Source organism: Alkalihalobacterium elongatum, assembly GCF_019024285.1.
Lineage (GTDB): Bacteria > Bacillota > Bacilli > Bacillales > Bacillaceae_F > Alkalihalobacterium > Alkalihalobacterium elongatum.
Genome location: NZ_WMKZ01000025.1, coordinates 1 through 56,817 on the forward strand (window position 1 = coordinate 1; position 56,817 = coordinate 56,817).

The window sequence follows — 56,817 nt, forward strand, 5'->3', positions numbered from 1 at the left end:
CGTGTCCAAAGAAACGGACACTTTTGCTGGCCCTCCAGCGCTTGTCGCCGATAAGCAGGCCCCTTGCGCTTTTCTTTTATTACAGTGTATGATCAGTTTATTAATATGTTGAGGGTGATTGATTTGAGTCATGTAACTATAAGTATATACGGAGCCGAAGTAAAGTGTGCAAGCTGCGTCAATTTACCGACTTCGTTAGAAACGAAGGAATGGTTAGAGGCTGCACTTGGACGCAAATATCCAGACGTAGCGTTGCAATTTAGATACGTTGATATTGAACAGGACGAAGTAGCAGAAGACGATCAACCATTCGTTGAAGCGATTCAAAATGAGGAATATTTTTACCCGCTTATCGTCATAGACGATGAAGTGGTTGCTGAAGGTAATCCTAAGCTAAAAGTTATTTGTGAAAAAATAGAAGAGTTGATCAAGTAACCAGAAGAAGAGTGGTTTCAGGCTGACTGAAATGATGGTTTGGATCATATTTTGCTCAGTTCGGATCATAAATGACTAGGTTTGGATCATAAATCCAAAATTCGGATCATAAATCTCAGTTTCGGATCATAAATGATCATATTTGGATCATAACTCACGAATCCATACAAAATGGAGTAACAAAAAACCCCTTGGAGCACTACTCCGAGGGGTTTTGCACAGCCGCTTTATAAACTTGATCAAATCAACCTGAATGATACTTATACATCCAGAGTACGCCGCTTTTAAGTACACGTGGAACGCGGCCAAGTAAAGTGCGTTCACCCATTAGTCCGAAGCCATGTTTCTTACCAAGTGAGCCAAGAACACCTTTTAATTTAATCTTAGGAAGTGTTTCTGGGATCGCTTCACCGTTCCAGCGTTTTTTCAGCACCATGACAATTTGTTCGCCTTGACCTTCAGCAAGCTGAGCACTAGGTGCGTGAGGTAAGCTTGCACAATCACCGACAACAAATACATTTTCATCATTTGGCAAGTGGTGGTGTGGAGTTAATTTTACTCGACCTTGCTCATCTTTTTCGGTTTTTAAGTTTCTTACGACTTCAACTGGTTGGATACCTGCTGTCCAAATGATCGCATCACAGTTGATGGGTTCGTTATGATTATAGAGTATATTTTCTTCAACTGAAGTAATATTTGATTTATTGAAGACTTCGACACCGTGATCTTCAAACCAGTTTTGTACATACGTACTTAAACGACGCGGGAACATCGATAACACAATTTCTCCACGGTCAAATAACTTAATCGTTAAATCTGGGCGGCTTTCACGCAATTCACTAGCTAGCTCAACTCCGCTTAATCCTGCCCCAACAATCGAGACGACAGCGTTAGGACGGAGGTTGCTAATAGTTTCGTATGTTTTACGTGTCGCTTCCATACTTTGAATACTTAATGTGTGTTCTGGGGCACCGGGTACATTGTGGTACTTGTCTTCACAGCCTAATCCTATGATTAATGTATCGTATGAAAAAGCTTCATCATCTTGTAAGTCGATCAATTTATTTTCTAAGTCGATATTTTCGACCGTAGCATATTTTATTTTTAATCGTTGGTCATCTGGGAAGTGGACACGAATATGATGGTCAGATTCGGTACCAGCAGCTAGTGCATAATATTCCGTTTTCAAACAATGATAAGGCATCCTATCAATTAAAGTGACTTCAATATTGTCAGGCAGGTCATTGGTTAGTAAGCGTTGTAAAACTCTCATACCACCATAGCCGCCACCTAATACTACGAGTTTATGCATGTGATGATTTCCCCTTTTTTCTAATATTGCCTGTATACAAATGTTGATTAACTCCATCATTTGTTTCATTACTAGAACCTTCGGCTGTTTGTCGGCAAATTTAACGAGACCATATAAAAATTGACTATTAATTAAATGGCTCCATTGCTCCACACATATTAATTGCTTTACTTCGTTCGATTCAAGGGCTTGTATTAATAAGTTTTCCCAATATGTATGAATAGTCTGCTCCGATTGCATGGAATGAACCCACATTTTTACGGTTAATTCAGGATTACTGTCATAATCCGCTAGTAATTCGGCAAGGACCTTTTCAATTTTTACTAAAAGCGCTTTCTTTTTGAATGAAGTATCATTGATTAAATGAGTTACAGCTACTAATCGTTCTTCAATTAACGTTTGTAATATCGATTCTTTAGTAGGAAAGTAATTAAAAAAAGTACCTTTTGCTACTTCTGCAGCTTCCGTAATTTCTTTTACTGTTGTTGAGTCAAATCCGTTCTCACGAAAAAGAACAATTGCTGCGCTAACAATTCGTTCCTTTGTACGTTCTTTTTTATTTTTTTCCATTTCAGTACTCCTTAAAAGTGACCGTGGTCAGTTTGAATTATAACAATTCCATGTCTAAATAACAACAAATTTGTGAAAAATTTAAGGTGTTTTAAAGATGAGTTTAGAGTAATTTATATGAAATCATGTTAAAATTGAATTATTGTACTAGAGAATGTAGCTTTATGAGCAGAGTGAGAAATAGAGGTGAAAACGGTGATAAAACCAATCATAGAATTCTGTCTTAGTAATTTAGCTAGTGGAAGTCAAAAGGCAAAAGAAGAACTAGAGAGAGATCCTAATCTTGATGTAATAGAATATGGGTGCTTAGGTCATTGTGGACAATGTGCTGTATCGCATTTTGCTCTCGTAAATGGTGAATTCGTATATGGTGAATCAACAGAAGAATTAGTAAACAACATCTATATATATATTGAAGAAAATCCAATGTTCTAATAAATAAGCCAGCTCTTGTTTCATAGAGCAGGCTTATTTTATTTCTGTTTGAACATCCTATAGAAAAAGTTGTATAACACTAATTAATAAGCGCAATAGAAGCAATGACAATGTTTATAGAGTTAGATATACTTGATAAAAAAGGAGTTTTACGAAAGTGGATATAATTCCATTTGAAAATACATGGCCTTATGAAAAAGTGATGAAAGATATTTATTTTAGCGAATGTCCATATTGTGAGACAGAAAGCGTTCTAATCCACTTAAAAGAAAGAGACTTAGAAAGAGCGAAAGAAGGTATAAAAACAAGTGTTGTTATGCCATGCTGTCACCATAAAATGACAATCTTAGAAGCGGATGATGACTATTTTTGGACGGACGAAAAGCTTAGAAAGTGAGGAAGTCAAGATGAAATTTACGAAGATGCATGGACTGGGGAACAGTTATATTTATGTTGATATGTTTCAAGAACAGCTCCAGGAAGAGGAACTACCGCAATTAGCCATTGAGGTTGCTGATAAAAATAAAGGGATCGGCTCCGACGGGATGATACTCGTATGTCCGTCTGATGTGGCACCAGTCAAGATGCGTGTCTTTAATAATGACGGGTCTGAAGCTAAAAACTGTGGTAACGGACTACGATGTGTAGCTAAGTTTGCTTATGAAAAAGGATATGTTACCAATCCAATCTTTAAAATTGAAACATTGGGGGGATTAGTAGAAGCTACTGTTCACTTGGCTGATGGTCAAGTGGAGGAAGTCACAGTAAATATGGGGCAGCCTCGGTTAATGCGTAAAGATTTACCGATGATAGGGGAGCCTGATGAGCGAGTAATTGCAGAACCGATTGAGCGGGACGGACATTCTTTAGAGCTGACAGCTGTTTCTATGGGGAACCCGCATGCTGTATTTTTTGTAGATAAAATTAGTGATGCGCCTGTGGAAACATTAGGTCCTGTTCTTGAAAAAGATGAAATCTTTCCCGAGTGGGTAAATGTTGAATTTGTCCAAGCAGTTAACGCAAATGAACTCCATTTTAGAGTGTGGGAAAGAGGCTCTGGCATTACACAAGCGTGTGGAACAGGTGCATGTGCTGCAGTGGTAGCGGCTGTCTTAAATGAAAAAGTGAACAAAGGTGAAGAAGTCATTGTTCATCTACTCGGTGGCGACCTAAAAATCACTTGGACACATGACGGCGATGTCCTGATGACTGGAGCAGCAGAAACCATTTGTACAGGTGAATATATCCGTAAATAGCAGGGGGCATAGCCCTCTGTTTTTTTGTATTTGTGGAGAGCGAGAGCAATGCTGATCGCGAGCCTAGAAGATTACAGAAAGTACCGAATGAAGCCCGAGAGCATTGGAAAAGAGAGATGTCGGTCACTAAAGAGACGGAATGAAGCCCGAGGGGGAGGGAAAAGAGAGATGTCGGTCACTAAAGAGCCCGAATGAAGCCCGAGGGGGAGGGAAAAGAGAGATGTCGGTCACTAAAGAGCCTGAATGAAGCCCGAGAGCGTAGGAAAAGAGAGGTGCCAGTCACCAAAGAGTCGCCGAGAGCCCTCCAAGAAGCAAAAAAACCAAAATGAAAACGTAACAAAAAACACCAGGAGTTTGATCTCCTGGTGTTTCTCAAATTTTACGTTACAAGCTTGTCCACAACCGTCTAATGTATTAAATAAACATTTAATTAATATTCTTTGATGATGTTATAGAACGTGTCTCTTTCAACTGGAGTTTTTCCAGCTGTTTTAATAATGTGGATTAACTCATCGCGAGTGATACCTGAAGAAGTTAACGCGCCAACCGCATGAGAAATACGTTCTTCGATTAATGTACCGTGAATATCATCCGATCCGAACGTTAACGCCATTTGTGTTAACTGCACACCGATATTGATCCAATACGCTTTAATGTGATCAAAGTTATCTAACATTAACCGGCTAATCGCAACGGTTCTCATGTCATCGAAAGCTGTTGTTCTTCGTTTTAGACCTGCATTAACCGAGCGAGGTTGCATCGCAAGTGGAATAAATACCATATAACCATTCGTGCGATCTTGAAGCTGACGAAGACGATCCATATGAATTAAGCGCTCTTCATACGATTCAATCGATCCGTAAAGCATTGTCGCATGTGTTTTTAGGCCAAGTCCGTGTGCAATTTCATGAGCTTCTAACCATTGATCTGTTGATGCTTTGTCAGGACTCATTTTCAAACGGTAGCGTTCTGTTAAGATTTCAGCTCCACCACCAGGCATTGTATCTAGACCTGCTTTAATTAACTCCTCTAGAACTTCTTTCATAGAAATTCCAGCAATTCTAGAGAAAAACTCAATTTCAGCACCAGTATAAGCTTTTACAGTAGCTTGTGGATAGTGTTTTTTCAATGTACGAATAGTATCTAAATAGTAGTCGAATGGAACCTCATGATTATGCCCACCGACGATGTGGAACTCGCGAATATTATCGTTCCAGCGATCACCTACGTATTTTAATAAAGCTTCTTCGTCCATTGTATATGCACCCTCTTCACCTGGCTTTCGCTTAAAGCCACAGAAACCACAGTTTGCTTCACAAACGTTGGTAGGGTTAATATACATGTTTTCGATGAAGTAGACTTTATTTCCATTCTTTTTTTGGTTAACTTCGTTTGCTAACTGCGCAACTGAAAGTAAATCAGGTGTATCATATAAATATAGACCGTCTTCAATTGTAAGACGTTCCCCGTTTCGTACTTTGTCTGCAATTTCCTGCATCCGTTGATCGAGAATAAGAGTAGACATTTAATTACCTCTTTCCATAGTTTTATTACCGCTAAGATGTATTGAAAAAACAATAGAGATATATACATACCGCTTTAAGATAATGATAAAAAAACCTGCAATAATTCTGATATTTTATAATCATTGCTATTGTACCACCGATATCATTATCTCCCAAGTTATGCGTAACATTTTCTAAGTCACATAAAAAAATATAGTAATGTCCTTGAATTATAAGAGCTGTTACAGAACGTTGTTAATTTTATTATCCTTTAAAAAACAGCCTAGTAAATGAAACGATTGCTCTTCTATTATACTATCAGAAAAAAATATGAAAAAGAAAGAGAGAAGAACTGTAAAAAACTAGATTATTATGTTTAACATTTTCTAAATAGGGGTAAACCGTAAATAACAGGGCAAAAAATAAGCCTATTTTTAAAAAATCTGTGACTTTTTCAATTTATTTTGTAAATAATAGGGCAATTTGGTAAAATGATAGTAATAGTTTGTCCTTTAAAAAAAAGAAAAAATGGGACTAATGATAGGGGTGAGTGGTTTGGAGAGAATTAGTTGTGAAGAGTGTTTATCAACAATTGAACTTTTAAGAGAAAAAATGGTATCAACTGCTCTGCTATATGGATTTAACCACCCTCTCGTGCTTGAGTACAGCCAAAAAATAGATGAGGAACATAATCAAATTCTAACTAAGCAAAAAAAACAATTAATTTTTCAATCTAAGTAAAAGAAATTCTCCTTCCTTGAGAACAATATGCATAGGTAGTAAAATAAGATGTAGTAGAGGAGGGATTTTAATGTTAACGATAACAGAGTCAGCGATTGCTCGTATCAAAGAAATGTTAAAGGAAGAAGAAGAGCAAGGCTTAAAGCTTCGAATTGGTGTTAAGGGTGGCGGCTGTAGTGGTCTTTCATACGGCATGGGCTTTGATAAAGAAAAGCAAGAAGATGACAAGAAATTAAACTATGATGGATTAGAAGTAGTTGTTGACGCAGAAAGCGCACCTGTCTTAGATGGTGTCGTTATTGATTATAAACAAAACATGATGGGTGGAGGATTTACGATCGAAAATCCAAATGCGATCGCATCATGTGGCTGTGGTTCTTCGTTTAGAACAGCAGAGAATGCTGGTAAGCCTGAAGAGTGTTAAAAACTAAAATTAATGGATAAAACCTTTTTAATGATTTTTCGTTAGAAAGGTTTTTTATTTTTTATAGGTCTATTAATGTTTGGTACTGTAACTCATTTTTTCACTAAAAGGTTTAATTTCATTTAAATAACCGCCTCCATGTTGGAAGCGGTCGAAATCTTTTTATCAATTATTTGCCTCGACTTTAATAGCACGCTTGTCTTTACTAGGTCCCATATGTAGCATGTAATGAATAGGGTGTAAACCATGTGTATCAAATGCGTTTTCTCCGTGGGTATTATAATGTGGGTTATTAAAAATTTTACCGTTTGTTAAATCAGTACCGTGGAATGGTTCCTCTTTAATAATTACTTCCTTTCCTCCAGGAGTAATAATTTTGTGCTCATGCGCTCCAACTGTACTTGCTGCACCTAGTATAAACGTAGCAGCTAATGCCAAACTAATCCCTTTTTTAAAAGTTTTCACTATAAACAACTCCTTAACAGTAAATTTTACGCGTTATGTACTTCTATAGAAAGGTAATAATTCCTTCCAGTTTCCATAAATGATTATAATCTTATTGGAAAAGGTTGTTATTTATTAAGAGAAATTATGGACAGTTAACCTAGCTTATGATAAAAGCATATAGCATTCATACAATCAAAAAAAGCGCTAACCATAGCTGGTTGCGCCGATGTTTTACTATTTACTAATGCTACGGATCGAGCGAATGCTATAAAAAGGAATAAAGAAAGCCAAGAAATTATAGTTATTTTCACGTTTGTATGTTTCTGTTGTTTCGAAAACATCGATATCATCAATAACATCAATGTTATCAATTTCACCCCTCTGTGTGTATTCAACTACACGAATATCATCAATATCGTTCCAATGATCTTTATCATACATAATAATCACCCTCCTAAAGGATATTTATGCAGGAATTTTCAGAAAATTATACAAAGTTCAATTTTATTTACAAAATATTTGCAAAAGTAAAAAAACAACAATCCTTGGAAAACATCATTGCAAAATAAATCACCTAAGGAATGGTGTAAATACAGCGTGAACAAAACTTATTCAACAATTGGCTATATTTAGTTAACATCAAGTCACAGTGCCAGAACCATTAACGAAAAGTTATCTAAAGTTGGGACACAAAGGTTTATTTATCAAAGTAAAGTAGTGTTGGATGAAATTGGATAGTGAACAAAAGTATAAAATTTGCTTAACGACATATGTTATACATACATTATACAAAGGAGGAATTAATCATGGCAAACAACAACAATTCAAATCAATTAGTAGTTCCTGGAGTACAGCAAGCGCTTGACCAAATGAAGTATGAAATTGCATCAGAATTTGGTGTTCAATTAGGTCCAGACGCTACGGCACGTGCAAACGGGTCAGTAGGGGGAGAAATTACTAAGAGACTTGTTCAAATGGCAGAGCAGCAACTAAATGGCGGCTTTACAAAATAAAAATACCCAAACCACACCTCCACTATGTTGATATAAAAAGGCTGAAGCAAATTCAGCCTTCTTGGTATTTTATTCCGCTTATCTGGCACTAAGACTTCCAGTTCAAGTCTCTTTGAGGAGGCAAAATAGGCTAAGTGCGAGATAAGGAATTCCCTCAATGAAAAAATTTCACTTATTAAAACATATTTTAGAGCTATGACCTAGTTGTAGTTTTGCATCAGGACCATGTATGATTTTGCATGATTTCCAGCAGTTGGTGCTCAACCGACCGCAAGTAATTTTACTTTACCATCGTATGTCGCGATGTCCCCAGCAGCATGTATTCCTTTATCGTTCGTTTCCAATTTAGAATTAACAATAATAGAGTTCTTTTTTATCAAGTCCCGATTCCTTTGTTTGGTCAAGTAAAGAAATAAAGCCAATAGTCTGTCTAATTCCAACGTACAAGGCAATATTAAACTGACTTGACCTCACTAGGTGCTATAGCAACTAAAATAAAGGAAGAAAATACATATTATAAATAGTGTTATTATACTTATAAAAATTGTAAGAAATATGTCCAATGATGTCGATTGTAGTGCTTTTCGTAATACTTGACATTCCAAATAAATACACGCATAAACGTACTCAAATAAGAAGAAATTATAAAAAAGATAGTTGAAAAAAATATCGAAAACCAATATGATTATAAATGTGATTTGTGACTTTTTTACGAATTTATTTCATATCCTTTAGGAAATTTTAAAAAATTTTAACTTTTTAAGTGAAGTAAATCACAAACTAGTAATTTACTTCAGAGATTAACAGTATTTAACTAAAAAGAAAATGGAAGTGATAAAGTTGAAAAAACCAAAAATTGTAATATTAGGTGCGGGCTACGGGGGAATGATTACAGCATCTCGCCTTAGCAAAGAGCTAGGCTATAATGAAGCAGACATTACGTTAGTAAACAAACATAACTACCATTATCAAACAACTTGGTTACATGAACCGGCAGCTGGAACGTTGGACCCTGAAAAAACACGTATGAAAATAAGCGACGTGTTAAATCTAAACAAAATTCATTTCGTTAAAGATGTAGTTGTTGATATTAAGAAGGATGAGAAGAAAGTAATTCTTGAAAAAAACAACGAACTTGATTATGACTATTTAGTTGTAGCTTTAGGATCTGAACCTGAAACATTCGGCGTTCCTGGAGTTTTCGAACACGCATTTAGTAAATGGACGGTAAACGGTGCACGTCAAGTCAAAGATCACATCGATTACATGTTCTCAATCTACAATAATGAAGATGAAAAGCGCGATGAGTTATTAACGTTCGTTGTAGCTGGTGCTGGGTTTACTGGTATTGAGTTTATCGGTGAATTATCAGAGCGTGTTCCAGAGTTATGTGATAAATACGATGTACCTCGTGAAAAAGTAAAAATGTACGTAATTGAGGCTGCACCAACAGCTTTACCTGGCTTCGATCCTGAATTAGTTGAGTATGCGATGAACTTATTAGAAAGCCGTGGCGTTGAGTTCAAGATCAGCTGTCCGATTAAAGAAGTGACTGAGCACGGTGTACTTCTTGCTGATGGCAATGAAATTAAAGCAGAAACGGTTGTATGGGCAACAGGTGTACGCGGTAACTCGCTTATTGAAAAAGCTGGATTTGAAAATATGCGCGGTCGTGTAAAAGTAGATCCAGACCTTCGAGCACCAGGTCATGAGGATATTTTCATTATTGGAGATTGTTCATTAATTATTAATGAAGAAATCAATCGTCCATATCCTCCGACAGCTCAAATCGCAATGCAACAAGCGGCAGTTGCTGCGTCTAACCTTAAAGCATTAATTCATAACGAATCAACAAAAGGCTTCAAACCTGAGATCAAAGGAACTGTAGCTTCTCTAGGTGGTAAAGAAGCAATCGGTCTTGTATTCGATCGTAAGCTTTACGGTTCTTCTGCAAACTTCATGAAGAAAATGATCGATAACCGCTACTTATATATGCTAGGTGGAACTCCACTTGTTCTTAAAAAAGGGAAAAACCCACTATAAAAAGCGGTCTCCAAAGCTGACTCATTCTGTTGAGTCAGCTTTTTCTTTTTTTCTCATTCATGGTGCCAGGCACCTTAAGTCCATTAAAGCCGCCTGGCACCATTACAAAAATTAATGATAAAAATGATAATTGAGGGTGAAATTCGAAGATATTTTTATTTGATTGCGCTTACATGAACTAAAACAACCTTTTTTATGTTTTGCAATTTCAATGATAAATTGATAAAATTATCTGAAACTTCAGAAATATTAAAGGGAGGTTATATATAATGAAAAAAAGACAGGTAATCCTTAAAGACGGTCAATGTCCATACTGTAACGGTAATGGATATTTTGAATTATTTTTAGGTGGTAGCGAAACGTGTGATATTTGTTCAGGGCAAGGTGAATTAAATAAGAAAGTAGAAAAGAGCGTAGTATCTTAATACTACGTTTTTTTCTTTGTCTATATCCAGCGCTTGTCGCCGAAAAGCGGGCACCTTCCGCTTTTCTCTGTCTAGCTGCAGCGACCAGCGTCTAGTGTACTTCACTCTCCTCCTTACGATAAGTCAACATCGGCTCACTGGCGATCGCCGTGTATCCTTTATCTCATACGGAGAGGCTCCAGTCCATACGCCGCTAACCGGTCGCTTCCGCTTTTCTTATTGCCTAGCTACAGGTGCCATCTGCTCGAGGTCGCTTCGGTCCATCCAACGTGTCCAAAGGGCAGGACACTAATGGTTGGCCCTCCAGCGCTTGTCGCCGATAAGCGGGCACCTTCCGCTTTTCTTATAAATGTTCACATGTCGTTCATGTATTGAATATTGACGGCTTTACGTAGATTAAGTAAACTTACCTTTGTAGTATTATGTATAATTCCACTTTAGTTAAGTTGTTTTTTGGGGGTGTAGTGTTGGATTTCCTTATGGGTTTGCCCGTTTTAATTATATCGGTATTATTATTTCTTATTTTATTTTTTGGGATCGGCTTCTTATTAAATATGATCTTACGTTCAACTTGGGTGATGGCAATTATCTATCCGATCGTTGTCATTCTTATTGTCGATAACGTCGGGCTATTAGAGTATTTCACGTCTCCTATCGCTTCAATAAGGGCTCTTGGAGCGGATTTAATAGCTCTTAAGCCTGCTGATATTATTATTTTATCAAGTGGAATGTTAGGTGCAATCTTATCTGGTGTAGTAATTAGAATGCTTAGAGCTAGAGGGTATCGAATGTTTTAATAATGTTTTGAAAATGGACTTGCCTATTGATGGCAGGTCTCTTTTTTTTGGACTTGGTGCTGTTGAAGTTGGTGTTGATTTTGAACTCATTAATAGCTTATCGGTTCCTAGTTTTAAGACGGTTATATTAAAAATAGTAAAAAAGTCAGAAAAGTATAAACTTAACCTTTTCACTTCTCTTTTTTGAATAATTTTTTTGTTAATGGAGAAGCTTAGTCAATGAGAGGAGTGAAGAAAATGGAAGTTGCGAAAAATACATTTCGCAGAATAGCCATGACGATCTTATTTAGTTTAGCATTTTTCACAACTTATCAAGCGATTTCAGGAGCCAGTGTACAAGATCTCTCTGACTGGTCTGAGTTTGGCTTATTTGAACGACCTAGTGTAAATGATAATGGTATGAAAGATAGTAGTTTAATACAGAAGGAAATCCCGAAGCTTCACCATGAGTATGTGGCTAAGTCTCTTCCTGTGTATGACGCGGACTCTGTTACATTAGAAGAGGCGGTGGATTGGGAACGTTATCCTTCCCAAAAGGTGGTAGCAACAGGTTATACAGCAGGATATGAGTCGACTGGAAAAAAACCAGGACATCCGAGTTACGGAATTACATATTCTGGTGTACAAGTACGAAGAGATTTATATTCAACGATTGCAGCCGATCCAGGTACATTTCCCATTGGAAGCATTCTATATATCCCAGGCTATGGGTACGGTGTAGTTGCTGATACAGGCTCTGCAATTAAAGGAAATAAGATTGATTTGTATTATGACACAGTAGCCGAAGTCTATAACGAATGGGGTAAAAAAGAAATTGATGTTTACGTTGTTAAAGAAGGTAATGGTAAACTATCAGAACAAGATTTAATTGACTTAAATGAAAATGAAGCGGTTCAAGTATTCCGCAGACAAATGTCATTTTGAGGTGCCAGGCACCTTTAACACTTTAGTGTTTTGAAGAGAGACTGTTACACCTGAAGGGACAGTCTCTTCTTTTTATTAGTGGAGAAATTATATTATAGTGTTTTACTTGTATTGCCATGTAAGATCGGATCTTTATCACTATCGAAAGCTGGGTATTTATCAGGATGAAGTAAGGAAGCGATCTTCTGTAAGCCCACTAATAATCTCGGAGATGGGCGACAAAATAATGGCTCATCTAAAACGTGAAGCTTATCTTCTACAACTGGAGTAAATTCTCTCCAGCCTGGACGTTTCTTGACGATTTCTGGATTGACTTTATCGTGATCTACGCCAACCCAGACGAGACAAATATGATCTGGCTTTCTTCTGATCACATCTTCCCAATCTGTTTGGACGCTAGCTTTATCGACATCAGCAAAAACATTCTCTCCTCCAGCTAACCGACTAATTTCAGTGAGCCAATTGATCTTTCCAGGAGTAAATACAGGCTTTGGCCACCATTCCCAATATAAACGCGGCTTATGTCCAATCCCACGACTAATGGTATCATATTCACTTAATAAATTTTGAATACGTCCTACGACCGTTTGCGCCTGATCTCGCTGACCAGTTAATTCTCCAACTTTCAAAAGATCTTCGCATATTTCTTCAAATGAGTTCGGATTAAGGACAATATGCGGAATGTTACGTTCTTTCAAGCGTTCAATATTTTTCTCCATACCTGGAACGCTTAAAGAAGCGAGAACAAGATCAGGTTCAAACACAGCTAACTTGTCCATATCGATGTCCAAATCTGGACCTAGACGTGGCAATGATTGAATAGACTCTGGCCAATCGGAATAATCATCAATAGCAACTAATTGTTTTTCAAGACCTAAATATCCAAGCAACTCAGTATTACTTGGACAAATTGATATGATTTTCATCTTTTGCTTCTCCCCCTAAAAAATCTTTATATTGAGCTCATTTACTTATAGCAACAGTAAGTACATGAACTTTTAAAAACTGGTATGAACGAAGGTGTTACTGATCCGTATAAGCGGGTATTTGGACATTAAAGCCAGAACAGAAACAAGCACCAAACAACAATAAGAAAAAGGATGAGACATAAAGAAAGACGACTCAATCGTAAAGTGTCTACTCCTAACGATAAGAATGATAAAGCCCTTTCTGGAGGGCAATCCTTCTTATGTAATAATAAGGAAGTGGTCACTTATGAGTCATCCATTTTATATTTACTATACCATTGTATGAAGGAAAAGTGTTAAGACAATTCCTAATAATCCGCCAAAGAAGACTTCTATCGGTTGATGTCCTAAAAGTTCTTTTAATTCTTCTCTTTTTTCTTCTTCATGCATTTTAGGCCAAGATTTTACTTCGTGAACTAGTTTATTAAAATCAGCAACAAGTTGATTCAAGACGGTGGCATGATAGCCTGCATGTCTTCTAATCCCTGTTGCATCGAACATAACGATAATTCCAAAGACTGCCGAGATGGCAAAAAGAGGAGAGCTTAATCCTTCCTCCAGGGCAAGAGCTGTCGACAAAGCAGTAACAGCTGCCGAGTGGGAACTTGGCATTCCCCCTGTACTTGTAAGAAGTCTCCAATCAAATTTTCGTGTTGGGATAAAAGCAAGCGGTACTTTAATAAATTGCGCAAAACCAATCGCTATAAGTGCGGCCCATAAAGGGAAGTTCTGAAAAATATCCATCGTTTGACGTTCGTCCTTTCTATATAAAAAGAAAATAATTACGACTTAACATTTGCAATAGGAACATACTTAGTTTATGTTTTCAGTGAGCTGACATACTTTCTATTCCCGATTATTTATCATTTGTAACATATTGAGAGGTGTAAGGAATGGGTGAATCTTTATATCCAATGGAATACTATGAATTTTTTGTAAAATTCAATGAAGGTGATTACTATACATGCCACGACTTATTAGAAGAAATATGGATGACAGATAAAAGTAACTACTTCCTTAAAGGAATGTTACAAATGACTGTCGCCATCTATCACTATGAGTATGGTAATGTAAAAGGAGCAAGATTAATGATGTCTGCAGGGCTCCATTATATTCAACCATATCGACCTTTTTACTGGGGGGTCGATTTAGAAGAAATTGATCATTTTATAAAAATGTGCTTGTCTATTATACCACAGGACATTGAACGCGTCCCGTTTGAACAAGTAAATGAGCTCCCAAAACTTCCGCAACTTGCTTTATATTTGCAAGAATAAAAATAAATTCGGTACTCGAAATAGTAAAAGTATATCGTTATAATAAAAGAAACCATAAAAGGGGGATACATGATGTATAACATTAAGGGATTGAATGATTGGAAAAATGAACAAGTAGATGGTCTGTTTTTAGGTTTATATGAAGATGATAAACAGTCGTCTGAAGTACTTGATGAAATCGATACGGCTATTGGGGGAAGTTTAAAGCAGTTATTAAAGGAGAACCGTTTTAATGGCAAAGCAAAGGAAATTTTTTCTTTCCATACTTTAGGTCAATTGACTGCCAAGAAGGTTTATATCGTAGGTGTAGGTAAAAAGGCAGAAGCAAGTGATGAGCAGTTTCGCAGTGTGTTTGCGTCTTTAAGTAAAGTAGTCCATAGAGATCAATTGCAAAACACAGCGGTCATACTAGACTCCTTTATTAAGGATAAAGAGGACCTAGACCAACTTAGCTATCTTTTAGGGGAAGCGTTAGAGCTAACAAGTTATAAGGTGGCGAACTACAAAGAAAAAGATAACCAAGTGGAAAAGCAATTAGAGGGTGTCACTATTTTTACTAACGGGTCAAAGGACGCTCTATTAGAGGAATTACAAGCTGGAAAAGTTTATGGTAGCGGTACCAACTTAGCACGTGCATTGGTCAATACACCAGGGAACTTAATGACGCCGACAGATTTAGCTGCAGCAGCAAAGGATATTGCAGAAAGTCACGGAATGGAAATTGATATTTTAGATAGAGAAGATATGGAGAAGCTTGGAATGGGTGCACTTCTTGCTGTTGCTCAAGGAACAGAACAGCCTCCAAAGATGATCGTCTTAAAGTATCAAGGAAAGAAAGAGTGGAACGATGTATTAGCATTCGTAGGTAAAGGTCTTACATTTGATGCAGGTGGTATTAGTATTAAACCAAGCTTAAATATGCATGAAATGAAAATGGATATGGGCGGGGCAGCGGCTGTTCTAGGGGCGATGGAAATCATCGGTCAAATGAAACCAGAAGCGAATGTGCTAGCGGTCATTCCATCTTCAGAAAATCTACTAAATGGATTAGCAATGAAGCCAGGTGATGTAATTACATCATTAAGTGGTAAAACAATTGAAGTAAGAAATACAGATGCTGAAGGACGTTTAATCTTAGCAGATGGTGTTACATATGCGAAGCATTTAGGTGCTGACTATATTGTCGATGTAGCTACACTTACAGGAGCAGTCATCATTGCTTTAGGTGAGTATACGACAGGAGCTGTTACGAACAATGAGGAGCTCATGGAAAAATTATTGTACTCAGCTTACGAATCAGGGGAGTGGGTTTGGAGATTACCGAGCTTTGAACCGTACCGAAAAATGCTGAAAACGAGTGATGTAGCCGACTTGAATAACTCACCAGGCCGTCCAGGAGGAAGCATCACAGCTGGTTTATTCGTTGGTGAATTTGCAGGCGACACGCCTTGGGTACACCTCGACATCGCAGGAACCGCGTGGAGCTCAAAAGGAACCGAAACAGGACCAAAAGGCGGAACAGGAGCAATGGCGCGCACATTAGCCAACCTCGCAGAACAACTCAATCAAAAATAAAAGATTTCGGTGCCAGGCACCTTTAATGCGCTATCGCGCTAAAGGTGCCTGGCACCGTTTTCTCTTTCATTCATCTTCTATTCCTCTTTCAATTTGTTTCCTTTTCCTTCATATTTATTTGAACCACTTTTCAACGAACTTTCTATCCCCTTCTTTCTTCCCAAATTACCCTTTTTGGGAGTATTTAGCCATATATGCAAGGAGATAAGAGGATATCTATATATGACTTGGGTAAGTTTCCGTTACGTGAATATATCGTAAACGATCAAGACAAACGCCTATATAAGCCAGTTGAGTTGGAAATATAATCCCAGTATCATTAATGTATGTCGTGTTTTCAGACAACTTAGAATACATAAACGAGGAGGCTAAACTATTTGAATATTATTCAAAAGGTTGACCGTGGAATAATGAAAGTCGAAGAGTGGATCTTGAGTTATTCGGTCATTCTCATTGCTGTAATGGTTGCTGGTAATGTTCTTAGCCGTGCAATTACAGGGAAAAGTTGGGCTTTTGCAGGTGAGATTAGTGAATTTGCGGTTATCCTCGCGACATTTATGGGGATTAGCTATGCAGCAAGAAAAGGTCGACACATTAGTATGTCTGCATTTTTTGACATAGCCCCGCCAAAGGTTAGGAAAGCACTTGCGATATTCATCCCAGCCGTGACAGCTATTATTTTATTCACACTTGCTTATTACGCATTTGGTTATATGTATTCCGTCCTAGAAAGAGGAAGAGTGACGATGGCGCTCCAAATTCCTGTTTGGATGTTGCTTAGTTTTATTCCACTCGGGTTAACATTAGGAGGAATTCAATTCTTACGAAATATGTGGATAAACATAAAGGAAAAAGAGGTGTATTTAGCAACAGAGAAAAAAGATTACTCGGAGAATTGAGGGCTCTTTTACCCTCTTAATCTATGAAAAAAAATGAATAGAGAGGGACAACTATGGTAGCAACTTTACTGACGTTAATGGTTATTTTTTTAGTGCTAGGTTTTCCGATGTTAATTCCTTTAATTGCTGCACCACTTATCGTTGTCATATTTTTTATTCCAAACATCGATCCGATATTTCTCATTCAGCAAATGATCCAAGGAATATCTCCTTACGTTCTATTAGCGGTTCCGCTGTTTATCTTTGCAGCAGACATTATGTCTACCGGAAAAACATCGAAACGGCTATTAGATTTTGTCGGTTCTTTTATCGGACATCTTAGAGGCGGTTACGCAATTACAACCGCTGCTGCTTGTACGTTATTCGGTTCGATCTCAGGTTCAACTCAGGCAACAGTTGTAGCGATCGGTAAGCCTATGCGCGAACGATTACGCTCGGTAGGCTATAAGGACTCCAATGCAATTGCTCTCATCATCAATGCGAGTGATCTTGCCTTATTAGTACCGCCGAGTATTGCGATGATTATTTACGCACTTGCTGCACCACGAGCTTCTGTAAGTGAGCTATTTATGGCTGGAATTGGTCCAGCAATTTTAGTTTTCACAATGTTTGCGGTGTATAGCTACATTTATGCACGAGTAAAAAACATCCCAATGGTACCAAAAGCTACATGGAAAGAGCGATTGGTATTTACGCGTAAAGCATTACTTCCGCTAGGATTTCCAGTCATTATTATCGGGGGAATTTATTCAGGGGTTTTTAGTCCGACAGAAGCGGCTGCGATCTCGGTTTTATATGCACTAGTTTTAGAGGTCATTATTTTTAGAACGGTAAAAATAAAAGAAATCCCGAAAATTGCGTTATCAACGGGGCTAGTAACATCGGCAGTCTTTATACTAGTTGCTGGCGGTCAAGCATTTTCATATGTCATTTCTTACGCTCGTATTCCACAAATGGTCGCAAATAACGTGATGGGTGGGGATCCATCTGCACTTACAGTTTTATTTATCGTAGCGATTTTCTTTTTCATCGGCTGTATGTTTGTAGACCCAATTGTTGTTATTTTAATTTTAACGCCAATCTTTTACCCAATCGCTATACAAGCTGGAGTCGACCCAATTCACTTAGGTGTCGTTATTACGTTCCAGGCAGCATTAGGTTCTGCAACACCGCCATTTGGAGTCGATATATTTACCGCAAGTGCGGTCTTTAACAAATCGTATTTAGACGTAATACGGGGAACACCGCCGTATATTGTCATGCTATTAATTGCATCGATATTAATTATATTATTTGAAGAAATTTCTCTTTTCTATCGTTATTTCATGTAAGAAAGAGAGTTTCATATAAAAACACAGGGGGTATTTGATGTTTTTTAAACAGAAAAAGTTCATGTTACTTACGTTAGCCATCATGATGAGTGTGATACTTGCAGCTTGTGGTAGTGAAGATGCAGGTGGGGAAGGTACTTACAACTGGACATTCGTAACAGAAGAGATGGAAGGTCAAGTTCAATATGAATATGCAAAAGAGTTCGCAAACCGTCTTCATGAAAAATCAGATGGACAAATTAACATTGAAGTCTTTGAATTTGGAGGTCTAGGAAGTGAAGTAGACCAAGTTGAGCAACTTCAAAGTGGAATTGTTGAATTTGCGATTGTTTCTCCAGGATTTACTGGGACAATGGTTGATGAAGGACAACTTTTTGCACTGCAATTTTTATTTACAGATGATATGGAATTAAATCAAGAGATTTTAAATACAAGTGAAGCTTTAAACGTACACCTTGCAAATAAATACGAGGAACATAATATTAAACCACTTGCATTCTTCACTGAAGGTGCGATGCAGTGGACAGGGAACCGTGAGTTACGTACACCAGATGATTTCAATGGATTTAAAATGAGAACACAAGAATCACCACTAATTGTACGCTCATATGAGGCCTATGGTGCAGATCCAACACCAATGAGCTGGGGAGAGCTATATACATCACTAGATCGTGGCGTTGTTGACGGTCAAGAAAACCCTATCTTCTTCATCGAAGACGCGTCATTCCATGAAGTACAAAGTCATATGACGATCTCTAGACATAATATTTATGTAGCGATGACAACAGTAAATCCAGACTTCTACAATGGTTTACCAGAAGATATTCGCAACATGATTGATGAGACGGTAGAGGAAATGCGTCCAGTAGGATTTGACCTTCAAGCACAGTTAAATGAGGAGTTACTAGACTCTATCATCGAAAGTGAAACGCATCCAACAGAAGTAATTGAGTTAACGGAAGCTGAAAGAGATGCTTTTAGAGCTTTAGCAGTACCAGTTCGTGAGTACTTTGTTGACCAAGTAGTTGGAGAAGATGGCAAGATGATTTTAGAAATGCTACAAGCTGAAATTGAAGATGCACAAAAATAAAATAGTAATAGCAAAGAGACTGACTATGTCACTTTGAACAAATACGTTCAAGGCTGGCAGGTCAGTCTTTTTTTTGTGCTATATGCCAAGCTCTTCCTTGATAATTGTTGATTGGCTCGGTCAGCCTTATAAAAAGATAAATGTCACTCGCGCTTTCAGCTTCTAGTAAGGAACCAATATTCCACATTTACAAGATACCTTTGTCAACAACTATTCTAGAAAAATATTACATTGACTTGAAAGGAGAAAGAATGATAGTCTTTAGCATGTTAATCATTTAATATACTAAAGTGCTTTGGGTGTTAAGGAGGATATTTTAATGAATGCAGTCATCATCGCTGTTCTTATTATGCTAGTGTTAAGCTTAGCTAGAGTTCACGTAGTTATTGCCCTTGTTATTGGTGCATTGGTTGGTGGACTAATTGGAGGCTTAGGTTTAACTGAAACAATTGATGTGTTTACAAATGGACTTGGAGGCAGTGCAAATGTAGCGTTAAGCTATGCGTTACTAGGTGGTTTTGCTATCGCTATTAGTCGCACAGGGTTACCTGATGTTATTGTAAACATGGCACTTGCTATTGTGGGGAAAGAGGGAGACAGTCGGAAAAAGGCATTATCAAAGGCATTAATTTTTATTATTATACTTACTATATCGTGCTTTTCACAAAACGTCGTTCCAATTCATATTGCGTTCATCCCTATTCTAATTCCGCCAATCTTGAAAATTTTAAATGAACTGGGAGTTGATCGTCGCGCAATTGCAACGGTCATTACCTTTGGATTAACAGCACCTTATATTTTACTTCCTTATGGTTTTGGTGCTATCTATCATGATATTGTCGAAGCGAATATGGCGGAAAGTGGACTTGTCATTAATCGTTCGGATATACCAACGGCATTATTGTTACCCGTCGCAGGTTTAATCATTGGACTACTTGTTGCCGTGTTAATTACTTATCGGAAACAACGAAACTATAAAACGAGAGAATTAATGAATAGTCAGCAAATTTTGGAAAAAAACTACTCGAAACGCTCGATTGTTTTTGCGATTCTTGCAATCGTAGTTACATTAATCGTTCAAATTTATACGAAATCAATGATCATATCCGCACTATCAGGGTTAGTTGTCATTTATTTAAGTGGAACGATGAAATGGAAAGAGTCAGATGAGCTCGTTACTAATGGTATGAAAATGATGGCTTTTATCGGCTTTGTTATGCTTTCCGCATCAGGCTTTGCTGCTGTTATTAGGGAAACGGGGCATGTGGATCTGCTAGTTGAACAAGTAGCGGGTGTTATTGGCCAAAACCAAGGATTAGCAGCATTTATGATGCTTCTTGTAGGCTTGTTTATTACGATGGGAATTGGATCATCCTTCTCAACGATTCCGATAATTGCAGCTATTTTTGTTCCTCTAGGTGTGGCTGTAGGATTTAGTCCACTAGCGATCATTGCTTTAATCGGAACAGCTGGAGCATTAGGAGACGCTGGAGCACCTGCATCTGATAGTACGCTTGGCCCTACCGCTGGATTAAATGCAGACGGACAACATGATCATATTTGGGATACTTGTGTTCCAACATTCATCCATTTTAATATTCCATTGCTTGTTTTTGGTTGGCTAGCAGCAATGATTTTGTAATGACTTTGGGCTCATTTTATTTTTTTAGCTCCTAGAAAAGATGTTAAGATAATATTTCACACGATGATCCCAAAATGAACAGGTATTAACAAAATACACGAAACCACTTTTTAGAAAAAAATTTCAGGGAATTTGTAGATTATTGAAACCTAACAATGGGTAAATACGTCTATATAGATGTAGTATTTAATTGTTAGGGGAATGTATATGTGGTATAGATTTAAAAAGGTTAGTGTTATTTTATTTGTTCTTCTCTTAAGTGGATGTTCGTCTATTGATGAAAGAGAAATTGTATATCATTTAAATGAAATATTCACCACTGCATCGAAGCTCTTTCAAAATCATAGCCCGTATGGAGATCTGTTTTACAATGAACAGTTTCATACGTTTGAAGAAGTTAAAAGACTGTTAGATTCGAAAGTAACAGAGGATGGACTTTTTTATATGATTGATCGAATTTTTGATCAGGACGAAGAAATATTAGTCTATAAAGAGCCTTTTCAAGAGTATATTCACGAGTCCAACGTATACAATTCTACAATTAATGTGTCAAATAGTTACTATGAAACGGTCAGAGAGACGATTCTTAATCCTGGTCTTCGTTTAATTCCAGAAGAGGAGCTTCAATTTGAGGAGCACGGCGATACGATTATTGTTACTGGAGAGAATATCTTTATTGAATTTTATGATATAGATAATTATAGTGGATCTTCCCATCAATATGCGAGATATGGCTATCCAGCGAATGATGTTCTATCGGTAACGTTTACGTTCATTAGGGAAGATGACGGATACTTATTAGATTCTTTTGAGATTGAAGATGGAGAGATTGTTTCTTGAAATACAATACCAGTGAAAACATCTCTAAACTAGGTAAAGAAACCGTAAAGATAAAAGTCAATTCATAATTAATGAGGCACTTGGGAGACCGAGTGTCTTTTTGGTTTAGGTGAGTTTTTAGAAAAAATGTAACTTTTTTCAAACTCATTCGTTGTAAAAGTATAAATTTTTATAGAAGGGAGAGAAAGCTTTGGAGCAAGAGGACGTAATAGAAACGATAAATGCTTGGTACACACTTCATAGCAGGGAACTTTTTCAATATATTTTTTTCATGATCCATGAACATGAGCAAGCGAAAGACTTAATGCAAGATACATTTGTACGGGCACATAGTCATTTCCATTTGTTTGATGGAAACAATGCGAAAGGCTGGTTATTTAGAATAGCAAGAAATGTAACGATTGACTACCTTCGTAAAAAAAGAACAAAAACTATTGTGACGAACCCCTTCTTTCTTTTTAAAACAAGTAATCCTTCTGCAGAACACATTGTTACAGCGAATGAAACGGAACGAGAGTTATATTTTGCATTAAGTAAGCTAAAGCGTAACTACCGAGATGTGATAATTCTCCGTAAAATCAAAGGGTTTTCGATAGATGAAACGACTAAAATACTTGGTTGGAGCGAAAGTAAAGTGAAAACAACCTTAGTAAGAGGGTTAAAAGCGTTAAAAAAACAATTAGAAAAGGAGGGCTATTCACATGAAAGAACTGAAAGAGATTACCGAGTATGATGAGCACTTAAGGGCATTAGGCCAGAAAGCAACAATGAGTGAGGTGGAACATACGGAAGTTAGACGTAAACTGAACGACATTATTAGCAGAGAGCCATTAAACAAAGACTTTCATAACCTCAATAGTGTTAAAAAAACATATATTATTGCACTAACCTTTGCGTCGATTCTTATGATTGTTTTATTCGTTCCTAGTTTAGTGGGATTTTTGCAAGGAAATGAACATGCGGTTCCTTATGAGGTGATCGATACTGGGGGAGCTGTTGATCAAGTGGAAGATAGTAGGAAGTCTATTGGTATAGGACCTATGATAATTTTGTTGCTGTTTAGTGGCATTGGCTTCATTTGTTTTTATTTTGCATTTAAGCCACGAAAAAATGACGATAAAAGCTTCCTTGAACTATTCGGCTATGAGTCCTTTTTAACGATAGCCTTCGCTATCCTTTTATGGATTTGTAAAAAAACATTACCAGAAACTGTCTATGTATTCGTCTTCAGAGCGATAGTTTTTGCTATCGGCATCACCATATTTTATTACCTATCCTTATTTATTTAAACGGTGCCAGGCACCTTCAGCACTGCAATATTGTACAGTGTTGAAGGTGCCTGGCACTTGATTTTTTCTGCTTTTATGACGCCACGTCGTAGCCTCTTGCATTTTTCTTCGTTGCATTATAGACACGCTCGCAAATAATAGCTCCAATAGCAGTGACGATAAGGTCTTTAATTAATGGAGCGACCATCCAAACCCATGCCATTTTGTAAGTAAATCCGTCTGGAGCTTGTGCAATCGTAATGTAGGCAAAGTACATATAGTTGGTACCGAGAATATACGTAATGGCAAGTCCTGTGTAGCATGCGAATAAGAACGTTTTAAACGTAGCTACACTAGCTTTTTCAATAATTTTTCCAGTGACATATGCAATTAAAATAAATGATAGGATAAATCCAAAAGTAGGTGAAACAAGTGTACTTAATCCACCTTTCATTTGCGCGAAAATCGGAGCTCCTATTAAACCGACTAACATATAGACAGTCATTGCGGTAGCACCTAATTTACTTCCTAATAAAGCACCAGCCATTATAGCAAAGATAGCTTGAAGAGTAATAGGTACTCCTCCAATCACTAAAAATGACGTTACATTTGCTCCGATAGCCATAAGGGCTACAAACAATGGAACCATGACTAAATCTTTTGTTTTAAATTTAGATGCAGTAGACAATATGTTCACCTCTTTTGATATTTTGGTTAACAATATAATATATAAAAGTTCACTAAAGTGTCAATCTTAATTTTTACTTTCAATCTGGGAGAGCGTGACCGCGAGAGGTAGGAATTAGGAGAAAACGGTAACGAAAGAGCAGTTACGAAGCCGATGGAGGAAAAAATTAGGAGAGATTGGTAACGAAAGAGTCATTACGAACCCGCGAGAAAAAAACCTAAGAGAACTCGGTAACGAAAAGGCAGTTACATACCTACTAGAGCAAAAAACTATAGAATGCATTAGGGCGCTACTTGCTAAGGGACTCTGCCACTTCTTAATGCCAGTAAATAAATCGGAAAACTGTATGTCATTTTTCCTAATACACTTTACAAGTATTTAATAGAGGAATAAGCTATAATTAAAATTATCTATTAATCCCGTTTAACTGGCGCTAAGACTCCCACATCAAGCCTTAGAGGAAGCGCATAGCTAAGTGGGAGACGATGGACACAGACTAAGGTCGCTGCGTCCTGTGGCAACGGTGTGACCCACTTGATGTGGGCCACAGTAACAACCTGATTGTTTCTACTAATTTTCAGTGAGGGATGAGAACCTCCCACTGAAGAAGTTTCACTTTATCTTGGTAAACTATTATTTAAAAGGCATAAAGAAGGGGCTAGTATGACAAAAATTAAAATTGTAACGGATTCAACTGTAGATTTTTATGAGCAATTAGAAGGATTAGACGTTGAGGTCGTTCCATTGTCTGTAACAATTGATGGAAAGTCCTATCTAGATGGTGTTGATATCACGTCCGAAGAATATATTGAGAAACTAACACAAAGTGAGGAAATACCTAAAACATCACAACCTGCTGTTGGTACTTTTGTAGATACATATAACCGCTTAGGTGAAGACGGAAGTGAAATTATTTCCATACATATGACATCAGGAATGAGTGGAACCGTTACTGCAGCTGAAACGGCTGCTGGGTTAGTTGATGTTCCAGTGACAGTAGTAGACTCTAGATTTATTTCTGCTGCATTATCCTTTCAAGTGATTGAAGCGGCAAAGCTGGCAAAGGAAGGGAAAAGCAAGGAAGAAATTTTAAAACGCTTAGATGAAGTACGGGCCAATTCCTCGCTATTCATTATGGTCGATACGTTAGACTATCTAGTTAAAGGTGGACGGATCGGTAGGGGTAAAGCACTTATTGGTTCGTTATTAAAAATTAAACCAATCGCATCTCTTGAAGATGGAGTTTATACGCCAGTGACGAAAGTCAGAACGTACTCTCAATTAATAAAATATGTTCAAGGACAGTTTAAAGAAGATATGAATGGGAAGACGGTAAAATCCATCGGAATTGCTCATGCTGACACGGAATCATTAGCAAATCAAATAAAAACATCGTTCATAAATGATGGTGTGGCAGAAGACAAAATAAACATTGCATTCACAACGCCAATTATTAGTACACATACAGGGCCAGGTGCGATCGCTGTCATGTACTATGCGGAATAAAAAAATAAAAAATGCAAAAAGGCCGTAAAAAACGGCCTTTTTCTTGTACCAATATATTTTACAGTTTGTTCACATAAGTCTTTCTCCAGCTACTCGAAGTCGCAATGAGCAGTAAATAATGTGGATCAGTCCTAAGTTTTACTTATTTAACTGCATCTTTTAATTGCTTACCTGCTTTGAATGCAGGAGTTTTACTAGCAGCGATTTCGATTTCCTCACCCGTTTGTGGGTTTCTACCTTTTCTTGCAGCGCGCTCTCTCACTTCAAAGTTACCAAAACCGATAATTTGGACACTGTCACCTTTTGATAGTGTGTCAGAAATAACTTCAAAAAGTGAATTTACACAAGTTGAAACATCTTTTTTCGTTAACTCCGAGTGTTCAGCCACCGCGTTTATTAGTTCAGTTTTATTCATAATTTACCCTCCCAAATCTACTAATTTTACTTAGTTGCTATCATCGTAACCGTTTTTATAATAAATATACATCAAAACCGCTGTTTTATTGGAAATTTTTACTTTTTGGTTCGGATTTGGACGTTTTTTATGAAGATGACCATCTTTTGGACTCAAAAGCCAAGGAGAAGGTGCGAACAGGGTTTGACCCTTTTATTTGATCTGTTTCAAAGATTTAGGCTATTATGTAAATTTTGTCACAACTAGGCCGTTTCTATTTTAGGGTAGGCGTGAACAACCAACCCGGTGATGATTAACTTTCCAATAGAATAAAAAGGACCAATATCTTTTAGAAAACGGACAAGATTTAAGAAAAAAAGAATTTAATTAAAACTATATTTTCAAATCAATCAACCTAATAGGACTGATAGCCATATTTGATAGCCATATTTATTTTAAATTAACGAACTAAAAAAGAATAAAGCTTAACTAGATGCGGAAAATTAAGGTTATAAAAAGGATAAATTTGAAAATGCTGAATTTTAGTAATTGCCTTTAATCCTATCTCAATATTGTTTATAATAGTTAAATGTGTTTTTAGTATAATAATTTTCTAATAGTTTTTGAGGAGGTTAAGCATGAGAGATAAAAATAGAGGTGTCGTTTACCGGTCACTTGATGTGATTGAAAGCGTCGGAAATAAATTACCGCACCCAGTAACGCTATTTGCTATTTTTGCATTTGCAGTTATTTTACTTTCAGGTATTCTTTCGGCCATTGGTCTTTCTATCGAGCACCCCACAAACGAAGGGGAAATCCTTGAAGTTAAGAACCTAATGAGCGCAGAAGGAATTCAATATATGTTTACGAGTGCGGTAGCAAACTTTACAGGGTTTGCACCGTTAGGTACTGTACTAGTAACGATGTTGGGTATCGGTATTGCCGAACGTTCAGGATTAATTAGTGCGGCATTACGTGCGTTAGTGACATCTGTTCCAAAGCAGTTAATTACAGCTGCGCTTGTATTCGGTGGAATTATGTCTAGTATGGCTGCCGATGCAGGTTACGTTGTTTTAACACCGCTTGGAGCTGTCCTTTTTGCTGGATTAGGCCGACATCCATTAGCAGGACTTGCTGCAGCCTTTGCAGGGGTTTCAGCTGGATTTAGTGCCAACTTATTACTTACTTCACTTGATCCATTATTAGGTGGATTAACTCAAGAAGCTGCGGCTGTTTTAAACCCAGAGTATGCAGCAGCTATGAACTACGCTATGAACTGGTACTTCATGATTGCTAGTGTATTTATGTTAACGATTGTTGGTACGATTGTTACAGATAAGATTGTTGAACCTCGTTTAGGAAAATACGAGGGTGGCATTACAGAAACGGTTAGTAAAATTTCATCAGTAGAGAAGAAAGGCTTACTTGGAGCACTTCTAGCGTTTATCGTAACAAGTGCTGCTATTGCGCTGTTAATTGTTCCAGAGTGGGGGCCGCTACGTGGTGAAAATGGAGAAGTTATTAACTCACCATTCTTTGCGTCACTTGTTCCAGTCATTTTAATTATGTTCTTTATCCCAGGTTTTGTTTATGGAAAGATTACACAATCAATTAAAACCGATAAAGATGTTGCCGATCAATTATCTGATACGATGGCGACAATGGGTGCCTATATCGTTTTAGCTTTCGCTGCAGCGCAGTTCGTCGCTTACTTTAACGAGACGAAGCTTGGATTAATCCTAGCTGTATCAGGTGCTGAATTTTTACAGACAACAGGATTTACGGGACTACCATTAATCTTAACGTTTATTTTCGTAGCTGGTATCATTAATTTATTTATCGGAAGTGCTTCTGCCAAGTGGGCAATTATGGCGCCAGTCTTCGTTCCGATGATGATGAACTTAGGGTATTCACCAGAATTTACGCAGTTAGCTTACCGTATTGCGGACTCAACTACAAATGTCATCTCGCCACTTATGCCTTACTTTGCAATTGTGATCGCATTTGCGCAAAAGTATGATAAGAAGGTTGGAATTGGAACATTAATCTCGACAATGCTTCCTTACTCAATTGTATTCTCAATTGTCTGGGTTATCATGTTAATTGTTTGGATGACGTTTGGTATCGATATTGGACCAGGTTCTCCAATTCATTACCAGCCTTAATTAAAATGCTAGCTCTGTCAACGGTTGTTAATTAACAATATGCGTTAATAGACCTAATGATAAGTACCTCCATCTCTATTATTTGTGGGCGTCTATGCGAATGAATTTTTGCATAAGCCTCACTAGAGAGATGGCTGGTACTTTTTTACTTTTGTTTTTTGTAACTTTTTCACCAGTAATAGCGTCTTTATTGTAAAATAAGAATAAATTGATATTTTTGAAACATACACAGATAAAATCTTATAATTAAAACTATTGGAAGGTGTAGGGGGAAAAATCGTGCCGAAAGATAAAAAGAAAATCATTATAGAAGCCGCAACAAGATCGTTTTCATTATTTGGTTACAAAGCGACAACAATGGACCAAGTAGCGAAGATTGCAAAAGTTGGTAAGGCAACGATTTATACATTTTTTGCAACAAAAGAGGAGTTATTTCAAGAAATTATTGATGACTTGGCGAGAGAAATGAAACGAGTGGCGATGGAGGAAATTAACCATGAACAGCCATTTGCAACCAACTTACATCGAGCCATGTTACGAATTCTCGATTTCCGAGAACAACATTCTTTGACGATAACACTTTTTCAAGAAGTGAAAGAATTCGGTACCCCAGCTTGTATCGATGCGCTTGCTCGATTAGAAGAAGAAGTTCTCTTGTTTATTGAAAGAGAAGTTATTTATGCTTTAGACAAAGGTCAATTAAAGCCTTGTGATCCTAAATTAACAGCGTTTCTAATTTTGAAGATGTATATATCACTTGCTCATACGTGGGGAATAAAAAATGAGCGAATTTCAAAAGAAAAAATTGCGAATTTATTTCACCTGTACCTTATGGATGGATTAGCGAACTAAATGAGTGATACCTAATAGTTACTACTAATTAAAGTAGTGACTATTTTTTTGTTTTACCTGAAACCCAATTGAAAATATTTACAAAATTTAAGTTGCTAAAAGTAAAGTGTTCGAATATAATCGAACTATAAACATTTCGATTGGAGTCGAACAAAATGAAGGTTACCGTTAGATTTCATCCTATCTTTGAGTTTTTAACTAGCTTTTATGTGTTTTCCGATAAAGGCGCACAAAAAAGGATTGATCTTGGAACTAGTTGGGTCAATAAGGTAAAAACAACAGTGAGTGAGGAATTTCTTGAGGAAGTGAGTAAGAAGGAAACGAGAATTAAAGTTGTTGTTATTCAATATTACTTGATGTCACAGTCATTTGATGAACAAGTCGACATTCTAGAACTTTTTGATCAAATAGCAAATGAAGATATGAAAAGCTTAATCACGCCAGCGTATGAATGCACGGAATTTAAGGACCAAATTCCACCTGACGTAAAAGATATCATTCCACTTCTAAAAGAATGGTACGACACTTATTTTACAACGGTGGATCAGCAAATTTTAACGAACCTAAGAGCAAGTGTAAACAAAGCCGAAGAGCTGCTTAACGTAATGGAAGCTCACCAAGTCGTTGAAAAAATGACAAATGGTATTATTCCACCGAAGGATAGTAGTCGAGAGGTTATATTAATTCCACAGTATCATTACACTCCAACAGTTTTGCATGAGAAGACTATCGATCAGTATATTTACTTTTATCCAGTGGATGCAAAGCCAGTGGTTGAAGGAAGTCCATCGATTGAACTAATGAGAAAAATACGGGCTTTAAGTGATGAAAATCGACTGAAAATACTGAAGTACTTGGCTCAAGGGGATCGAACGTTCTCCGATATCCAAAAATTTATTGGGTTAGCAAAAAGTACAGCACACCATCACTTAATTGTCCTGCGTTCGGCAGGATTACTTAGTCTGGTCATTTTTGAAAACCAACAAGCTCAATATCGCTTTAGACAAGAAGGATATAAGGGAATCGAACAATTGCTGAATGAATTTTTTAATGCTTAGGCAGGTAGACTTTCTGTAAAACATTACAAGAATGCAAAAAAACACTTTTTAAGGTTTGGTGAATTAGGTCACGATAGAAAAACCAACAATCTTTGAGAAAAAAGCTAAATAAAAAAGGAAGGCGAAAATAAATGGGAGATTTATTTAAAAATCGTGCGTTTTCTGCCGTTTGGATTGCACAGGCATCTTCTGCACTTGGGGGAACGTTTGCTACGTTTATTATTTCTTGGCTTGTCTACGAGCTTTCAGGATCGAAAATGGCGATGGGAAGCATTTGGATTACGTTCATGGTCCCGTCTTTATTAACGACACTTTTGGCTGGGCCGTATTTAGACCGTTTTGATCGAAAAAAGATTATGATCTTATCTGAATGGGTTCGTGCAGTGGTGTTTTTAGTTCCGCTCGTTCTCTTTCCTTTAGGAATGCTGAACGTATGGCATTTATATGTGGTTGCAGCGATTATGGGGGTAGCAGAACCATTATTCCGTCCAACGAGTATGGCTTATGTCGCTCAAATCTTACCGAAAGATCGGTTACTCAAAGGAAATTCCTTGCTAGAAGGAACGATGCAACTCATGATGCTCATCGGTCCAGCACTTGGTGGATTACTCATGTCTGTGTTAGGCGTAGTTCCAGTTCTGTCGTTTTTAGTTTTTTGTATGGCTGTATCTGGTTTTGTCCTCTTATTTATACCTAGCTCAAAAAAGAAAGTTGCATCAGAAAAAAAGGAAACATGGTTTGTCCAATTTAAAGCAGGGCTTAAGTTTTATCGAATATACCCAGTGTTATTCTGGATCGGAATACTACTTATGGTATCTAACTTTAGTTCTGGGGCAGCGATGCCGATGTTTCTCCCATTTGTCCTTGATCACCTAGGAGGAAATGAGTTTCAATACGGCTTGTTTATGTCAGCATTTCCATTGGGGATGCTGTTAGGATCTTTAGTAACAGGGACATTCAAACAACCGAAAAACCTTCGTCGTATCATGTTAGGAAGCCTATGGATGGGCGGAGCATTACTCGCATTGCTCGGTTGGGTAACGACTTATTGGATGGCGTTAATTGTTGTTATGTTTTCTGGCTTTTTTGCAATGATCTTTACAATTAATAACACCACGTTTTATCAAAAGCGTGTGCCTGATGAAATCCGTGGGCGTGTATTCGCTGTACGGACGCTATTGGCTCAATCAGGAATGCCAGTAGGGGCAGCGTTCGGTGGACTATTTGCTGAAATGTGGAGCTTAACGGCTCTATTTACACTCTTAGGCATTTTATCTATGATTACAATCACTATTGCCTGGTTCGCTAAAGTGTTCTATCACTTGAATGATGAAATTGAAGATGAAAAAGCAACACTTCAAGTAGCAGTAACGAAATAATTGCTAGAAATGAAAACACCTCAATACGAAAATTTAACGGGTTTACTTCAGAGGTGCAAACAAGCCATTAACACGCAAAATCACGTGCGGTTTCACAGCAGAAATCACATGTGATTTTTTGTTGTTATATCAGTGTTTTATTGTTAAACATACGGAAAACATCTGGTAATTCACACACCTATTTCACATAGGTGGAAATAAATATTTACTTCTTGTGATTTTGATGTGATTTGCTATCTGAATTTTAAGGTGAAAAGAAGCATTTGGATATCTATGTTAAAATAAAGGAAAGCAATAGCATTCATCTTTATGGGAAATAGAAATGATAAGATAGTGTCGAAATATATAGAAAACTAATTGACAAATTTACGAATACTATTATACTAAAAATAGTTCTACCTTCAAATCCTTCCTTAATTCTCTTATTATGTTAGCTACTCTTCAGGGCTTTATTTGCATTTTAATTTCTCCAATTTAAGACACATTAAAATTCTTCTTTTCACTCGCAATAACGCCACTAATTTTAAAAATTTTCCTGAGTTCAAATGAATTATTATAAATCGAGATGATTTATTCATGGCATGGAATATGTATGAAAATTAAATACTCATGTTTTTCGATTTTCTTACTATTTAATAACCTACCTGAAAATTCCTTTGAAAAGTATCGGGAAAAGATGTTTGCGAAGTAGGAGTTCCTGAATACATTTTATAATTCGATTCAGGTCTATATAAAGGTCAGTGAAGGTAACACCAATTTTGATAGTAGAAGAAATTGAGGAAAGAACGGTTTTTTATTTTGAGATTTTAATTAAGTCATTTAGGCTAACTGAATAATTTTGAAGTTAGTCTACTCATTTGTTTAAATGATTAAATCAATAGTTTAGGGTCCTTTAAAAGACATGATCATTGGATAGGAGGAGGGATGCTATGGGATTTGAAGAAGAATACCAGATTTTATGAATACTCATTCACAGGCAAGAACCGGTGAACGTTTGCGGCGCTTACAAGAGGGGCATAAACATGCTGAAATGTTGTTTTTAAAGGAAGTTTGGTGGCCTTTATTTCACCATTTTAGGTATCTGTATCCAGAATATGAAGTCAATGATTTCAAGGATGGCACAAGGTATTTGGATTTTGCTTATATCCGGCCAGTTATCCGGATTTGCTTTGAGATTGACGGATACGGCCCTCACTTAAAGAACATAAGCAGATGGCAATTTTCCGACAGCCTGGAACGTCAAAACCAGTTGGTGATTGACGGATGGACCGTGATACGCTTTTCTTATGACCAAGTTAATGAGAAGCCTCGTCGATGCCAACAAATTGTTCAGCAAGTGATTGGCCGATGGTTGGGGGATGAACTTGACCTGACAACTTTATCCTTAGTAGAAAAGGAAGTGCTGCGTCTAGCGATTCGAAAAGGAGAAGCTATATCCCCTATAGAAGTCGAGAAGTATTTGAAGCTAAGTGACAAGACGGTAAAAAAAGTGCTTTCTCAACTAGTCGATAAAAAGATGCTGATTCCCGCATCTGGGGTCGTTAGGGTGCGCTCTTATCGGCTGGGGGAACAGGTTAAGAACCCGATCTGATAAATAAACGGAGAAATTCCGCTTAATTAGTAATTAGCACTGAAAATAGCTTGAATAGACGGAGAAATTCCGCCTATTGACTCAAAAAAACTGAAATTGGATCATTTTTCTTTGCATAATCGGAAAATCTCCCCCTATATACCCCTGTACGAGCTTCATTCTGCATCTAACCGAAAAATCTCCGCTTATTTTACTATGGCTAGTTACTCATTTCTTGACAAGACTTCTTATTTAATGGAGGTGGATTCAGCCCATCTTAATTCAGCCATTTCCCTATAACTAATTTTTAGAATAATGCCGATTGCTTAAGAAGAGTGAATTTTTCAATTGCCTTACTGTCTTTTGCTTTAAGTCTGTTTTGTATTCGCTTTTAAATTTTTTAATGTCGCATTGATTTCCCCACCAATTACAAGGATTAGTCCACTTAAGAAAAACCAAAACATTAAAATAATGACCCCACCTAAACTTCCATAAGTAGCCGAGAAGTTTGCAAAATTCGTAACGTAAATAGAAAACCCAAGTGAAATTAGCTGCCATGTGATCGTTGCAAATAAAGCACCATAGATTACATCTTTAAAACCGAGCTTTCGATTAGGTCCAATCATATACATCACCATTAGGACAACTGTCATAATAGCAATTCCGATTGCCCAGCGAAGGCGGTTCCATAAAATAAAAGCATGATCCGTAATTTGAAAGACCGAGTCAATCGCTTCGAGGATTAACTTACCGAATACTGGTAAAACAAGAGTGACTAAAAAAACGCTTACTAAACCAAGCATAAGAATAATTGATAAAAGACGTACTTTAATAAATGATCTCGTTTCCTCGATATTATGAGATTTGTTAAGAGCACGAATTAAAGCGTTAATTCCGTTTGAAGCTGACCAAATTGTTGCGATGATCCCAAATGAAAGCAGGCCGCCTTTAGGCTCTGCAACAAGCTCTAATACGGTTGTAATAAATAAATCAGCTAATTCGTAAGGCACATATTCCTCAACAAACTCATAGATTTGTGAAACATCTAACGGTAAGTAGGGTAGTAGTGCCAAAATAAAAATTAATAATGGAAAGATCGATAATAAAAAATAAAAAGCAAGTTGAGCGGCCCAATCTTGAATGGGGTCTTTCTTTAATCGCTCATATAATTCGGCAAAAAATAAAAGCGGTGGTACGCGATTCGGTTCCATAATGCTCATCCTTTTCTTTACTTCAATACGAAGGAAGCCAATATGTACATGCATATAAATAGCTAAATAAAAAATTCAACGAGGCACAAACTAATCCCTGCTTTACTATAAATTCCCTAAATAACAATCATTAAACCTGTTTGAATTTGGTAACCCTCGGTTTGTATTTTTAAGCATCTCACCTAGGTTCACCAGGTAACTGCAAAAATAAAAAGCTGTGATTATTCGGAAATCTAGTCCAAACATTCCACAGCCTTTTATTTTATACCCACTCCATATTATCTACGCAGATAGGTTCGTTTCATTCTTTTCATTTCTTTTTCCTTCACGAGCTACAGAGATCCATAAAATGACGCCGCTGATCACGAGTAAAAATCCTGAAATATAAAAGACCATTCCAATCCCAAATGCTGCCGCAATTGTCCCGCCCATTACTGGACCGATGACATTGCCTAAAAAACGAAAGCTGACGTTGTACCCGAGCACTTCACCTTGGACAGACAATGGTGCCAACTGTCTAATATAGGCTGTCATGCAAGGAAGCAGCCCGCCGATTTGTAATCCAAACAGAAATCGTAAAATGATTAATTGCCAAAGCTCTGTGACGAGAGCTTGCGGAATAAAGAATAATGCTGATGTCAAAAGCAAGATGACTAAAACTTTTCCATGTCCAATCTTGTCCCCTAATGCGCCCCATCTGCGTGTTGCCACTAAATTTCCTAGTCCAGTGACAGAAAAGGCAAAGCCAGCAAGAAAGGCTAAGTTTTCAGTTCGAGTTAATTCATGAACATAAAGTGCTAATAATGGCTGAATACTAAAGTTAGCTGCTTGGATGACGAGTGAGATGAGCATGACAGACATTAAAATCGGACTTTTAAAAATGTGCATAATTACATCTTTACGTGTATACACTTTCTTCTCTTCGTTTGGTTCTTTAAAGACAACTTCTTTAATTCCAAATAATACGAGAAAAGAAGCTAAAATAATGACAGCACCAGTTAACGTAAACGTATATTGAAACCCTACTGTATCGGCTAGTATCCCACCGAGCAGCGGTCCGCATAAACCACCGCTTACTGTTCCTGTTTGTAGCGTTCCAAGTGTTTTTCCAGCTGTTTCTTTTTTACATTGTGCGGAGATTAAAGCTGCAGACATTGGAATGAAACCAGTTACGATCCCCATGAAAGCACGGAGAATAAACAACTCTGTAACAGAGGTGATAAAACCCATTAAGAGGACACTGATCCCAATTCCTGCGGATGTAATAACTAGGATTTTCTTTCGACCGTACTTATCTCCAAATCTTCCCCAAAAGGGTGAAAATAAAAAGGCAACGAGAAATGTTACACCGAATACGTAACCTGCCCATTGCTGAACGTATGCATCAGAAAACTCACCTAACGTTTTAATATACAAAGACAAGAATGGTAAAACCATTGTTGCACTAGCAGCAACGAGAAAGTTCGCAAACCACATAATGACAATATTCTTTTTTTCTATCGTCACGGTACACACCTTCTTGTTGAAAAATATTTCGGTACTCTAAATATTATAGAGTAAATGACAATAATATGAAAGGAAAAAGTGCTAGGATCAACTAAAAATGGTACGATAATAATGAAATAACAGCTGGAGGGGAATGTATTGGAGAAGGTTTATAAAACAAAAGAAGGAAAAATGATCTGGGTCATATTGATCTTTTTAACGATAATCAATTTATTTATGTTAAATGAACGGATCATGTTTTTACCTTACATAGCATTAGTAATTTTTGTATGTGCACTTTTTTTGTCCTATGAATTTAAAATAAAAGGAACGACCTTAACGTATCGGGTAATTCTATTTGGTCTCGTTATCGTAAAAAAAGAGGCAGCAGCTAATGAAGTAAAAGAAATATATTTTATAAACTTAAGAGGAATCCCGAACGTACTTATCAAACCAACTAAAGGAATGCGCTGGAAGCTCGCTAGGTTCAAGCCAGATACTTATGCAGATGATGTCTACCAGTTTGCAGAGCAACACGGAATTAAAAAGATTGAATTAAACGGTTATCAACCGACGTTTAAAAATGAACAATAGTGATCGCTAAGGGATGAAGATGTAGCTAGTGATTTTATAATCTTATATAATTTTCAGAATTCATTAGACAAATGCTACTCAAATCCCTTATACTTGTTGGGAAAAAGACATTTTCTTAGAGGTGATCAGCTATGCCAACAGTAGAAAGTTTTGAACTCGATCATACAATTGTAAAAGCGCCATTCGTTCGTCCTTGTGGGACACACAAGGTTGGAACAGACGGTGTTGTTAATAAATTCGATATTCGTTTTTGTCAGCCGAACAAACAAGCGATGCGTCCTGAAGCGATCCACACGTTAGAGCATTTACTTGCTTTAAACATTCGCCGCTTCGCTGAAGACCAAGATCATTTCGACATTATTGATCTTTCACCAATGGGATGCCAGACAGGTTTTTATTTAATTGTTAGTGGGGAAGCAACGGTGGAAGACATTATCGATGTTCTAGAAAAAACGATGAACTACTCAATAGAATTAAAAGAAGTTCCAGCTGCAAATGAGAAACAATGTGGACAAGCGAAGTTACATGATTTAGAAGGAGCACAAAAGCTCATGAAGCATTGGCTATCTCATGACAAGGAATTCTTGAAAGAGATATTTTAAAACCGTTTTATTAAAACCTAGTTTAAAAAAGGAGCAGTGGGGTGCAGTTCATTCTCACTGCTTTTTTATTTCGGTTGATCAAATCATTACAATGGTTTAATCAAAGTGGCTTATGCTCACATTGATTCGCTTTAGTGATGATTTCTTCTATTTTCAAATGGGTTGAATGTGCTGTAGATGCCTTCAGCACAGTTTTCATGAGATGTATGGCTTCTTCATTTACTATTTTGTCATTTGAGGCAACGCAGTCTTCTGGGATATACAATAAAAAGTCCCGCATGTAAGCATCATTTGCTGTAAATTGAACACACATATTACCAGCAACGCCTGTAATAATTAGCGTGTTCACTTTTAAATACTGAAGTAGTAAATCGAGTGGCGTTGAATAAAAACCAGAATACTTTGGTTTTAATACAAAATAATCATCATCGTCAGGTAAAAGAAGCTCTGTAATGGCTTGTCCACGAACACCATCATGCAAACAGTGATCAATGAGATGACGAAAGTCTGATTGCCATTTCCCATAATTATCGTTTACATAGATAACAGGGACATTCTGTTTTTTAGCGCTAGCTTTTAGCAGGGCAATCTGTTTAGCTGCAGGGAGGGCAAACTCGTAAAGCTTTTCACCGTCATCAAACTCAAAATCATTAATCATATCTATAATAAGCAATGCTACACTTTTGTTATCAGGCACAAAATCATGCAAGTCCTTATTAATTATAGGCATATTAAAAACCTCCCTTTAAATTAGGATGCTTTACAAACAAGAGCAACAATCTTTAAGAAAACACTTTAAATAAGTAGTCGTCTAGTTGATCAATCTTACCAGTCTAAAAGTTTACTTTCGTGAATTTTTCGAAAAGTAAGTCCTTAAAGTTTGTTAATATGATATTATAGACGAAATAAAAAATACACATACAACCAATAGCTAGGAAGGGGAGTATCGGGGTGAATAGTAAAGAAATAGAAGTTCTTCAAATTATTGAGGAAAATGGGCGCATTAGTATAAATACATTATCAAAAATGCTAGACCTTAGCGAAGGGGAAGTTGAAGGCATTTTAAAAAAGCTAGAAAAAGAAAAGGTCATACTGAGCTACTCTGCAGTCATTGATTGGAGTAAAGTGTATGATCAGGAAAATATAACAGCAGTTATTGATGTTAAGGTAACACCACAACGAGGAGTAGGGTTCGATGATGTGGCAGAGCGAATTTATCGTTTTCCTGAAGTAAAGGCGCTTTATTTAATGTCGGGTGCTTATGATCTATCCGTGGTTATTGAAGGAAAAAGCATGTCACAAATAGCGCGGTTTGTTTCTGAAAAACTTTCAACGCTCGATTCCGTTATTTCAACGACGACCCATTTTCAATTGAAAAAGTATAAGCATGATGGGGTTGTGTTTGAAGATGGTGAGGAAGATCGTAGAATAGTGGTGACTCCGTAATGACAAATTCAACAAGAGTAAACCAACGTTTGTCAAAAGCCGTTCAGTCAATTCAGCCATCAGGTATTCGACGCTTCTTTGATTTAGCATCCACGATGGATAATATAATTTCTCTAGGAGTCGGTGAACCAGATTTTGTGACTCCGTGGAATATTCGTGAAGCAGCATTCTCTTCGATGGAAAGAGGGTTTACAGCCTATACAGCAAATGCTGGTCTGTTAGAGCTTAGAGAAGAAATTTCTAAATACATGAGCCAAGAATTTGCTCTCCACTATAGTCCAACAAGTGAAGTGCTTGTAACAGTCGGTGCGAGTGAGGCGATTGATTTAGCGATTCGTGCACTCGTTGATCCTGGTGATGAAGTTATCGTTGTTGAGCCAACGTTTGTTTCATATGCGCCAATAGTTTCTCTAGCAGGTGGGGTTCCTGTTTCCGTAGGAACGAAAAAGGAAGATTCTTTTAAGTTAACACCTGCTCAATTAGAAGCAGCCATTACTCCTAAAACAAAACTTGTCATGATTTGTTTTCCAAATAACCCTACAGGCGCCGTGATGACAAAAGAAGAGCTCGAGCTCATTTCACATGTGATTAAGAAGCACGATTTGCTCGTTTTATCGGATGAAATTTATGCAGAGCTATCCTATGATACGACCCATTACTCGATTGCCCGTCTGCCAGGTATGCGTGAACGTACGGTTGTCATTTCTGGATTCTCAAAAGCTTTTGCGATGACAGGCTGGAGATTAGGATTTACACTTGCACCTGAAGATATTACAGCGGCGATGTTAAAAATCCATCAATATACAATGATGTGTGCGTCAACACCTGCTCAATACGGGGCGCTTGAAGCGCTGCAAAACGGGTTAGACGATGTAAAGAAGATGGTCCAAAGCTACCATCAACGTCGAAATTTTGTCGTTAAATCATTTGCCGAAATTGGCCTGCCATGTCACACACCAGGCGGCGCTTTTTATGCGTTTCCATCAATAAAAAATACAGGCTATGACTCGGGTGAGTTTGCAGAAAAGCTTCTCCTTGAAGAACGGGTAGCAGTAGTGCCTGGAAATGTGTTTGGTTCTGGCGGAGAAGGACATATTCGCTGTTCTTACGCAACATCAATGGAAAATTTAGAACAGTCGGTCCAACGTATCGGAAAGTTTTTAGAAAATCATTGTTAAAATGTAAAGAGTGAGCATAGATTGAACGAAAAAGATGCTGTCCTAGAAGTAAAAAGCATGCTAGCAAGCGCTAGTCACTGCAAACCGCTTCAAAGGACAGCATTTTTTATTGTTTTATTTCTACTTTTGCAAGGCGGAATTTAATATATCGTCGGGAAAACAAAAATATCGGCGCAACTTTGGATATATCGGCGGGAAAATAAAAATATCGGCGTAACTTTCAATATATCGGCAAAACCTAAAAATATTATCTGCCCACTAACCAAAATCTCATCGTTAGAAAAGAATCCTAACCCCCAACTGTGAACAATAAAAAAAGACAAGGCATTAAGCCTTGTCTAAAAAGGGGGAATACTATATGGTAGTAAACAGTTATTACCAACCGTACAGAAGTTTATACAAGTATTACTAAAAAATAGATTTAATTTTTAAAAAACGAAATTGGGGTGTTAAGGATGTATGCTTTTGAAAAAATAAAAGAAGTACAACCACTTATCCATTGTATGACGAATGTAGTTGTTACGAATTTTACAGCAAATGGACTGCTTACAATCGGCGCATCACCTGTTATGGCGTATGCAAAAGAAGAAGTACAAGATCTAGCTAAAATAGCGGGAGCATTGCTTTTAAATATTGGCACATTAAATAATGAGCAAGTTGAAGCAATGATCCTAGCAGGAAAAGCCGCAAATGAAGCGGGAGTTCCTGTTATTCTTGATCCTGTCGGTGCTGGAGCTACGTCCTACCGAACAGAGACGACTAAACGCATCCTTGCCGACGTGAAGGTCGATGTCCTTCGCGGAAACGGTGGAGAAGTTGCAGCATTACTAGGTGAAAGTGGTATGATAAAAGGTGTTGATGGGTCAACAACGATACCGAAAGACATGCTCGCCAAAAAAGCGTATGAAGCTTTTCAAACATTAATTGTCATTACGGGAGAAACTGATGTCGTAACAAACGGTCAACTTACATATGAAGTATCAAACGGACATCATTGGATGACGAAAGTCGTTGGGACAGGTTGTTTATTAGGTGCTGTGTTAGGCGCATTTCTCGCAGTAAAAAAAGACAATCCTGTTGAAGCGTTAGCAGAAGGGTTAGCTTTTTACGGAATCGCTGGAGAAATGGCTTTTGAACAGGCAAAGGAAAAAGGAATTGGTACCTATCAAGAAGCTTTTTTAAATGGATTACATCAACTAACTGGTAAACAATATGAACAATACAAGAAGCTTTCAATTATAGAATAGAGGGATAAAATGAGTAAAACGTTTTTAGAATTAGGATTAAATGAACGATATGTAAAAGTTTTAGCAGAAAAGGGAATTGAAACACCGACGAAAATTCAGGAACAAGGAATACCGAATATATTAGCTGGAAAAAATGTTGTCCTACATTCACAAACAGGCAGTGGAAAAACATTAGCTTTCGTACTGCCTTTATTAGAAAAGTTAGATGAGACAAAGCAGGATACTCAAGCTTTAATCATCGCACCTACACAAGAGCTGGCGATGCAAATTTTTCAGGAAGTAAAAGAGTTAACAAAAGATACTACTTATAATGTTGAAGCCTTTATCGGTAGCGGAAATATTAAGCGCCAATTAGAAAAGTTAAAAAAAGCGAAACCGCAGCTCGTTGTTGGGACACCAAAAAGGGTCTTAGAGCTAGCAGAATCAAAATTAAAGCTCCATAATGTGGAATCGGTTGTTTTTGATGAGGCGGACCGACAAATTTTAGATAAAAAGAGCAACGAGGATTATGTTCAACTAGAGCGAAGAATGCCTGGTAATTGTCAATTTATCTTTGCTTCGGCTACAGCAACACCAGAGCTCTTAAATCGACTCTCTCAAAAGGTAAGTGACCCGGTTTTCCTTTCTGTTAATGAGGGTATAGTGAAAAATAAGATTGAGCATTTATTCATTGTAGGGGACAGAAGACAGCAGGTTGATCAATTAAAAGGCATCATCCGAAACTTGAATGTAACAAGAGGAATGGTATTTGTTAATAATTTAGAAAGAGTTAAGGAAACCGTTGAAAAGCTATCTTACCACGGTATTAAAGCAGGTCCATTATCAAGTGAACAAGACAAATTTGAAAGAGCCGATGTGATGAACAAGTTCAGCAAAGGTGAACTTCATATACTGGTTGCAACTGATGTAGCAGCAAGAGGTATTGATATTCAAAATGTAACACATGTGATGAATTTGCAATTAACCGAAGAAAAAGAAGGTTACTTACATCGAGCGGGAAGAACAGGACGAATGGGAAAAGAAGGAACGGTCATCTCATTAATTACGCGACATGAAATTAATAAGTTAAAGAAATGGGCGCAAGCATTTGATATAACACTTCATGAAAAACAATATCAATATGGCAAGCTAACCGATTATAATAAGAGTGATCGTCCACAGGGTAAAAAACCGATTAATAAGCAAAAGCCAATTAATTATAAGCCACAACAGCCAAAAGCTAAAAAGTAAAATTTTTGATTTAATCATAAAGTTATGTTAGACTAAGAAGGTTAAAAAATATTTAGGAGTTGTATATTGTATGGTAGCAAATTTAGAAGTAGGTAGCATCGTAGAAGGAAAAGTAACTGGTGTTAAAGCGTTTGGTGCGTTTGTAGCATTAGATGAAAACACACAAGGACTAGTTCACATTTCTGAAGTAGCCCACGGTTTCGTTAAGGATATTAATGAAGTTTTATCAGTAGGAGACGAGGTGAAAGTTAAGGTATTATCAATCGATGAGAACACGAAAAAGATTTCATTATCTATTCGTGCAACTCAACCAGCTCCAGAGCGTCCAGAAAGAAAAGAGCGTCCTGCACGTCCAGCTCGTCCACAAGGTGGCGGAAGAAAGCAAGAGAAACAAAGTGCAACTCAAGGATTTAACACGCTTGAAGATAAGTTAAAAGATTGGTTAAAACAATCTAACGAAATCCAAGCAGATTTAAACAAACGCTCTAAGCGCTAATTGAATACCAAAAAGGAGAGACCTGATCGGAAACAGGTCTCTCTTTTTTTTGCCATAAATATTATTTTGTAATCATATACATATTAACGCTCTGGCTGAGGACTTCTTTCCAGCTCTTCATCAGGCTTAAAGAGAATGGAAATACAATAAAGTCCAGCTAAACCAACAAGTGCATAAATAAAGCGGGAGAAACCAGCTGCCTGACCACCAAAGATTGCAGCCACTAGGTCAAATCGGAAGAACCCAATTAACCCCCAGTTGATGGCCCCAATGATTGCCAATACCAAAGCTGTACGCTGAATGCCACTCATAACATCCACCTCCGTCAAGTTTTGTAGCACTGATAAAGATTGTGCTCTTCTTTTAGAATGTTGAATTTCATTAAGAAATATGCATTCTTGACTTTTCTTTATAAATTGCAAAAAGTTTAAACTTTTGTTTAGGAGGATTCAAGATGCTAAATAGCTAATAAGAATCAAATAATATTCTAGTGTAACTAGTTTGTTGCAACTTAAAGAAAACTCATTGATAATAAAGGTGAAGGGAGAGTTGTATATACATGCAATCATTTACGTTTGTTAACCCAACAAAACTCATTTTTGGTAAGGGACAGTTAGAACAACTCAGTAAAGAGGTTAAAAGGTATGGAAATCGAGTACTACTTGTCTATGGTGGAGGAAGTATCAAACGAAATGGTATTTATGACAATGTCTTAAACGAACTTGAAAAGATTAATGCTCATGTCGTGGAACTCTCAGGAGTCGAGCCTAATCCAAGACTTACGACCGTACAAAAGGGAGTTAACCTATGTCGTGAAGAAAATGTTGACTTCGTATTAGCAGTAGGTGGAGGAAGTGTCATTGACGCTGCTAAAGCCATTGTAGTCGGAGCAAAATTTGATGGGGATATTTGGGATGTTATTACGAGAAAAGCCCGTCCAACTGGAGCATTACCACTGGGAACCGTTTTAACGTTAGCAGCCACTGGATCTGAAATGAACGCAAACTCGGTCATTACAAACTGGGACTTAAATCAAAAAGTCGGTTGGGCAAGTCCATATTCATTCCCGAAATTTTCAATCTTAGACCCAGCTCATACATTTTCGGTTCCTAAAGATCAAACTATTTACGGAATAGTCGACATGATGAGCCATGTTCTAGAAGCGTACTTCCATCATACAACAAATACACCGCTTCAAGACCGAATTTGTGAATCTATTCTTACGACAGTAATGGAAGTGGGTCCTAAGCTAGTTGAGGACTTAGAAAATTATGAATATCGTGAGACGATCCTTTATTGCGGTACGATGGCATTAAATGGAATCACACAAATGGGTGCAAGAGGAGATTGGGGTACACACAATTTAGAGCATGCCGTTTCTGCTGTTTATGATATTCCACACGGTGGTGGCTTAGCTATCATCTTCCCTCATTGGATTAAGTATGCAATGGGTGAAAACCTAGATCGCCATGTTCAATTAGCAACACGTGTCTTCGGTGTAGATCCTAATGGTAAAACAGATGAAGAGGTTGCTCTAGAGGGAGTTCAGCGTCTATCTGATTTCTGGAATAGCATTGGAGCCCCATCACGTTTAGCTGATTATGATATCGACAACAGTCGTATCGAAGAAATGGCTGAAATTGCAACCGTGTTCGGTGATTACGGAAACTTTAAAAAACTAAACAAAGAAGCCACAGTGAAAATACTAACAGAAGCTTTATAAAAGGCTCATACCTAACATTGTTGCATTTCACGTTTGACGTCAAATGCAACAATGTACATAAAAAGACTTATTAAAAAAGCATGTTCATCCCATGCAAGGGAAAAGCTATTAAAGATAGAGTGGAGAATGAATGTTAATTAGGAGGATAATTAAATGAGCACGATACGCTTTGATTACTCTAAAGCTACACAATTTTTTAATCAACACGAAGTTGATTATTTAAGTGGAGCTATTGAAACAGCACATAATCAATTACATAACGGCACTGGGGCAGGAAATGACTATATTGGTTGGGTTGATTTACCAGCCAACTACGATAAAGAAGAATTTTCACGTATTCAACAAGCTGCCCAAAAAATTAAATCAGATACAGATGTTCTTTTAGTTATTGGAATAGGTGGCTCATATTTAGGTGCACGTGCAGCGTTGGAAGCACTTCAACATTCTTTTTATAATGTGTTAGAAAAAGACAAGCGTGAAACGCCCCAAATCTTTTTTGTAGGTAATAGCATTAGCTCAACCTATATGAAAGACCTGTTAACTGTCATTGAAGGAAAAGATGTTTCAATTAATGTAATTTCAAAATCAGGAACGACAACTGAGCCTGCTATTGCATTTCGGATCTTCCGTGATTATTTAGAAAAAAAATACGGTAAAGAAGAAGCAACAAAGCGTATCTATGCAACAACGGATAAAGCTAAAGGTGCTTTAAAAACGGTCGCAACAGAAGAAGGATACGAAACATTTGTAATTCCTGATGATGTTGGTGGACGTTTTTCTGTACTTACAGCAGTCGGTCTTCTGCCACTGGCAGCAGCAGGTATCGACATTGAAGCGATGATGAAAGGTGCCCAAGATGCACGAGAGGCCTATAGAAACCCAAGTCTTGCGGAAAACGAAGCCTATCAGTATGCTGCGATCCGTAATGTTCTTTACAATAAAGGAAAAACGATTGAATTAATGGTTAACTACGAACCTTCACTTCAGTATGTTTCTGAATGGTGGAAGCAATTATATGGAGAAAGTGAAGGAAAAGACCAAAAAGGAATTTTCCCTGCATCCGTTAACTTCTCGACAGATTTACATTCTATGGGTCAATACGTTCAAGATGGACGTCGTGATTTATTTGAAACGATTATTAATGTAGAGAAAGTACGCGAGGAAATGGTTATTGAAAAAGCCGATAATGATTTAGACGGCTTAAACTATTTAGCAGGAGAAACGGTTGATTTCGTCAATAAAAAGGCTTTCCAGGGAACGATGCTAGCTCACACAGATGGTGGCGTGCCGAATTTAATTTTAAATGTTCCAGAAATGAATGCCTATTATTTTGGTTACATGGTGTACTTTTTTGAAAAAGCTTGTGCAATCAGTGGATATTTACTAGGTGTAAATCCGTTTGACCAGCCAGGTGTTGAAGCTTACAAAAAGAATATGTTTGCCCTTTTAGGTAAACCAGGCTTTGAAGCAGAAAAAGCTGAACTTGAAAAGCGCTTGTAAGACTAATTAAAGCTGTTAGAAAAAAAGCTTTTGAGAAGAGACTCGTTAAAAAGAAGCCACATAAAAATTCGATACTAAAAATTGTCCTGCAACTCGAATGAGTCAGCAGGGCATTTTTTAATGGAAAGAGGGTAAGCTATAGGTAACAACGTGAGTGAAAGGATGAAGCAGGATGATCCAATTAAATTCTGCCATTGAAAATAAACAATTTAAGCTTCAACATTTAGAAGAAAAGTTGAAGCCGCTTGGTTATGTAATCGGTGGTAATTGGGACTATGATCATGGCTTTTTTGACTATAAGGTCGATCAAACAGTCGGAAATTATGTATTTTTACGTGTTCCGTTTAAGGCTGTAGACGGAGAACTCGATCAGAAAGGAGTTAAAGTGGAATTAGGTAAGCCATTCCTTTTAAATCATGACTTCCAAGAGTCACTCGATGATAACATTTTGGAATACAATTCATTTATGAACCAATTTGCAGAGCCAGAAAATAAAGATGCTGAGGTTCCGCAAGATATGATTACTTCTGGTCAAAGTTTAGTCCAAGAGCTTGAAGCTACATTATTGTTTTTTCCGAAATAAAATAGGGCAGAGCAGCGAACACACGCGTTAATTAAACGTTTGTTTAATGCTCTAACGTCATCATTGTTTGTCAAATGTTGTCGTTTTTCCGATAAATGATGTGACTTCGCCGATAAATCGAAAGTTACGCCGATATATTTGAATCTCCGCCGATATCGCAAAAAAGAGAACTGCACCTCAACGAAAGGTGCAGTTTTTCTCATATCCTAAAGTGATTTTAATTATTTAGTGCTATTTTTTATCAATGGCCTTTGCATCTTGCATCACTTCCTCTAACACGTCCATCTCTATCATGTCATCAGCAATCGATTTCTTTTTTTCTTCTTTATGTGGTTGTCGATCATGATTGTTTCTTGCAGCTTGCTTATTCCAATCGCTCATTTTAATCACCTCCATTTATAGGTTTTGAAGAAGGAGAATACTTCATGCATGTTTCTTTAGGAGGAAAAGGAAGTGTGTCTAAATGACTGTTTAGCATTTTTAAATCATGGATATAAAAGGAAAGTCCTATAATAATCGGGGCTATCGTTTCAATTTTAAGGAAAAATAAAAGAGAGATTGTTTGAATTAGGAAATAGTGATATGATTTTTAAGGTTATATAATTTGTCGAAATAAGGTGAATTAAGTTTATATACTAGTTTTATAGAAAAAGTGGAGGAGGAATACATAATGACGTTGTTAATTATTTTACTGTTTTTGGCTAGTGCAGGTTTGTTTATTTATTCTTTTTTTGCTAAAGACTATCAATCTGAAGTAACTGAACAAGTGAGTAATGTTCAAATTAATATGATGAGAGAGATTAATCAATTAAAAGATAAACTAAAAGAAGTGAAAGAAGGAGGGGTTAAGCGTGGATAAACATACAGCTCGTGGCTTATCAATCGGGTTTCTTATTACAGGTATCGTATTATTAGTATTTAAATCAATTTTAACCCCTGCTCATACAACAGCTGAAGAACCAGTATTAACGAAAGAATCAATTGAAATGTTCCTAAGAGAGAATAATTTAATGGTCGTTTCTCAAGCAGACTTTGAAACGATGATTAGCAGTGAAGCTGAAGTCGCTCTTGTAGATGAAGAGCCTGCTAAAGAAAAGAAAGAAAGCAGTAAGGCTGACGAAAAAGTAGAAGAAGAGAAGCAGGAAGAAAGTAAAGAAGAGGAAAAAGAAGAAAAGCAAGAAGAGAAGAAAGAAGAAGAGAAAAAAGAAGAAAAACCAAAGAAACATAAAATTACGATCAAGTCAGGTATGGTAAGTTACGATGTAGCAAAAGTTCTTAAGGATAAAAAACTAATTAAAAGTGAGAGTAGATTTGTGAATAGAGTAGAGTCAAGAAATGCGGCTAACTATATCCAAATCGGAGAACATGAATTAGAATCAGGCATGACGATGGATGAAATTATTCAGGTTATTACGAAAGGTAGAGCAGGATAACGTCTCATAACAACTGTGTTCATCTTTTTTAAAAAGTTTATATAAAATGGGGGTATTGTCGTTTTGGCAGTACCCTTTTCGTATAGAGCGCAGGTTATCAAGCGACTAATGAAGTAGTAGGATCAAAGTGATTTTTTTCACGTTCAAATTCAAATAAGTACGTTACAATGGAAAGAATGAGAAGGAAAGGAGAGAGTGGTATTATGACGAGAGAGGCTATGAAATCACTGTTAAAGAGAGTACCTTTATTTAAGGAGTTAACAGAAAGAGAGCTAGAGTCAGTTGTTGACATTGCCCAACTTCGAGATTTCAACGAACATGAAATGCTATTTTTACAAGGTGAGCCATTAAATCGAGTATTTTTTATCGATAAAGGCCAAGTGAAGGTTTATCGAACAGACGTTAATGGCAAAGAACAGATTGTCTCTATTTTTCAATCAGGTGAAATGTTTCCTCATGTTGGCTTTTTTCGATCGGGGGCTTTTCCCGCACATGCAGAGGTAATGGATGCTGCCACAATCGTCGTGATCCCCATTGTTGAATTTGAACAGCTGCTCCTCAAACGTCCTGAAGTATATATGAAGCTGTTTCGTGTCTTGGGAGAGAAAATTATTGATTTACAAAATCGCCTAGACGAACAAATTTTTCATAATACGTATGAGCAAATTCTCCTGTTGTTTCTCCGGCTATCTAAAAAGTATGGACAACAACAAGAAGATGGTTACGTCAAATTAAATATTCAACTAACGAACCAAGAGCTAGCCAATATGATTGGTACTACTAGAGAAACCGTTAGTCGAACACTAACGAAATTAAAAAAGAACCAAACGCTACAAGTAAGCAGTTCAGGGACTACACTCATTTCCGTCGACTTAATCAAGCAGGAACTTCAAATTGATTAAGGTTATATGCGAAACAAGAGGTTAATTAGAAAAGTCGCACAGGGCGTTAGAAAACCAGTGCGACTCTGAAATTTAGCTACGTGGAGATCGTCTCAAGATGGGACTGTCATCAAAATCCCCTAATCGTGATTCGGCGCTTACAGTCATGAACTCCTCTTCCCTAGTAGGTTCCATATGTGTTTGTTTCACTAGTGGTTTATACCTTATATGAACTTCTTCTAAATATTCTGAAACTTGCTCAGGTGACTGTGTCTGTTTCATTGCGTATAGCCATGTTTCAAGTCTAAAAGTCCCTCGCTCTGTGATTTGACACAGGTCTTCCAGCGAGTCTACCAATTCATTTAGACAATCTAATCCGTTTTTTAACCTAACAATCCCTTTTTCTTTTGCCTTTTCGGTTGAATGTTCTAATCTATACGAATTTTCCTTGTATTGAAATTCAATATAACAGCTGCTGCGATCCCAATTGAAATTGTAAATTTCAACCCTCAACCGCTTCATCACTTTAATTAGCTTTCTTTCACATATTTCCTGCTCCTTATGTGGCATCCATTTAAACAAATCCATCACCTTCCCTATTTCTTTTAGTGTAATCGTGTCGTATTCGCAATATTTCAACTACTTGTTACTTCTGTAAAACGACAAAATTCCCTTTTGTAATCGTTTTACATAAATCGATCTTTTTTTGAAAAAATTGTCTATTTAAGGGTGATGAGGTCCCAACGAGCAAATTTCCATACGATTTTATATTTACCATGATAGAGATATGTCTAAATTTGTATTGGTTTGTTGATAAAAGTTTTTCTTTTTTTACAGTTTTTTGAACAAAGAAGTCTGTTTTTGTTTTCTGTGATGTACATCACAACATTTATCGTTTGAATTCGTTAAAATTTAGATAGTACTAAAAAACATGAATTCAATGAGGGGGCTATATTATGCAAACCGTCTTTGATCTTACAACAAAAACAGGAGATATAGTAACACGATTACCAGAAACAAGTACAATTTTAAAACAATATAAAATAGATTTTTGCTGCGGGGGTAACCGGCCAATTGGAGAAGTTATTGTCGAGAAAAACTTAAATGGTGCCGATGTTTTAGACCAATTAAACAATGCCTTATTAAAATCATTAGAAAAGCCAATTATTACATTGGAGGAAATGACAAATGGTGAATTGATCGATCATATTATCTCAACACATCATGATTATTTGAACGAGCTATTACCAGAGCTAAGTCGCTTTACTACAAAGGTATTACGTGTGCATGGAAGTCATAGTCCTGAATTGGCTAAAATTCATAAACTGTTTCACACTTTAAAGACAGAGCTTGAACAGCATACGATTGATGAAGAAATGAATGTTTTTCCGTTAATTAAAGCTTACGATGAAAACCCGACGAGTGAGTTAATGAATAAGTTATCTGTAAAAATTGAAGAGCTAGAATCGGAGCATGAAGGAGCTGGAGACCTTTTAAGACAACTTCGAGAAGTGACTAGTGATTATAAGGCTCCAGAGTGGGCGTGCATGACCTATCAATTAACATTCCAGAAACTAGAAGGCCTAGAAAGTGACCTATTTGAACACATACATCTTGAAAATAATATTCTTTTTCCTAGAGTCATTAAACAGTTAAAGGAGGCAAACTAAGATGGCGATGCAACAATTAGGCTGCATGAGTGGCATGATGATAAAGGAAGCGGGAGAACTATGTCCTGGACTTGAACAATTGAAAAAAGAACACATTCCTCTAACACAGCAAATGGAAGACTTTTTCGAGCTTACTCAAGTAATTGAAGGGAATGATAAGGCTGCTACAATAGAAACGCTTCAGCAGCTTTACAAACAAGTCACTTCATTTGTCACCGAACTCGAACCTCATTCTGAGCGAGAAGAGGGAATCGTTTTCGAAATGGTTGCCAAATATATTGGTCGTGAAAATGGACCGATTGTTGTCATGGAATATGAACATAACCAAGCGAAAGAAAATTTGAAACAGTTTATGGCGAAGGTAGAACAAATGGGTGAGACAGCGACTCCTAATGAAATTAGATCAATTGCGAATCATGCTGCTACTGCCTACTTCATTTTGTCAGAACATTTTATGAAAGAAGAAAACGTTCTGTTTCCATTAGCAGAGCAACTGCTTTCATCACAAGAAAAGCAAGAATTAACTAAAAAATTAAATTGATTTAGTCATTCAAAGGCAGACTGTATAAGTCTGTCTTTTTGCATTTAACAGAACTTAATTAACGTTTAAGGTACGACTATCTTTAAATAAAAATAACAACTTCAAACAGTTTGCAGGTTTATTAAAAAGGATAAGGAATAAATAAACAATGAAATATAAGCAGGAAGGTAAAAGGAGATAAGAATGAAAATTGTATTAGCACCAGACTCGTTAAAAGGCTCAATTTCTGCAAAGGACTTGTGTAGAGATATTGGCATAGGAGTGCGTAAGGTGATCCCAGATGCCCATTTGATTGAAGTTCCTATGGCAGATGGTGGCGAAGGGACGCTGGAGAATTTAATTCATGCTACAGATGGAATGATCGTTAATGTTAAGGCTTCTGATCCGCTAGGAAGAGTAATTCATTCAGCGTATGGAGTTCTCGGTGATAAAGAAACAGCTGTTATTGAGATGGCCCAAGCGTCAGGGCTCCCCTTACTCGCAAAAAGTGAAAGAAATCCTTTAGTTACTAGCAGTTTTGGCACTGGTGAACTCATTCTGCACGCGTTAGATCAAGGATATCGAAAGTTTATTATTGGCTTAGGCGGTAGTGCAACGAATGATGGCGGAGTAGGGATGCTGCGTGCCTTAGGGGTTAAATTTTATAACAAAAAAAACGAATTAATTACCAATGATGTCGGTAGCTTAATTGATTTAAATAAAATTGATCTTATACAGCTAGATTCAAGGGTCAAAAAGGCAAGCTTTGTTATAGCGAGTGATGTGTCAAATCCACTCTGTGGACCAAATGGCGCTTCTTTTATTTTTGGCCCACAAAAAGGAGCAACACCTGAAATGGTTAAACTATTAGATCAATGTTTGTATCAATATGGCAGGATCATAAATCAATTATTTTCTATTAATATCCACTCTACACCTGGCGCTGGAGCTGCAGGTGGAATGGGTGCAGCTTTAATCGCATTTTTAGGTGCAAAAGTCATGTCAGGGATTAAAACGGTGATGGAAGTTACGAACTTTAATGATGTCATTGCAGGAGCAGACATAATCATTACTGGGGAAGGAAAGCTAGACGAACAAACGCTTTCGGGTAAGGTTATTTCTGGTGTTTGTAACTCGGCCCAAAATCATAATATACCCGTCATTGCCCTTTGTGGCAGTAACGAGTTGACGGCAAAACAGCTAGACGAGCTAGGACTTGCAGCAGCATTTCCAATCGTTTCTGGTCCATGTTCAGTGGAAGAGGCGATTTCCTTAGTCCATCCATTGGTGCAAAATATTACCGAACAAATGATGCGAACGTATCAGTTAGGAAAAAGGAGTAAGTAAGTGTCTATAGTAAATCAAAAAAGATGCTGGATTTAGAATTCAGCATCTTTCATTACATATGTATGGTGGAGCATAGGGGGCTCGAACCCCTGACCTCTACGCTGCCAGCGTAGCGCTCTCCCAGCTGAGCTAATGCCCCTTGTTGTAATTAAGATAATTATAGCTACTCTAATAATTATTTTCAACTAAAAAATCCATTCGATAATAGCCCAAGCAACCCCTGCGATCACCGCAACGATTAATGCACTTAAAACATTTTCTTTTGTAAACTTTTTATGTTTTACAAAGTCAAAAATAATCCACCCGAAAAAAATTGCGATAGCGAACAGTAACGCATCATACATTTGATCAACCTCCTACCAACTATGCTTATTTTAACAGAAAATCGGTGCCCTAGAAAGTTTACTATTTCTTTTCTATGTAACTATATAGCACGAAATAACGACTTATTATTCAGAACCAGTTTAGGAGGACATTAAATGGTAAACGAGTTCCATATCAGAAAAGTGAGTAGTAACGACATACCAGAGCTTCTTAATTTAATGAACATGTACATTGTTGACTTTTACAAACGAGAGAAACCTAACGAATTTAATTTAAGAGCGCTCATTCAGCATTTACTTGATCATCCTGCAAGTGGTCTCCAATTCGGTGCTGAAGATCAGAATGGGAGGTTGATTGGTTTTGCTACAATGTATTTCACATTTAGTACGTTGAATGTAAAGCGACAAGCTATTCTTAATGATCTTTTTGTCATCCCAGAAGCTAGAGGGTGGGGAAGCGTTATTCCAAACCTGCTTAAACTATATTCGGGAGAATGATTTCTCTTCCATGACTTGGGAAACAGCACAGGATAATATAGCCGCACAATCCCTCTATGAAAAAATGGGAGGTCAGCGATCAGAGTGGATAGTTTATGAAATTAGTTGATATTGTATTAAAAGCCGTAAAACATATGTTTTACGGCTTTTAACGTGCTATGGGTAAAACAAGAATATAGGCTTTGTTAATTGAACTACGTTGATTAGGACACAGGTGTGTGAAATGTTTATTTTACACGCTTTTCAAGAATACTTTAACAGTCCCCTAAAAAAATTATTCTTTTACCCCCTAAAAATAAAAACACCTTCCGTATAGCTGTGGGAAAGCTGCTTTCAGTAGAAAAAGATTTTTTATATGTACATAGTTTGTGAGGTGCCTCATGTTAAAAGGTAGAAAAATGTTGTTTTGTTTGCTTGCGGGTTTGTTAGTTGTGACTGGATGCTCATCCGCTTCATCAACAACACCAGAACAAGTCCAAGAAGAAAGTGAACAAATCTTCTTTGAAAATATGGATGCAGGAATTAAAATCTATGAAGCTCCTAACTGGACGTTAGAGCAAGAAGTTTTTTCAAAAAATTTAAATGCCACGTTCAAGTACGAGACGTTAAAAGCGATTGTCTCTGTTATTCCTAGTGAAAAAACAATGGAGCAAATCAAAACGGAACTTCAATTAGGTGATGGACTCATAACAGTCCTCGACGAGAATGATAATTTTTTCTCATTTCATACGAACCAAAAAGAAAGTATTCGGTCGGATCTATTCTTAGATCATGATTACGGAAAAACGTTAATCGTAACCTTTATGTCCCCTTCAGAAGACTTTTCTAGCTACCGTGGGGAAATAGAACAATTTAAAGAAAATATTAAACTTACTCAGTAAGAGTGGATAGAGAAAGGAAGAGTTTTATGAAAAAAATACTTTGTACTCTAGTAGCAGGTTCATTTTTAATTGGTGGAGCTGTAAATGCTGAAGAAAATGTAGTATTACAGGATGTAGTTAAAACAAATCCACAAACAACGCAAAATGAAGAAATCGATATCATCGAAGTTGATGATGTAGTTGAGGAAGACAGCGTATTAGAAACTGACTTTGAACTAGTAGAATTTGTTGATATCTTTCAATCGACTTTAGTAGACTTAACTGATAGTGAGAAAGATAGATTAAGATTATTAATTGAGTTTGTAGCTAACACGAATGTTCAATTAGAAAATCTTCTTCTACAAGGACAATTTGAGCAAGCTGCAATTTTGTTTGAGAATTACAACGAAAAGCTAGAATACATCAATGAGCTAATCCAGAATAAACAAGATGCTATTGAAGAAGCAGAAGAAAACATTGAAGAAGATCAAGCAAAAGAAGATGAAGTAAAAGATGAAGACGAAATTAAAGATGAAGATGAAATTAAAGATGAAGATGAAATTAAAGATGAAGATGAGTTAAAAGATATCGAAGAAGAAATTTCTGAAAAAACGTCAATGCGTGGAGTAAATTTACTAGCGCTATTAGAGCGTGATGATTTACCCGAACAAGCGAAAGAAGGAATCAGAAAAGCGCTTGCTAACCAAGCAAAAGCAGATGCAAACCGTCAAAGAGCACAAGAACGTAAGGAGCTTCGTAAAGCAGAAAGAGAAGATAGAATTGCAGAAGAGATTGAATTAGAAGAAGAATTGCAATCAGAAGAAGTGTCTAATGAAGAAGAAGTAACAGCTCCTAAGAAAGAAAAAGTGAAAGAGCCAAAACAAAAAGATAAAAAGAATAATGAAAATATGAAAAAGGGTCAAGAAAGAGCGGAACAAGCTAGACAAAAAGCAGAACAAAAAGCTAATCAAGCTAAAGAAAACGCAAAGCAAAAAGCAGAACAAGGCCAAAAACGCGGACATGAAGCTAAGGAACCAGGGCAAAGCCGTGGGCAAGACGCTAAAGAAAAAGGCCAAGGAAACTCAAACGGGAACGGAAATGGTAATGGCAATGGGAACGGTGGAAGGCCTTAATAGGTAGCTTTAAGATGGACTGACTCAGATGAAGTGTTATGCACACCTCGAAGAGACGCTGACACTAAAAGAGTCAGTCTTTTTTTCTAACATACTACGGAGGGCTCCAGTCCATACGTCGCTAAACGGCCGCTTCCACTTTTCTTTGTCTAGTTGCAGGCGTCATCGGCTCGAGGTCGCTTCGGTCCATCAAACGTGTCCGAAAAAAGGACACTTTTTGCTGGCCCTCCAGCGCTTGTCGCCGATAAGCTGACGCCTTCCACTTTTCTACCACTTTACCGGTGGTTGAATTTAGCGTATGCTTATCGACATATATAGTAGTGGTTTTATTGGAGAAGGTGTATCGATCATGGAGAGTTCCAAACTAAAAAACTTCCTTGCACAAGCAAATACGGGGAATGATATTGCACGTGAGCAATTAATTCGTCATTATAAACCATACATTCTCAACGTGACTGGCCACGTTTGTAAGAGGTTTATCACGTGGAGTGATGAGGAGTCTAGTATTGCCTTAATTGCTTTTAATCGTGCGATCGATACGTTTTCTGAAGAAGGTGGCCGCACTTTTCAAAATTATGTCTACTTACTCATTAAAAGAGATTTAATAGACTATTTTAGAAAAGAACAAAAGGAAGCCCATTTATCCCTTACTTTAAGTGACTCAGAACACGATATACCTGAACTGAACTTCGAAAATGATCAAGCAATTGAAAAGTATGAGGAAATGGTACAAACGCACGATCTAGTTGATGAAATCTTGGAGTTAGATCAGAAGCTAAGAGAATATAAGATTTCATTTGAAGAACTCGAACAATATTCACCTAAACATGAAGATACCCGGCTGTCATTATTTGAAATGGCCGCTACGTTTACTAGTGATGATGAGTTTGTTGAAAGCCTAATACGAAAAAAGCAACTTCCAATTGGTCCGTTTGCTAAAAAGACAGGGTATAAACGAAAGACGATAGAACGTCATCGCAAATATGTGATAACACTCATCCTAATTAAATTAAATCCACAATGGCTTCACCTCACAGAATATATTAAGGGAACTCAAGAATAAGGGGGGAAATAAAGATGGAGACGATCAAAGGTACTGTGGTTAAAGTGACCGAACAACAGATTGTTTTATTAACGACTGATGGTAAATTTAAGAATATTCCACGATCTCCTTCGGAGGTGCCACTCATAGGACAATCGTTTACACATATAGAAAAGCCGAAAAGAACCATTCCAATATTCAAACTTGCATCAGTTGCAGCAGCCTTATTTTTAATTATCGTCACTTCCTTTATTTTTCCCCTAAGTGGAAAAGGTGAAGAAGTGTATATTATTTCACTTGATATTAATCCTAGCTTTGAGCTTGGAACGGATCGTCATTTACAGGTTACTCGAGCAGAAGGATTGAATGAACAGGGATTGGAGATTGTACAGACCCTGGACTGGAACGAAAACTTATATGTGGTAATAGACGAGATCATTGATCTAACAATTGAAGCAGGCTATATTGAAAAGCAAGTAGAGCCATTGGTTGTCACATCAGTTATTCCCTTACAGGAAGCTTCAGATCAATTGATTGATGACTTAAAAGATGCTATAGATACATCATTAGGAAAAAATCATGCGACTGTACCAGTTACGATTTCCCTAGATGAAAAAGAGGTTTATGACGAAGCCAAGCAATCTAATTTGCCAGTTAATTATTATAAACAATACAAGCAGTTAGAAAAGCGAGGAATTGTTAAAAATAAAGAGGAGATCAAAGGAAAAACGATCTCAGAGTTAAAGAGAATGGAAAATCAGCCGAAAAACGAACGAGCAAAGGAAAGATCTCAATCGTCTAAGTCTTATGAACAGAAAAAAGAGAACGACAAACAAAATAAGGGGAATTCAGATAACAAGAAACCTGCTAAAGAGCAAAAACAACAGGATAACTCAAATAGAGGAAAAGCCCCTGAAAATAAGGGCCAGGCCCCTGAAAAAGCACCAAGCAACGCTGGGAAGTCATCAGAGAACAAAGGCAATGCA

Annotated in this window: 63 protein-coding genes, 1 tRNA gene and 2 pseudogenes (1 of these 66 only partly in view); 48 read left to right on the forward strand and 18 right to left on the reverse strand. The window is 37.2% G+C overall.

All coding sequences use genetic code 11. From position 1 onward, the window contains the following. Window positions 1-123 precede the first annotated feature (123 nt). A complete protein-coding gene (locus tag GKP30_RS18280; RefSeq protein WP_407928638.1) occupies window positions 124-435 on the forward strand; it encodes a YuzD family protein in 312 nt (103 codons plus the stop codon). A gap of 244 nt (window positions 436-679) precedes the next feature. On the opposite strand, the gene GKP30_RS18285 is transcribed toward GKP30_RS18280, so the two are convergent. Both GKP30_RS18285 and GKP30_RS23600 read right to left on the reverse strand, forming a co-directional pair. Further along, entirely contained in the window at window positions 680-1,747 is a 1,068-nt protein-coding gene (locus GKP30_RS18285) for an NAD(P)/FAD-dependent oxidoreductase (RefSeq protein ID WP_236035200.1), read from the reverse strand. A 411-nt stretch (window positions 1,748-2,158) separates the two neighbouring features. Then, a pseudogene (locus tag GKP30_RS23600) lies at window positions 2,159-2,317 on the reverse strand (TetR/AcrR family transcriptional regulator); the annotation flags it as partial. 198 nt (window positions 2,318-2,515) lie between these two features. Here GKP30_RS23600 and GKP30_RS18290 point away from each other — a divergent pair. From GKP30_RS18290 to dapF, 3 genes are all read left to right on the forward strand, one after another. Further along, complete coding sequence (locus tag GKP30_RS18290; protein WP_216830976.1) at window positions 2,516-2,752, forward strand: YuzB family protein; 237 nt, start codon at window positions 2,516-2,518, stop codon at window positions 2,750-2,752. A gap of 157 nt (window positions 2,753-2,909) precedes the next feature. Further along, entirely contained in the window at window positions 2,910-3,149 is a 240-nt protein-coding gene (locus GKP30_RS18295) for a hypothetical protein (RefSeq protein ID WP_216830916.1), read from the forward strand. A gap of 10 nt (window positions 3,150-3,159) precedes the next feature. Beyond that, a complete protein-coding gene (dapF, locus tag GKP30_RS18300; protein WP_216830917.1) occupies window positions 3,160-4,008 on the forward strand; it encodes a diaminopimelate epimerase in 849 nt (282 codons plus the stop codon). A 430-nt stretch (window positions 4,009-4,438) separates the two neighbouring features. On the opposite strand, the gene mqnE is transcribed toward dapF, so the two are convergent. After that, window positions 4,439-5,533, reverse strand: coding sequence for an aminofutalosine synthase MqnE (gene mqnE, locus GKP30_RS18305; protein WP_216830918.1), 1,095 nt, complete (start codon window positions 5,531-5,533; stop codon window positions 4,439-4,441). A gap of 535 nt (window positions 5,534-6,068) precedes the next feature. Here mqnE and GKP30_RS18310 point away from each other — a divergent pair. Beyond that, window positions 6,069-6,254, forward strand: coding sequence for an aspartyl-phosphate phosphatase Spo0E family protein (locus GKP30_RS18310; protein WP_236035186.1), 186 nt, complete (start codon window positions 6,069-6,071; stop codon window positions 6,252-6,254). Between the two features lie 70 nt (window positions 6,255-6,324). Continuing rightward, window positions 6,325-6,678 carry a HesB/IscA family protein gene (locus GKP30_RS18315; RefSeq protein ID WP_216830919.1) on the forward strand — a complete coding sequence of 118 codons (354 nt, stop codon included), beginning with the start codon at window positions 6,325-6,327 and terminating at the stop codon, window positions 6,676-6,678. Between the two features lie 165 nt (window positions 6,679-6,843). Here the strand turns inward: GKP30_RS18315 and GKP30_RS18320 are convergent, their stop codons facing one another. After that, window positions 6,844-7,143 (reverse strand): hypothetical protein, encoded by a 300-nt coding sequence (locus GKP30_RS18320; protein ID WP_216830920.1) that lies wholly within the window; start codon window positions 7,141-7,143, stop codon window positions 6,844-6,846. A 216-nt stretch (window positions 7,144-7,359) separates the two neighbouring features. Further along, window positions 7,360-7,566 (reverse strand): hypothetical protein, encoded by a 207-nt coding sequence (locus GKP30_RS18325; protein ID WP_216830921.1) that lies wholly within the window; start codon window positions 7,564-7,566, stop codon window positions 7,360-7,362. Window positions 7,567-7,931: 365 nt separating this feature from the next. Here GKP30_RS18325 and GKP30_RS18330 point away from each other — a divergent pair, with 365 nt between their 5' ends. After that, the gene (locus tag GKP30_RS18330; protein WP_216830922.1) at window positions 7,932-8,138 is read left to right on the forward strand and encodes an alpha/beta-type small acid-soluble spore protein; all 207 of its coding nucleotides are present in this window, start codon (window positions 7,932-7,934) and stop codon (window positions 8,136-8,138) included. A gap of 168 nt (window positions 8,139-8,306) precedes the next feature. On the opposite strand, the pseudogene GKP30_RS24050 reads toward GKP30_RS18330, so the two are convergent. Further along, window positions 8,307-8,558: pseudogene (locus tag GKP30_RS24050) on the reverse strand (ferredoxin--NADP(+) reductase); the annotation flags it as partial. A 420-nt stretch (window positions 8,559-8,978) separates the two neighbouring features. Between GKP30_RS24050 and GKP30_RS18335 the strand changes: the two are divergent. The 4 genes from GKP30_RS18335 (at window position 8,979) to GKP30_RS18350 (ending at window position 12,327) form a co-directional block, all read left to right on the forward strand. Continuing rightward, window positions 8,979-10,181 (forward strand): NAD(P)/FAD-dependent oxidoreductase, encoded by a 1,203-nt coding sequence (locus tag GKP30_RS18335; RefSeq protein ID WP_236035187.1) that lies wholly within the window; start codon window positions 8,979-8,981, stop codon window positions 10,179-10,181. Between the two features lie 269 nt (window positions 10,182-10,450). Then, window positions 10,451-10,606, forward strand: coding sequence for a YuiA family protein (locus tag GKP30_RS18340; RefSeq protein ID WP_216830924.1), 156 nt, complete (start codon window positions 10,451-10,453; stop codon window positions 10,604-10,606). A gap of 479 nt (window positions 10,607-11,085) precedes the next feature. Further along, entirely contained in the window at window positions 11,086-11,403 is a 318-nt protein-coding gene (locus GKP30_RS18345) for a YuiB family protein (protein WP_216830978.1), read from the forward strand. Window positions 11,404-11,640: 237 nt separating this feature from the next. Then, complete coding sequence (locus GKP30_RS18350) at window positions 11,641-12,327, forward strand: 3D domain-containing protein (RefSeq protein ID WP_216830925.1); 687 nt, start codon at window positions 11,641-11,643, stop codon at window positions 12,325-12,327. Between the two features lie 92 nt (window positions 12,328-12,419). Here GKP30_RS18350 and GKP30_RS18355 read toward each other — a convergent pair whose 3' ends face one another. After that, entirely contained in the window at window positions 12,420-13,253 is an 834-nt protein-coding gene (locus GKP30_RS18355) for a cobalamin-binding protein (RefSeq protein ID WP_216830926.1), read from the reverse strand. A 312-nt stretch (window positions 13,254-13,565) separates the two neighbouring features. Further along, window positions 13,566-14,039, reverse strand: coding sequence for a divergent PAP2 family protein (locus GKP30_RS18360; protein ID WP_216830927.1), 474 nt, complete (start codon window positions 14,037-14,039; stop codon window positions 13,566-13,568). A 149-nt stretch (window positions 14,040-14,188) separates the two neighbouring features. Here GKP30_RS18360 and GKP30_RS18365 point away from each other — a divergent pair, with 149 nt between their 5' ends. The 9 genes from GKP30_RS18365 (at window position 14,189) to GKP30_RS18405 (ending at window position 23,238) form a co-directional block, all read left to right on the forward strand. After that, complete coding sequence (locus GKP30_RS18365) at window positions 14,189-14,572, forward strand: DUF309 domain-containing protein (RefSeq protein WP_216830928.1); 384 nt, start codon at window positions 14,189-14,191, stop codon at window positions 14,570-14,572. A gap of 72 nt (window positions 14,573-14,644) precedes the next feature. Beyond that, a complete protein-coding gene (locus GKP30_RS18370) occupies window positions 14,645-16,147 on the forward strand; it encodes a leucyl aminopeptidase (protein WP_216830929.1) in 1,503 nt (500 codons plus the stop codon). A gap of 377 nt (window positions 16,148-16,524) precedes the next feature. Beyond that, window positions 16,525-17,046, forward strand: a complete 522-nt coding sequence (locus tag GKP30_RS18375) for a TRAP transporter small permease (protein WP_216830930.1) — start codon at window positions 16,525-16,527, stop codon at window positions 17,044-17,046. A 53-nt stretch (window positions 17,047-17,099) separates the two neighbouring features. Beyond that, window positions 17,100-18,377: a TRAP transporter large permease gene (locus GKP30_RS18380; protein ID WP_216830931.1), complete on the forward strand. Its 1,278-nt coding sequence runs from the start codon at window positions 17,100-17,102 to the stop codon at window positions 18,375-18,377. Window positions 18,378-18,414: 37 nt separating this feature from the next. Then, window positions 18,415-19,467: a TRAP transporter substrate-binding protein DctP gene (dctP, locus tag GKP30_RS18385; RefSeq protein ID WP_216830932.1), complete on the forward strand. Its 1,053-nt coding sequence runs from the start codon at window positions 18,415-18,417 to the stop codon at window positions 19,465-19,467. 319 nt (window positions 19,468-19,786) lie between these two features. Next, window positions 19,787-21,109: a Na+/H+ antiporter family protein gene (locus GKP30_RS18390; protein ID WP_216830933.1), complete on the forward strand. Its 1,323-nt coding sequence runs from the start codon at window positions 19,787-19,789 to the stop codon at window positions 21,107-21,109. A 207-nt stretch (window positions 21,110-21,316) separates the two neighbouring features. Continuing rightward, a complete protein-coding gene (locus tag GKP30_RS18395; RefSeq protein WP_216830934.1) occupies window positions 21,317-21,949 on the forward strand; it encodes a hypothetical protein in 633 nt (210 codons plus the stop codon). A 190-nt stretch (window positions 21,950-22,139) separates the two neighbouring features. Beyond that, the gene (locus GKP30_RS18400) at window positions 22,140-22,682 is read left to right on the forward strand and encodes an RNA polymerase sigma factor (RefSeq protein WP_236035189.1); all 543 of its coding nucleotides are present in this window, start codon (window positions 22,140-22,142) and stop codon (window positions 22,680-22,682) included. Then, on the forward strand, window positions 22,651-23,238 hold the full coding sequence (locus GKP30_RS18405; protein ID WP_216830935.1) for a hypothetical protein: 588 nt from the start codon (window positions 22,651-22,653) through the stop codon (window positions 23,236-23,238). Before GKP30_RS18400 ends, GKP30_RS18405 begins: the two co-directional genes overlap by 32 nt. Before the next feature lie 73 nt (window positions 23,239-23,311). Here GKP30_RS18405 and GKP30_RS18410 read toward each other — a convergent pair whose 3' ends face one another. Beyond that, a complete protein-coding gene (locus GKP30_RS18410) occupies window positions 23,312-23,908 on the reverse strand; it encodes a biotin transporter BioY (protein WP_407928640.1) in 597 nt (198 codons plus the stop codon). A 660-nt stretch (window positions 23,909-24,568) separates the two neighbouring features. On the opposite strand from GKP30_RS18410, the gene GKP30_RS18415 reads away from it, so the two are divergent. After that, a complete protein-coding gene (locus GKP30_RS18415; protein WP_216830936.1) occupies window positions 24,569-25,411 on the forward strand; it encodes a DegV family protein in 843 nt (280 codons plus the stop codon). A 142-nt stretch (window positions 25,412-25,553) separates the two neighbouring features. Here GKP30_RS18415 and GKP30_RS18420 read toward each other — a convergent pair whose 3' ends face one another. Further along, window positions 25,554-25,826 carry an HU family DNA-binding protein gene (locus tag GKP30_RS18420; protein WP_216830937.1) on the reverse strand — a complete coding sequence of 91 codons (273 nt, stop codon included), beginning with the start codon at window positions 25,824-25,826 and terminating at the stop codon, window positions 25,554-25,556. 617 nt (window positions 25,827-26,443) lie between these two features. On the opposite strand from GKP30_RS18420, the gene GKP30_RS18425 reads away from it, so the two are divergent. The 5 genes from GKP30_RS18425 (at window position 26,444) to GKP30_RS18445 (ending at window position 32,850) form a co-directional block, all read left to right on the forward strand. Then, complete coding sequence (locus GKP30_RS18425; RefSeq protein WP_216830938.1) at window positions 26,444-27,970, forward strand: AbgT family transporter; 1,527 nt, start codon at window positions 26,444-26,446, stop codon at window positions 27,968-27,970. 279 nt (window positions 27,971-28,249) lie between these two features. Then, window positions 28,250-28,822, forward strand: a complete 573-nt coding sequence (locus tag GKP30_RS18430) for a TetR/AcrR family transcriptional regulator (protein ID WP_216830939.1) — start codon at window positions 28,250-28,252, stop codon at window positions 28,820-28,822. A 155-nt stretch (window positions 28,823-28,977) separates the two neighbouring features. Further along, window positions 28,978-29,880 carry an ArsR/SmtB family transcription factor gene (locus tag GKP30_RS18435; protein ID WP_216830940.1) on the forward strand — a complete coding sequence of 301 codons (903 nt, stop codon included), beginning with the start codon at window positions 28,978-28,980 and terminating at the stop codon, window positions 29,878-29,880. 131 nt (window positions 29,881-30,011) lie between these two features. Beyond that, window positions 30,012-31,259, forward strand: coding sequence for an MFS transporter (locus GKP30_RS18440; protein ID WP_216830941.1), 1,248 nt, complete (start codon window positions 30,012-30,014; stop codon window positions 31,257-31,259). Window positions 31,260-32,217: 958 nt separating this feature from the next. Then, window positions 32,218-32,850 (forward strand): DNA-binding response regulator, encoded by a 633-nt coding sequence (locus GKP30_RS18445; RefSeq protein ID WP_236035194.1) that lies wholly within the window; start codon window positions 32,218-32,220, stop codon window positions 32,848-32,850. A 347-nt stretch (window positions 32,851-33,197) separates the two neighbouring features. Here the strand turns inward: GKP30_RS18445 and GKP30_RS18450 are convergent, their stop codons facing one another. Together GKP30_RS18450 and GKP30_RS18455 are read right to left on the reverse strand one after the other, a co-directional pair. Beyond that, window positions 33,198-34,040, reverse strand: a complete 843-nt coding sequence (locus tag GKP30_RS18450) for a YihY/virulence factor BrkB family protein (RefSeq protein ID WP_216830942.1) — start codon at window positions 34,038-34,040, stop codon at window positions 33,198-33,200. 282 nt (window positions 34,041-34,322) lie between these two features. Continuing rightward, window positions 34,323-35,516 carry an MFS transporter gene (locus GKP30_RS18455; RefSeq protein WP_216830981.1) on the reverse strand — a complete coding sequence of 398 codons (1,194 nt, stop codon included), beginning with the start codon at window positions 35,514-35,516 and terminating at the stop codon, window positions 34,323-34,325. Window positions 35,517-35,684: 168 nt separating this feature from the next. Between GKP30_RS18455 and GKP30_RS18460 the strand changes: the two genes are divergently transcribed. After that, window positions 35,685-36,119 carry a hypothetical protein gene (locus GKP30_RS18460; protein ID WP_216830943.1) on the forward strand — a complete coding sequence of 145 codons (435 nt, stop codon included), beginning with the start codon at window positions 35,685-35,687 and terminating at the stop codon, window positions 36,117-36,119. Window positions 36,120-36,250: 131 nt separating this feature from the next. After that, window positions 36,251-36,721 (forward strand): S-ribosylhomocysteine lyase, encoded by a 471-nt coding sequence (locus tag GKP30_RS18465; RefSeq protein WP_216830944.1) that lies wholly within the window; start codon window positions 36,251-36,253, stop codon window positions 36,719-36,721. Between the two features lie 100 nt (window positions 36,722-36,821). Here the strand turns inward: GKP30_RS18465 and GKP30_RS18470 are convergent, their stop codons facing one another. Further along, on the reverse strand, window positions 36,822-37,451 hold the full coding sequence (locus tag GKP30_RS18470) for a cysteine hydrolase family protein (RefSeq protein WP_216830945.1): 630 nt from the start codon (window positions 37,449-37,451) through the stop codon (window positions 36,822-36,824). Window positions 37,452-37,666: 215 nt separating this feature from the next. Between GKP30_RS18470 and GKP30_RS18475 the strand changes: the two genes are divergently transcribed. The 5 genes from GKP30_RS18475 (at window position 37,667) to yugI (ending at window position 42,318) form a co-directional block, all read left to right on the forward strand. Continuing rightward, window positions 37,667-38,167 carry an Lrp/AsnC family transcriptional regulator gene (locus tag GKP30_RS18475; protein WP_216830982.1) on the forward strand — a complete coding sequence of 167 codons (501 nt, stop codon included), beginning with the start codon at window positions 37,667-37,669 and terminating at the stop codon, window positions 38,165-38,167. Further along, window positions 38,167-39,345 carry an aminotransferase gene (locus GKP30_RS18480; RefSeq protein WP_216830946.1) on the forward strand — a complete coding sequence of 393 codons (1,179 nt, stop codon included), beginning with the start codon at window positions 38,167-38,169 and terminating at the stop codon, window positions 39,343-39,345. Before GKP30_RS18475 ends, GKP30_RS18480 begins: the two co-directional genes overlap by 1 nt. Window positions 39,346-39,800: 455 nt before the next feature. Beyond that, on the forward strand, window positions 39,801-40,592 hold the full coding sequence (gene thiM / locus GKP30_RS18485; RefSeq protein ID WP_216830947.1) for a hydroxyethylthiazole kinase: 792 nt from the start codon (window positions 39,801-39,803) through the stop codon (window positions 40,590-40,592). Between the two features lie 9 nt (window positions 40,593-40,601). Next, a complete protein-coding gene (locus GKP30_RS18490; RefSeq protein WP_216830948.1) occupies window positions 40,602-41,822 on the forward strand; it encodes a DEAD/DEAH box helicase in 1,221 nt (406 codons plus the stop codon). Window positions 41,823-41,892: 70 nt separating this feature from the next. After that, window positions 41,893-42,318, forward strand: a complete 426-nt coding sequence (gene yugI, locus GKP30_RS18495; protein WP_216830949.1) for a S1 domain-containing post-transcriptional regulator GSP13 — start codon at window positions 41,893-41,895, stop codon at window positions 42,316-42,318. A gap of 83 nt (window positions 42,319-42,401) precedes the next feature. Here the strand turns inward: yugI and GKP30_RS18500 are convergent, their stop codons facing one another. After that, complete coding sequence (locus GKP30_RS18500; RefSeq protein WP_075387890.1) at window positions 42,402-42,629, reverse strand: DUF378 domain-containing protein; 228 nt, start codon at window positions 42,627-42,629, stop codon at window positions 42,402-42,404. A gap of 248 nt (window positions 42,630-42,877) precedes the next feature. Here GKP30_RS18500 and GKP30_RS18505 point away from each other — a divergent pair, with 248 nt between their 5' ends. The 3 genes from GKP30_RS18505 (at window position 42,878) to GKP30_RS18515 (ending at window position 46,124) form a co-directional block, all read left to right on the forward strand. Then, window positions 42,878-44,041, forward strand: coding sequence for an iron-containing alcohol dehydrogenase (locus tag GKP30_RS18505; RefSeq protein ID WP_216830950.1), 1,164 nt, complete (start codon window positions 42,878-42,880; stop codon window positions 44,039-44,041). A gap of 153 nt (window positions 44,042-44,194) precedes the next feature. Beyond that, window positions 44,195-45,541, forward strand: coding sequence for a glucose-6-phosphate isomerase (locus GKP30_RS18510; protein ID WP_216830951.1), 1,347 nt, complete (start codon window positions 44,195-44,197; stop codon window positions 45,539-45,541). 172 nt (window positions 45,542-45,713) lie between these two features. Beyond that, window positions 45,714-46,124, forward strand: a complete 411-nt coding sequence (locus GKP30_RS18515) for a YugN-like family protein (RefSeq protein ID WP_216830952.1) — start codon at window positions 45,714-45,716, stop codon at window positions 46,122-46,124. Between the two features lie 231 nt (window positions 46,125-46,355). Here GKP30_RS18515 and GKP30_RS18520 read toward each other — a convergent pair whose 3' ends face one another. Then, window positions 46,356-46,505, reverse strand: coding sequence for a hypothetical protein (locus tag GKP30_RS18520; RefSeq protein ID WP_216830953.1), 150 nt, complete (start codon window positions 46,503-46,505; stop codon window positions 46,356-46,358). Between the two features lie 289 nt (window positions 46,506-46,794). Between GKP30_RS18520 and GKP30_RS18525 the strand changes: the two genes are divergently transcribed. The 3 genes from GKP30_RS18525 (at window position 46,795) to GKP30_RS18535 (ending at window position 48,459) form a co-directional block, all read left to right on the forward strand. Beyond that, window positions 46,795-46,983, forward strand: coding sequence for a hypothetical protein (locus GKP30_RS18525; RefSeq protein ID WP_216830954.1), 189 nt, complete (start codon window positions 46,795-46,797; stop codon window positions 46,981-46,983). Continuing rightward, window positions 46,976-47,557 (forward strand): endolytic transglycosylase MltG, encoded by a 582-nt coding sequence (locus GKP30_RS18530; protein ID WP_216830955.1) that lies wholly within the window; start codon window positions 46,976-46,978, stop codon window positions 47,555-47,557. Before GKP30_RS18525 ends, GKP30_RS18530 begins: the two co-directional genes overlap by 8 nt. Before the next feature lie 203 nt (window positions 47,558-47,760). Beyond that, entirely contained in the window at window positions 47,761-48,459 is a 699-nt protein-coding gene (locus GKP30_RS18535; RefSeq protein WP_216830956.1) for a Crp/Fnr family transcriptional regulator, read from the forward strand. Between the two features lie 72 nt (window positions 48,460-48,531). Here GKP30_RS18535 and GKP30_RS18540 read toward each other — a convergent pair whose 3' ends face one another. Further along, window positions 48,532-49,077 (reverse strand): hypothetical protein, encoded by a 546-nt coding sequence (locus tag GKP30_RS18540; protein ID WP_236035196.1) that lies wholly within the window; start codon window positions 49,075-49,077, stop codon window positions 48,532-48,534. Window positions 49,078-49,394: 317 nt separating this feature from the next. Here GKP30_RS18540 and ric point away from each other — a divergent pair, with 317 nt between their 5' ends. The 3 genes from ric (at window position 49,395) to GKP30_RS18555 (ending at window position 51,975) form a co-directional block, all read left to right on the forward strand. Then, window positions 49,395-50,108, forward strand: coding sequence for an iron-sulfur cluster repair di-iron protein (gene ric / locus GKP30_RS18545; protein WP_216830957.1), 714 nt, complete (start codon window positions 49,395-49,397; stop codon window positions 50,106-50,108). A 1-nt stretch (window position 50,109) separates the two neighbouring features. Then, window positions 50,110-50,649 (forward strand): hemerythrin domain-containing protein, encoded by a 540-nt coding sequence (locus tag GKP30_RS18550; RefSeq protein ID WP_236035198.1) that lies wholly within the window; start codon window positions 50,110-50,112, stop codon window positions 50,647-50,649. A 183-nt stretch (window positions 50,650-50,832) separates the two neighbouring features. Next, window positions 50,833-51,975 carry a glycerate kinase gene (locus GKP30_RS18555; protein ID WP_216830958.1) on the forward strand — a complete coding sequence of 381 codons (1,143 nt, stop codon included), beginning with the start codon at window positions 50,833-50,835 and terminating at the stop codon, window positions 51,973-51,975. 63 nt (window positions 51,976-52,038) lie between these two features. Here the strand turns inward: GKP30_RS18555 and GKP30_RS18560 are convergent. Then, window positions 52,039-52,114 (reverse strand) — tRNA-Ala (locus GKP30_RS18560). 46 nt (window positions 52,115-52,160) lie between these two features. After that, window positions 52,161-52,319 (reverse strand): hypothetical protein, encoded by a 159-nt coding sequence (locus tag GKP30_RS18565; protein WP_216830959.1) that lies wholly within the window; start codon window positions 52,317-52,319, stop codon window positions 52,161-52,163. 135 nt (window positions 52,320-52,454) lie between these two features. Between GKP30_RS18565 and GKP30_RS18570 the strand changes: the two genes are divergently transcribed. From GKP30_RS18570 to GKP30_RS18590, 6 genes are all read left to right on the forward strand, one after another. Further along, window positions 52,455-52,796, forward strand: coding sequence for a GNAT family N-acetyltransferase (locus GKP30_RS18570; RefSeq protein ID WP_407928641.1), 342 nt, complete (start codon window positions 52,455-52,457; stop codon window positions 52,794-52,796). After that, window positions 52,717-52,905, forward strand: coding sequence for a GNAT family N-acetyltransferase (locus tag GKP30_RS24055; RefSeq protein WP_407928639.1), 189 nt, complete (start codon window positions 52,717-52,719; stop codon window positions 52,903-52,905). The genes GKP30_RS18570 and GKP30_RS24055 overlap by 80 nt, the downstream gene beginning before the upstream one ends. 271 nt (window positions 52,906-53,176) lie before the next feature. Beyond that, complete coding sequence (locus GKP30_RS18575) at window positions 53,177-53,677, forward strand: hypothetical protein (protein ID WP_216830960.1); 501 nt, start codon at window positions 53,177-53,179, stop codon at window positions 53,675-53,677. A 26-nt stretch (window positions 53,678-53,703) separates the two neighbouring features. Then, window positions 53,704-54,789 (forward strand): hypothetical protein, encoded by a 1,086-nt coding sequence (locus tag GKP30_RS18580; RefSeq protein ID WP_216830961.1) that lies wholly within the window; start codon window positions 53,704-53,706, stop codon window positions 54,787-54,789. 349 nt (window positions 54,790-55,138) lie between these two features. Then, window positions 55,139-55,852, forward strand: a complete 714-nt coding sequence (gene sigI, locus GKP30_RS18585) for an RNA polymerase sigma-I factor (protein WP_216830962.1) — start codon at window positions 55,139-55,141, stop codon at window positions 55,850-55,852. A gap of 14 nt (window positions 55,853-55,866) precedes the next feature. Beyond that, a protein-coding gene (locus GKP30_RS18590) for an anti-sigma-I factor RsgI family protein (RefSeq protein ID WP_216830963.1) crosses the window boundary here: on the forward strand, window positions 55,867-56,817 show its 5' portion. Its footprint extends 192 nt past the window's final position; the window shows 951 of its 1,143 coding nt (coding positions 1-951); the start codon lies at window positions 55,867-55,869; its stop codon lies off the right edge, out of view.

What these genes read in the sequence shown, in the direction of transcription:
- GKP30_RS18425 (WP_216830938.1), top strand. Translation starts at nt 26,444, where the DNA reads ATGAGAGATAAAAATAGAGGTGTCGTTTACCGGTCACTTGATGTGATT.
- GKP30_RS18570 (WP_407928641.1), top strand. Translation starts at nt 52,455, where the DNA reads ATGGTAAACGAGTTCCATATCAGAAAAGTGAGTAGTAACGACATACCA.
- GKP30_RS24055 (WP_407928639.1), top strand. Translation starts at nt 52,717, where the DNA reads ATGATCTTTTTGTCATCCCAGAAGCTAGAGGGTGGGGAAGCGTTATTC.
- ric (WP_216830957.1), top strand. Translation starts at nt 49,395, where the DNA reads ATGCAAACCGTCTTTGATCTTACAACAAAAACAGGAGATATAGTAACA.
- GKP30_RS18565 (WP_216830959.1), bottom strand. Translation starts at nt 52,319, where the DNA reads ATGTATGATGCGTTACTGTTCGCTATCGCAATTTTTTTCGGGTGGATT.
- GKP30_RS18420 (WP_216830937.1), bottom strand. Translation starts at nt 25,826, where the DNA reads ATGAATAAAACTGAACTAATAAACGCGGTGGCTGAACACTCGGAGTTA.
- GKP30_RS18395 (WP_216830934.1), top strand. Translation starts at nt 21,317, where the DNA reads ATGTGGTATAGATTTAAAAAGGTTAGTGTTATTTTATTTGTTCTTCTC.
- GKP30_RS18505 (WP_216830950.1), top strand. Translation starts at nt 42,878, where the DNA reads ATGCAATCATTTACGTTTGTTAACCCAACAAAACTCATTTTTGGTAAG.
- GKP30_RS18315 (WP_216830919.1), top strand. Translation starts at nt 6,325, where the DNA reads ATGTTAACGATAACAGAGTCAGCGATTGCTCGTATCAAAGAAATGTTA.
- GKP30_RS18500 (WP_075387890.1), bottom strand. Translation starts at nt 42,629, where the DNA reads ATGAGTGGCATTCAGCGTACAGCTTTGGTATTGGCAATCATTGGGGCC.
- thiM (WP_216830947.1), top strand. Translation starts at nt 39,801, where the DNA reads ATGTATGCTTTTGAAAAAATAAAAGAAGTACAACCACTTATCCATTGT.
- GKP30_RS18345 (WP_216830978.1), top strand. Translation starts at nt 11,086, where the DNA reads ATGGGTTTGCCCGTTTTAATTATATCGGTATTATTATTTCTTATTTTA.
- GKP30_RS18445 (WP_236035194.1), top strand. Translation starts at nt 32,218, where the DNA reads ATGAATACTCATTCACAGGCAAGAACCGGTGAACGTTTGCGGCGCTTA.
- GKP30_RS18455 (WP_216830981.1), bottom strand. Translation starts at nt 35,516, where the DNA reads ATGTGGTTTGCGAACTTTCTCGTTGCTGCTAGTGCAACAATGGTTTTA.
- GKP30_RS18480 (WP_216830946.1), top strand. Translation starts at nt 38,167, where the DNA reads ATGACAAATTCAACAAGAGTAAACCAACGTTTGTCAAAAGCCGTTCAG.
- GKP30_RS18470 (WP_216830945.1), bottom strand. Translation starts at nt 37,451, where the DNA reads ATGCCTATAATTAATAAGGACTTGCATGATTTTGTGCCTGATAACAAA.
- GKP30_RS18390 (WP_216830933.1), top strand. Translation starts at nt 19,787, where the DNA reads ATGAATGCAGTCATCATCGCTGTTCTTATTATGCTAGTGTTAAGCTTA.
- GKP30_RS18340 (WP_216830924.1), top strand. Translation starts at nt 10,451, where the DNA reads ATGAAAAAAAGACAGGTAATCCTTAAAGACGGTCAATGTCCATACTGT.
- GKP30_RS18415 (WP_216830936.1), top strand. Translation starts at nt 24,569, where the DNA reads ATGACAAAAATTAAAATTGTAACGGATTCAACTGTAGATTTTTATGAG.
- GKP30_RS18405 (WP_216830935.1), top strand. Translation starts at nt 22,651, where the DNA reads ATGAAAGAACTGAAAGAGATTACCGAGTATGATGAGCACTTAAGGGCA.
- GKP30_RS18465 (WP_216830944.1), top strand. Translation starts at nt 36,251, where the DNA reads ATGCCAACAGTAGAAAGTTTTGAACTCGATCATACAATTGTAAAAGCG.
- GKP30_RS18525 (WP_216830954.1), top strand. Translation starts at nt 46,795, where the DNA reads ATGACGTTGTTAATTATTTTACTGTTTTTGGCTAGTGCAGGTTTGTTT.
- GKP30_RS18535 (WP_216830956.1), top strand. Translation starts at nt 47,761, where the DNA reads ATGACGAGAGAGGCTATGAAATCACTGTTAAAGAGAGTACCTTTATTT.
- GKP30_RS18580 (WP_216830961.1), top strand. Translation starts at nt 53,704, where the DNA reads ATGAAAAAAATACTTTGTACTCTAGTAGCAGGTTCATTTTTAATTGGT.
- GKP30_RS18350 (WP_216830925.1), top strand. Translation starts at nt 11,641, where the DNA reads ATGGAAGTTGCGAAAAATACATTTCGCAGAATAGCCATGACGATCTTA.
- GKP30_RS18490 (WP_216830948.1), top strand. Translation starts at nt 40,602, where the DNA reads ATGAGTAAAACGTTTTTAGAATTAGGATTAAATGAACGATATGTAAAA.
- GKP30_RS18370 (WP_216830929.1), top strand. Translation starts at nt 14,645, where the DNA reads ATGTATAACATTAAGGGATTGAATGATTGGAAAAATGAACAAGTAGAT.
- GKP30_RS18515 (WP_216830952.1), top strand. Translation starts at nt 45,714, where the DNA reads ATGATCCAATTAAATTCTGCCATTGAAAATAAACAATTTAAGCTTCAA.
- GKP30_RS18380 (WP_216830931.1), top strand. Translation starts at nt 17,100, where the DNA reads ATGGTAGCAACTTTACTGACGTTAATGGTTATTTTTTTAGTGCTAGGT.
- GKP30_RS18450 (WP_216830942.1), bottom strand. Translation starts at nt 34,040, where the DNA reads ATGGAACCGAATCGCGTACCACCGCTTTTATTTTTTGCCGAATTATAT.
- GKP30_RS18435 (WP_216830940.1), top strand. Translation starts at nt 28,978, where the DNA reads ATGAAGGTTACCGTTAGATTTCATCCTATCTTTGAGTTTTTAACTAGC.
- GKP30_RS18550 (WP_236035198.1), top strand. Translation starts at nt 50,110, where the DNA reads ATGGCGATGCAACAATTAGGCTGCATGAGTGGCATGATGATAAAGGAA.
- mqnE (WP_216830918.1), bottom strand. Translation starts at nt 5,533, where the DNA reads ATGTCTACTCTTATTCTCGATCAACGGATGCAGGAAATTGCAGACAAA.
- GKP30_RS18520 (WP_216830953.1), bottom strand. Translation starts at nt 46,505, where the DNA reads ATGAGCGATTGGAATAAGCAAGCTGCAAGAAACAATCATGATCGACAA.
- GKP30_RS18555 (WP_216830958.1), top strand. Translation starts at nt 50,833, where the DNA reads ATGAAAATTGTATTAGCACCAGACTCGTTAAAAGGCTCAATTTCTGCA.
- GKP30_RS18355 (WP_216830926.1), bottom strand. Translation starts at nt 13,253, where the DNA reads ATGAAAATCATATCAATTTGTCCAAGTAATACTGAGTTGCTTGGATAT.
- sigI (WP_216830962.1), top strand. Translation starts at nt 55,139, where the DNA reads ATGGAGAGTTCCAAACTAAAAAACTTCCTTGCACAAGCAAATACGGGG.
- yugI (WP_216830949.1), top strand. Translation starts at nt 41,893, where the DNA reads ATGGTAGCAAATTTAGAAGTAGGTAGCATCGTAGAAGGAAAAGTAACT.
- GKP30_RS18365 (WP_216830928.1), top strand. Translation starts at nt 14,189, where the DNA reads ATGGGTGAATCTTTATATCCAATGGAATACTATGAATTTTTTGTAAAA.
- GKP30_RS18440 (WP_216830941.1), top strand. Translation starts at nt 30,012, where the DNA reads ATGGGAGATTTATTTAAAAATCGTGCGTTTTCTGCCGTTTGGATTGCA.
- GKP30_RS18510 (WP_216830951.1), top strand. Translation starts at nt 44,195, where the DNA reads ATGAGCACGATACGCTTTGATTACTCTAAAGCTACACAATTTTTTAAT.
- GKP30_RS18330 (WP_216830922.1), top strand. Translation starts at nt 7,932, where the DNA reads ATGGCAAACAACAACAATTCAAATCAATTAGTAGTTCCTGGAGTACAG.
- GKP30_RS18360 (WP_216830927.1), bottom strand. Translation starts at nt 14,039, where the DNA reads ATGGATATTTTTCAGAACTTCCCTTTATGGGCCGCACTTATAGCGATT.
- dctP (WP_216830932.1), top strand. Translation starts at nt 18,415, where the DNA reads ATGTTTTTTAAACAGAAAAAGTTCATGTTACTTACGTTAGCCATCATG.
- GKP30_RS18325 (WP_216830921.1), bottom strand. Translation starts at nt 7,566, where the DNA reads ATGTATGATAAAGATCATTGGAACGATATTGATGATATTCGTGTAGTT.
- dapF (WP_216830917.1), top strand. Translation starts at nt 3,160, where the DNA reads ATGAAATTTACGAAGATGCATGGACTGGGGAACAGTTATATTTATGTT.
- GKP30_RS18575 (WP_216830960.1), top strand. Translation starts at nt 53,177, where the DNA reads ATGTTAAAAGGTAGAAAAATGTTGTTTTGTTTGCTTGCGGGTTTGTTA.
- GKP30_RS18285 (WP_236035200.1), bottom strand. Translation starts at nt 1,747, where the DNA reads ATGCATAAACTCGTAGTATTAGGTGGCGGCTATGGTGGTATGAGAGTT.